Annotated in this window: 52 protein-coding genes, 2 tRNA genes and 2 pseudogenes (1 of these 56 running past the window's edge); 28 read left to right on the top strand and 28 right to left on the bottom strand. The window is 50.5% G+C overall.

Going from position 1 to position 57,671, the window contains the following annotated elements; genetic code table 11:
- A protein-coding gene (locus JK198_RS05825) for a cytosine permease (protein ID WP_212710275.1) crosses the window boundary here: on the top strand, positions 1–424 show its end. The gene continues 974 nt to the left of window position 1, outside the view; only the last 424 of its 1,398 coding nucleotides appear in the window; its start codon lies beyond the left edge, outside the window; it ends in the stop codon at positions 422–424.
- Positions 425–538: 114 nt separating this feature from the next.
- Here the strand turns inward: JK198_RS05825 and JK198_RS05820 are convergent, their stop codons facing one another.
- Positions 539–1,177, bottom strand: a complete 639-nt coding sequence (locus JK198_RS05820; RefSeq protein WP_212707487.1) for a LysE family transporter — start codon at positions 1,175–1,177, stop codon at positions 539–541.
- A gap of 734 nt (positions 1,178–1,911) precedes the next feature.
- Between JK198_RS05820 and JK198_RS05815 the strand changes: the two genes are divergently transcribed.
- Positions 1,912–4,287, top strand: a complete 2,376-nt coding sequence (locus tag JK198_RS05815; RefSeq protein ID WP_212707486.1) for a glucose/quinate/shikimate family membrane-bound PQQ-dependent dehydrogenase — start codon at positions 1,912–1,914, stop codon at positions 4,285–4,287.
- Positions 4,288–4,487: 200 nt separating this feature from the next.
- Here JK198_RS05815 and JK198_RS05810 read toward each other — a convergent pair whose 3' ends face one another.
- Together JK198_RS05810 and soxS are read right to left on the bottom strand one after the other, a co-directional pair.
- Positions 4,488–4,769, bottom strand: a complete 282-nt coding sequence (locus JK198_RS05810) for a YjcB family protein (protein ID WP_212707485.1) — start codon at positions 4,767–4,769, stop codon at positions 4,488–4,490.
- Between the two features lie 210 nt (positions 4,770–4,979).
- Positions 4,980–5,372 (bottom strand): superoxide response transcriptional regulator SoxS, encoded by a 393-nt coding sequence (gene soxS / locus JK198_RS05805; protein WP_212707484.1) that lies wholly within the window; start codon positions 5,370–5,372, stop codon positions 4,980–4,982.
- A gap of 102 nt (positions 5,373–5,474) precedes the next feature.
- Here soxS and soxR point away from each other — a divergent pair, with 102 nt between their 5' ends.
- Together soxR and JK198_RS05795 are read left to right on the top strand one after the other, a co-directional pair.
- A complete protein-coding gene (gene soxR / locus JK198_RS05800; RefSeq protein WP_212710274.1) occupies positions 5,475–5,999 on the top strand; it encodes a redox-sensitive transcriptional activator SoxR in 525 nt (174 codons plus the stop codon).
- Positions 6,000–6,132: 133 nt separating this feature from the next.
- Complete coding sequence (locus JK198_RS05795; protein WP_212710273.1) at positions 6,133–7,782, top strand: Na+/H+ antiporter; 1,650 nt, start codon at positions 6,133–6,135, stop codon at positions 7,780–7,782.
- 37 nt (positions 7,783–7,819) lie between these two features.
- Here JK198_RS05795 and JK198_RS05790 read toward each other — a convergent pair whose 3' ends face one another.
- Positions 7,820–8,722, bottom strand: coding sequence for a LysR family transcriptional regulator (locus JK198_RS05790; RefSeq protein ID WP_212707481.1), 903 nt, complete (start codon positions 8,720–8,722; stop codon positions 7,820–7,822).
- 102 nt (positions 8,723–8,824) lie between these two features.
- Here JK198_RS05790 and JK198_RS05785 point away from each other — a divergent pair, with 102 nt between their 5' ends.
- The 3 genes from JK198_RS05785 (at position 8,825) to JK198_RS05775 (ending at position 10,614) form a co-directional block, all read left to right on the top strand.
- Positions 8,825–9,253 carry a CidA/LrgA family protein gene (locus JK198_RS05785; RefSeq protein WP_212707480.1) on the top strand — a complete coding sequence of 143 codons (429 nt, stop codon included), beginning with the start codon at positions 8,825–8,827 and terminating at the stop codon, positions 9,251–9,253.
- Positions 9,246–9,944, top strand: a complete 699-nt coding sequence (locus JK198_RS05780) for an LrgB family protein (protein WP_212707479.1) — start codon at positions 9,246–9,248, stop codon at positions 9,942–9,944. The genes JK198_RS05785 and JK198_RS05780 overlap by 8 nt, the downstream gene beginning before the upstream one ends.
- Before the next feature lie 127 nt (positions 9,945–10,071).
- On the top strand, positions 10,072–10,614 hold the full coding sequence (locus tag JK198_RS05775; RefSeq protein WP_212707478.1) for a YfaZ family outer membrane protein: 543 nt from the start codon (positions 10,072–10,074) through the stop codon (positions 10,612–10,614).
- Positions 10,615–10,671: 57 nt separating this feature from the next.
- On the opposite strand, the gene acs is transcribed toward JK198_RS05775, so the two are convergent.
- Positions 10,672–12,627, bottom strand: a complete 1,956-nt coding sequence (acs, locus tag JK198_RS05770) for an acetate--CoA ligase (RefSeq protein WP_212710272.1) — start codon at positions 12,625–12,627, stop codon at positions 10,672–10,674.
- Between the two features lie 515 nt (positions 12,628–13,142).
- Here acs and gltP point away from each other — a divergent pair.
- From gltP to JK198_RS05755, 3 genes are all read left to right on the top strand, one after another.
- Positions 13,143–14,450, top strand: coding sequence for a glutamate/aspartate:proton symporter GltP (gltP, locus tag JK198_RS05765; RefSeq protein ID WP_212707476.1), 1,308 nt, complete (start codon positions 13,143–13,145; stop codon positions 14,448–14,450).
- Between the two features lie 135 nt (positions 14,451–14,585).
- Complete coding sequence (gene murQ / locus JK198_RS05760) at positions 14,586–15,503, top strand: N-acetylmuramic acid 6-phosphate etherase (protein WP_212710271.1); 918 nt, start codon at positions 14,586–14,588, stop codon at positions 15,501–15,503.
- 224 nt (positions 15,504–15,727) lie between these two features.
- Positions 15,728–16,771: a YncE family protein gene (locus tag JK198_RS05755; RefSeq protein WP_212710270.1), complete on the top strand. Its 1,044-nt coding sequence runs from the start codon at positions 15,728–15,730 to the stop codon at positions 16,769–16,771.
- An 88-nt stretch (positions 16,772–16,859) separates the two neighbouring features.
- Here JK198_RS05755 and JK198_RS05750 read toward each other — a convergent pair whose 3' ends face one another.
- Together JK198_RS05750 and sbmA are read right to left on the bottom strand one after the other, a co-directional pair.
- Entirely contained in the window at positions 16,860–17,777 is a 918-nt protein-coding gene (locus JK198_RS05750) for a ParB/Srx family N-terminal domain-containing protein (RefSeq protein WP_212707473.1), read from the bottom strand.
- Positions 17,778–17,992: 215 nt separating this feature from the next.
- Positions 17,993–19,228, bottom strand: coding sequence for a peptide antibiotic transporter SbmA (sbmA, locus tag JK198_RS05745; protein WP_212707472.1), 1,236 nt, complete (start codon positions 19,226–19,228; stop codon positions 17,993–17,995).
- Positions 19,229–19,529: 301 nt separating this feature from the next.
- Here sbmA and JK198_RS05740 point away from each other — a divergent pair, with 301 nt between their 5' ends.
- The 3 genes from JK198_RS05740 to JK198_RS05730 are packed head-to-tail and all read left to right on the top strand — an operon-like array spanning position 19,530 to position 23,389.
- Positions 19,530–20,267 carry a gluconate 2-dehydrogenase subunit 3 family protein gene (locus tag JK198_RS05740; RefSeq protein ID WP_212707471.1) on the top strand — a complete coding sequence of 246 codons (738 nt, stop codon included), beginning with the start codon at positions 19,530–19,532 and terminating at the stop codon, positions 20,265–20,267.
- Positions 20,268–20,269: 2 nt separating this feature from the next.
- The gene (locus JK198_RS05735) at positions 20,270–22,054 is read left to right on the top strand and encodes a GMC family oxidoreductase (RefSeq protein ID WP_212707470.1); all 1,785 of its coding nucleotides are present in this window, start codon (positions 20,270–20,272) and stop codon (positions 22,052–22,054) included.
- Between the two features lie 12 nt (positions 22,055–22,066).
- A complete protein-coding gene (locus JK198_RS05730) occupies positions 22,067–23,389 on the top strand; it encodes a cytochrome c (protein WP_212710269.1) in 1,323 nt (440 codons plus the stop codon).
- A gap of 57 nt (positions 23,390–23,446) precedes the next feature.
- On the opposite strand, the gene JK198_RS05725 is transcribed toward JK198_RS05730, so the two are convergent.
- A complete protein-coding gene (locus tag JK198_RS05725; protein ID WP_212710268.1) occupies positions 23,447–24,862 on the bottom strand; it encodes an MFS transporter in 1,416 nt (471 codons plus the stop codon).
- A gap of 237 nt (positions 24,863–25,099) precedes the next feature.
- The gene (locus tag JK198_RS05720; RefSeq protein ID WP_212710267.1) at positions 25,100–25,972 is read right to left on the bottom strand and encodes a nucleoside-specific channel-forming protein Tsx; all 873 of its coding nucleotides are present in this window, start codon (positions 25,970–25,972) and stop codon (positions 25,100–25,102) included.
- Positions 25,973–26,462: 490 nt separating this feature from the next.
- Here JK198_RS05720 and JK198_RS05715 point away from each other — a divergent pair, with 490 nt between their 5' ends.
- The 3 genes from JK198_RS05715 (at position 26,463) to JK198_RS05705 (ending at position 29,195) form a co-directional block, all read left to right on the top strand.
- Entirely contained in the window at positions 26,463–26,957 is a 495-nt protein-coding gene (locus tag JK198_RS05715) for an OsmC family protein (RefSeq protein ID WP_212707467.1), read from the top strand.
- 13 nt (positions 26,958–26,970) lie between these two features.
- Positions 26,971–27,867, top strand: a complete 897-nt coding sequence (locus JK198_RS05710; RefSeq protein WP_212707466.1) for a LysR family transcriptional regulator — start codon at positions 26,971–26,973, stop codon at positions 27,865–27,867.
- 116 nt (positions 27,868–27,983) lie between these two features.
- Entirely contained in the window at positions 27,984–29,195 is a 1,212-nt protein-coding gene (locus tag JK198_RS05705) for an MFS transporter (protein WP_212707465.1), read from the top strand.
- A 54-nt stretch (positions 29,196–29,249) separates the two neighbouring features.
- Here the strand turns inward: JK198_RS05705 and JK198_RS05700 are convergent, their stop codons facing one another.
- Positions 29,250–30,719 carry an oligopeptide:H+ symporter gene (locus tag JK198_RS05700; protein WP_212710266.1) on the bottom strand — a complete coding sequence of 490 codons (1,470 nt, stop codon included), beginning with the start codon at positions 30,717–30,719 and terminating at the stop codon, positions 29,250–29,252.
- A 421-nt stretch (positions 30,720–31,140) separates the two neighbouring features.
- Between JK198_RS05700 and JK198_RS05695 the strand changes: the two genes are divergently transcribed.
- Positions 31,141–31,821 carry a hypothetical protein gene (locus JK198_RS05695; protein ID WP_212707463.1) on the top strand — a complete coding sequence of 227 codons (681 nt, stop codon included), beginning with the start codon at positions 31,141–31,143 and terminating at the stop codon, positions 31,819–31,821.
- Between the two features lie 151 nt (positions 31,822–31,972).
- Here the strand turns inward: JK198_RS05695 and copC are convergent, their stop codons facing one another.
- The 6 genes from copC to frmR form a co-directional block, all read right to left on the bottom strand.
- Positions 31,973–32,347, bottom strand: coding sequence for a copper homeostasis periplasmic binding protein CopC (copC, locus tag JK198_RS05690; protein ID WP_212707462.1), 375 nt, complete (start codon positions 32,345–32,347; stop codon positions 31,973–31,975).
- Positions 32,348–32,502: 155 nt separating this feature from the next.
- The gene (locus JK198_RS05685; RefSeq protein ID WP_212707461.1) at positions 32,503–32,952 is read right to left on the bottom strand and encodes a DUF2946 family protein; all 450 of its coding nucleotides are present in this window, start codon (positions 32,950–32,952) and stop codon (positions 32,503–32,505) included.
- Between the two features lie 320 nt (positions 32,953–33,272).
- A complete protein-coding gene (locus JK198_RS16785) occupies positions 33,273–33,515 on the bottom strand; it encodes a hypothetical protein (RefSeq protein ID WP_249213271.1) in 243 nt (80 codons plus the stop codon).
- Positions 33,509–34,330: a solute carrier family 23 protein gene (locus JK198_RS05680; RefSeq protein WP_249213270.1), complete on the bottom strand. Its 822-nt coding sequence runs from the start codon at positions 34,328–34,330 to the stop codon at positions 33,509–33,511. Before JK198_RS05680 ends, JK198_RS16785 begins: the two co-directional genes overlap by 7 nt.
- A 308-nt stretch (positions 34,331–34,638) precedes the next feature.
- Positions 34,639–35,748 carry an S-(hydroxymethyl)glutathione dehydrogenase/class III alcohol dehydrogenase gene (locus JK198_RS05675; RefSeq protein ID WP_212710265.1) on the bottom strand — a complete coding sequence of 370 codons (1,110 nt, stop codon included), beginning with the start codon at positions 35,746–35,748 and terminating at the stop codon, positions 34,639–34,641.
- A gap of 32 nt (positions 35,749–35,780) precedes the next feature.
- Positions 35,781–36,056, bottom strand: a complete 276-nt coding sequence (frmR, locus tag JK198_RS05670) for a formaldehyde-responsive transcriptional repressor FrmR (protein ID WP_212707458.1) — start codon at positions 36,054–36,056, stop codon at positions 35,781–35,783.
- A 368-nt stretch (positions 36,057–36,424) separates the two neighbouring features.
- On the opposite strand from frmR, the gene JK198_RS05665 reads away from it, so the two are divergent.
- Both JK198_RS05665 and JK198_RS05660 read left to right on the top strand, forming a co-directional pair.
- Positions 36,425–36,910 carry a cold shock domain-containing protein gene (locus tag JK198_RS05665; RefSeq protein WP_212707563.1) on the top strand — a complete coding sequence of 162 codons (486 nt, stop codon included), beginning with the start codon at positions 36,425–36,427 and terminating at the stop codon, positions 36,908–36,910.
- 650 nt (positions 36,911–37,560) lie between these two features.
- Positions 37,561–38,295, top strand: a complete 735-nt coding sequence (locus JK198_RS05660; protein WP_212710264.1) for an aspartate/glutamate racemase family protein — start codon at positions 37,561–37,563, stop codon at positions 38,293–38,295.
- A 131-nt stretch (positions 38,296–38,426) separates the two neighbouring features.
- Here JK198_RS05660 and JK198_RS05655 read toward each other — a convergent pair.
- The 7 genes and pseudogenes from JK198_RS05655 to aspA form a co-directional block, all read right to left on the bottom strand.
- Positions 38,427–38,585 (bottom strand): annotated as a pseudogene (locus tag JK198_RS05655) (IS3 family transposase); the annotation flags it as partial.
- Positions 38,581–38,784: pseudogene (locus JK198_RS05650) on the bottom strand (IS3 family transposase); the annotation flags it as partial. The pseudogenes JK198_RS05655 and JK198_RS05650, both read right to left, overlap by 5 nt.
- Before the next feature lie 111 nt (positions 38,785–38,895).
- Positions 38,896–38,971, bottom strand: a tRNA-Phe gene (locus tag JK198_RS05645).
- Positions 38,972–39,532: 561 nt separating this feature from the next.
- Positions 39,533–40,099, bottom strand: coding sequence for a transcriptional regulator (locus tag JK198_RS05640; RefSeq protein WP_212707447.1), 567 nt, complete (start codon positions 40,097–40,099; stop codon positions 39,533–39,535).
- 51 nt (positions 40,100–40,150) lie between these two features.
- Complete coding sequence (locus JK198_RS05635) at positions 40,151–41,878, bottom strand: protein-disulfide reductase DsbD (protein ID WP_212710263.1); 1,728 nt, start codon at positions 41,876–41,878, stop codon at positions 40,151–40,153.
- Positions 41,854–42,177: a divalent cation tolerance protein CutA gene (cutA, locus tag JK198_RS05630; RefSeq protein ID WP_212707445.1), complete on the bottom strand. Its 324-nt coding sequence runs from the start codon at positions 42,175–42,177 to the stop codon at positions 41,854–41,856. The genes JK198_RS05635 and cutA overlap by 25 nt, the downstream gene beginning before the upstream one ends.
- Before the next feature lie 138 nt (positions 42,178–42,315).
- Positions 42,316–43,749 carry an aspartate ammonia-lyase gene (gene aspA / locus JK198_RS05625; protein ID WP_212707444.1) on the bottom strand — a complete coding sequence of 478 codons (1,434 nt, stop codon included), beginning with the start codon at positions 43,747–43,749 and terminating at the stop codon, positions 42,316–42,318.
- Positions 43,750–44,125: 376 nt separating this feature from the next.
- On the opposite strand from aspA, the gene JK198_RS05620 reads away from it, so the two are divergent.
- The 4 genes from JK198_RS05620 to JK198_RS05605 all read left to right on the top strand — a co-directional run bounded on the left by JK198_RS05620 (position 44,126) and on the right by JK198_RS05605 (position 47,574).
- Positions 44,126–44,596: an FxsA family protein gene (locus JK198_RS05620; protein ID WP_212707443.1), complete on the top strand. Its 471-nt coding sequence runs from the start codon at positions 44,126–44,128 to the stop codon at positions 44,594–44,596.
- A 324-nt stretch (positions 44,597–44,920) separates the two neighbouring features.
- On the top strand, positions 44,921–45,214 hold the full coding sequence (locus tag JK198_RS05615) for a co-chaperone GroES (RefSeq protein ID WP_025901066.1): 294 nt from the start codon (positions 44,921–44,923) through the stop codon (positions 45,212–45,214).
- A gap of 47 nt (positions 45,215–45,261) precedes the next feature.
- On the top strand, positions 45,262–46,908 hold the full coding sequence (groL, locus tag JK198_RS05610; RefSeq protein ID WP_212707442.1) for a chaperonin GroEL: 1,647 nt from the start codon (positions 45,262–45,264) through the stop codon (positions 46,906–46,908).
- Positions 46,909–47,220: 312 nt separating this feature from the next.
- Positions 47,221–47,574: a DUF4156 domain-containing protein gene (locus JK198_RS05605; RefSeq protein ID WP_212707441.1), complete on the top strand. Its 354-nt coding sequence runs from the start codon at positions 47,221–47,223 to the stop codon at positions 47,572–47,574.
- A gap of 91 nt (positions 47,575–47,665) precedes the next feature.
- Here the strand turns inward: JK198_RS05605 and JK198_RS05600 are convergent, their stop codons facing one another.
- On the bottom strand, positions 47,666–48,094 hold the full coding sequence (locus JK198_RS05600; RefSeq protein ID WP_212707440.1) for a DUF1090 domain-containing protein: 429 nt from the start codon (positions 48,092–48,094) through the stop codon (positions 47,666–47,668).
- Positions 48,095–48,247: 153 nt separating this feature from the next.
- Positions 48,248–49,276 (bottom strand): EF-P beta-lysylation protein EpmB, encoded by a 1,029-nt coding sequence (gene epmB, locus JK198_RS05595; protein ID WP_212710262.1) that lies wholly within the window; start codon positions 49,274–49,276, stop codon positions 48,248–48,250.
- A gap of 40 nt (positions 49,277–49,316) precedes the next feature.
- Here epmB and efp point away from each other — a divergent pair, with 40 nt between their 5' ends.
- The 3 genes from efp to epmA all read left to right on the top strand — a co-directional run bounded on the left by efp (position 49,317) and on the right by epmA (position 51,358).
- Positions 49,317–49,883 carry an elongation factor P gene (gene efp, locus JK198_RS05590; protein WP_212707438.1) on the top strand — a complete coding sequence of 189 codons (567 nt, stop codon included), beginning with the start codon at positions 49,317–49,319 and terminating at the stop codon, positions 49,881–49,883.
- Between the two features lie 54 nt (positions 49,884–49,937).
- Positions 49,938–50,069 (top strand): entericidin A/B family lipoprotein, encoded by a 132-nt coding sequence (locus tag JK198_RS05585; RefSeq protein WP_212707437.1) that lies wholly within the window; start codon positions 49,938–49,940, stop codon positions 50,067–50,069.
- A 311-nt stretch (positions 50,070–50,380) separates the two neighbouring features.
- A complete protein-coding gene (gene epmA, locus JK198_RS05580) occupies positions 50,381–51,358 on the top strand; it encodes an elongation factor P--(R)-beta-lysine ligase (protein ID WP_212707436.1) in 978 nt (325 codons plus the stop codon).
- A 46-nt stretch (positions 51,359–51,404) separates the two neighbouring features.
- On the opposite strand, the gene mscM is transcribed toward epmA, so the two are convergent.
- From mscM to rsgA, 3 genes are all read right to left on the bottom strand, one after another.
- A complete protein-coding gene (gene mscM / locus JK198_RS05575) occupies positions 51,405–54,740 on the bottom strand; it encodes a miniconductance mechanosensitive channel MscM (RefSeq protein WP_212710294.1) in 3,336 nt (1,111 codons plus the stop codon).
- A 16-nt stretch (positions 54,741–54,756) separates the two neighbouring features.
- Complete coding sequence (gene asd / locus JK198_RS05570; protein WP_212707435.1) at positions 54,757–55,653, bottom strand: archaetidylserine decarboxylase; 897 nt, start codon at positions 55,651–55,653, stop codon at positions 54,757–54,759.
- Positions 55,654–55,744: 91 nt separating this feature from the next.
- A complete protein-coding gene (gene rsgA, locus JK198_RS05565; RefSeq protein WP_212707434.1) occupies positions 55,745–56,797 on the bottom strand; it encodes a small ribosomal subunit biogenesis GTPase RsgA in 1,053 nt (350 codons plus the stop codon).
- Positions 56,798–56,899: 102 nt separating this feature from the next.
- Between rsgA and orn the strand changes: the two genes are divergently transcribed.
- Both orn and JK198_RS05555 read left to right on the top strand, forming a co-directional pair.
- Complete coding sequence (orn, locus tag JK198_RS05560) at positions 56,900–57,448, top strand: oligoribonuclease (RefSeq protein WP_212710261.1); 549 nt, start codon at positions 56,900–56,902, stop codon at positions 57,446–57,448.
- 146 nt (positions 57,449–57,594) lie between these two features.
- A tRNA-Gly gene (locus JK198_RS05555) sits at positions 57,595–57,670 on the top strand.
- Position 57,671 lies beyond the last annotated feature (1 nt).

Genomic DNA, 57,671 nt, shown 5'->3' with positions numbered 1-57,671 from the left:
AATTGTTTCAGTTGTTGTGTTATCGATGAGTATTATCGTTGCACTTGAAACATCAAAACATTTCGTTGCTTTCTTTATTAATCTTATTCTGGCATTAATCTCTGTCCTGACACCATGGATAGTGATTAATCTTCTTGATTTTTATGTTATTAATAAACAAAGGTATAATGTCAGTGCTATTTTTAGTCCGGACGGAGGATGTTATGGATTACTGAATCTAAAAACAATGTTTGTTTATTTTATTGGTATCCTTGTACAAATACCTTTTGTTGAAAATGCCTTCTTTCAGGGGCCTTATGCCAATATTATTCCCGGCATTGACTTATCATGGGTTATCAGCCTTGTTATTACATCAGTCATCTACCCGGTATTTGCCCGCAGGACCCGACATAGCTACAGTAAAGTTTTTCAGAAAATAACCTGAAGGTTGTAAGAGAGTTATGACTTTCTGACATCATCCAGCGCGGTAAGCTGTCTTTTACCTGCCACAGAAATCATACCTGTGGCAGGTTCCGCTGATCTGGCGGGATCTCTTTTTTTAACCGGTAATAAATTCCCTGTAGCCAGAGATGATAACCGTTATTGCGAAATAGCTGAAAATGACTGCGGATGCCAGATAGGAAAATGTCAGTAAGCGGTTGCCGAGTAATTTCCCGCCGACACTGCCTGCCAGGCAGAGTGTGCAGGTCCAGAGTACCCCGGCGGTAAAAAATCCGCCGAGGAACAGGCCGGATGCCGCAATGCTGTGCTGACCCAGCCGTGAAATCAGAGCCCCGCCAACGGTGACAAACCACAAAATCGCGGACGGTGAAGAGATGGCAAGCAGAATGCCGCGGCAAAATTCACGGGGTAATGATCCGGAGGCGATGGCTTCACTGACCTTCAGCGCTGTCGTTTGTTGTAATGCTGCCCGCAGCATCTTTATCGCAAACCAGACTAATATTGTTCCTCCGCCCACCCAGAGTACCCAGCGCACCGCTTCAAACTTCAGTAAGACAGCCAGACCTGTCATGGCCAGTAACGCATAGGCTAAATCACCAATACAGCTGCCTATACCCAGCCAGAAACCGTAAAAGTAACCGCGCTGCATTGCCAGAGTGAGCATCGCAATATTCGCGATACCAATGTCGAGGCACAGTGAAAGGCTCAGCAGAAAACCGTTAGAAAACTGAAGCATTGAATCAACCCCTGATTATTGTCGTTATGGGATAGCCGTTGTCCGGTACTGAAGGTTAATACGGAACCTGCGGGGTTCTGAGATTGCAGATTGCCATCTGTACCGGAGGGTATCCTTTGGCCAGTATCCGCAGCTCCCGGCAAAGGAGCAAGCGTAAAACTGCCTGCCCGGTGTTTTCCCGATAAGATCTGCCGCTGAGCACGGGTATAAGCATTATCTTCTGATAAAATAATAAGTTATCTTTACTATCAGTGGACTGGCGCAGAAAAAGCGGCCGGGGAGTCATCGCAGAGCGGCTGTCAGGACAGGGCGTCAGGGGGAGAGGCAGGGGCGATTTTACTCTGAGGGTGTCCGGCTGCCGGATGTTTAGCGGTACCGTCTTAAACAGGATATTAGTGTAACCGTTACCACTCTCCAGAGTAGCTGAGATACGGCAGATTATCTGCCATTTCTTTATTCTTATTTATTCTTTTAAATACATTATTTTTTCTATTCAGCTATATGGCCTGTCTCCGGAAAAATCTGAATCGTGCCGCTAATGTGTAGATTTTTTTCAGGAATTTGTACGGATAAATGAACAGTTTTGTTGGCGACCTGTCATCAGGACTATGAAAAAATGTTATTGTCAATGTGTCAGGATCACAAAAAACATTATTAAAACCAATTAAAAAGGTCTAACCTTATAGTCGACTCTTTTACTTATATATACAGTTGTTGACTTGAAGGTTAATTGAATGTCACGGGAATCCCGAGGTTTTCGCCTCATAACACTAGTAATATCGGTATTCTGCACCTTGTGGTTACTAATCGGCGGTGGCTGGTTACTGACGCTGGGCGGAACGTCCTACTATCTGATCAGCGGCATCGCTATGGCGGTGTTCACTGTTATGTTGTTAAAGAAAAGAAGCTGTGCTTTTTATCTTTACACTCTCATCCTGTTAGGCACTGCTGTCTGGGCCTATTGTGAATCCGGCCTTGATTTCTGGGCTCTGGCGCCACGTCTGGATATCTGGGTACTGTTTGGTATCTGGATGATTCTGCCATTCGTTTATCGCCAGCTGGCCGCACCAAACAAAAAAGCGACGGCGCTGATGGTGATTGCAATTGTAATCAACCTGGCAATGGTCGTTGGTGCGTTCTTCGGTAAAGATCCACAGGAAATTAACGGTACGCTGAATGTTGCAGCACCAGCTGCGCCATCTCAGGCGAATGCCGGTGCCGACTGGACCGCTTATGGTGGTACTCAGGCAGGTGACCGTTACTCTCCTCTTAGCCAGATTAATGAAGATAATGTTAAAAATCTGCAAGTGGCGTGGACCTACCAGTCAGGCGATGTAAAACGTGCTGATGACCCGGGCGAGATTACTAACGAAGCGACACCGCTGAAAGTAGGTAATCTGCTGTACACCTGTACTGCACACCAGATTCTGGTGGCGATTGATGCGGCGACGGGTAAAGAAAAATGGCGTTTTGATCCAAAAATCAAATACGACCCGACCTTCCAGCATATGACTTGCCGTGGTGTTTCTTATCACGACTTCAATGCTGCTGTGAACCCGCAGAATGCTCCGGCATCTCCTGCTGCCTGTTCACGCCGTATTTACCTGCCAGTCAATGATGGTCGTCTGTTTGCAGTCGACGCGGAAAATGGCCAGCTGTGTAAGGAATTTGCTAATAACGGTGAGCTGGATCTGCAACATCAGCAGCCGAATGCCTTCCCGGGTGGCTATGAGCCAACTTCCCCGCCAATCATCACTGATAAAGTGATTGTGATTGCCGGTGCAGTTACCGATAACTACTCTACCCGCGAGCCGTCAGGCGTTATCCGTGGCTACGATGTGAATAACGGTAAACTGCTGTGGGCATTCGATCCGGGTGCTAAAGATCCAAACGCCATTCCGGCAGATGGTCAGCACTACAGCGCCAACTCTCCTAACTCATGGGCGCCAGCCGCTTATGATGCCAAACTGGATATGGTCTACCTGCCGATGGGTGTAACTACCCCTGATATCTGGGGCGGTGACCGTACTCCGGAGCAGGAGCGTTACGCCAGTGGTATTCTGGCGCTGAATGCGACGACCGGTAAAGAAGTGTGGTTCTACCAGACTGTCCATCACGATCTGTGGGATATGGATATTCCGGCTCAGCCAACGCTGGCAGACATTACTGATAAAGACGGTAAGGTTCAGCCGATCATTTATGTACCGACTAAAGTAGGTAACATTTTTGTCCTGAACCGTGAAACCGGCAAACTGGTTGTACCGGCACCGGAACTTCCGGTACCACAGGGCGCGGCTAAAGGTGACCATGTGTCTCCGACCCAGCCATTCTCTGAACTTACTTTCCGTCCTCAGGCAAAACTGACCGGCAGTAAGATGTGGGGCGGTACGATGTTTGATCAGATGATCTGCCGTATCATGTTCCATCGTCTGAAGTATGACGGTACTTTCACTCCGCCATCAGAGCAGGGGACTCTGGTATTCCCTGGTAACCTGGGTATGTTCGAGTGGGGTGGTATTTCAGTTAACGGTGGCAGCGACTTCGCTATTGCTAACCCGATGCAACTGCCGTTTGTTTCAAAACTGATCCCTCGTGGTCCGAACAACCCGATGGAACCGCCTAAAAATGGTGGCGGTGGTTCAGGTGGCGAAGCAGGCCTGCAGCACATGTATGGTGTTCCTTATGGTGTTGAACTGAATCCGTTCCTGTCACCGTTTGGTCTGCCATGTATGGAACCTTCATGGGGCTTTGTGTCTGCGGTTAACCTGAAAACTAACCAGATTGTGTGGAAAAAACGTATTGGTACTATCCGCGACAGCGGCGGTCCGATTCCTTTACCACCAATCACCGTCGGTACTCCGATGCTGGGTGCACCAATCACAACGGCCGGTAACGTGTTCTTTATCGCTGCAACCCTGGATGACTACATCCGTGCTTACAGCGTACGTGACGGTAAACTGCTGTGGCAGGCTCGTCTGCCGGCAGGTGGTCAGGCAACACCTATGACCTATGAAGTTGACGGTAAGCAGTATCTGGTGATTGTTGCCGGCGGACATGGTTCGTTCGGAACTAAAATGGGCGACTACATCGTCGCTTATAAATTACCTTAACGGTGATTGTTCAGGGTATAGCGTGCTATACCCTGTATACATCCCTGATAAAAAATCCCCGCCGGCAGTATTGCCGGCGGGGATTTTTTTCGGTTTTCGCCAGACTCTGGCACCCCTGCCGATGTCTGTGACTGCCGGTCTGCGGTAAGGGCCTCCGGCAGGCAGCCAGCCATTTTCAGAATGCCCTTCCTGAACTAACCCTATTCATCAGGCCAGGAAGACGGGGTATTTTTGATCACCTGAGTCAGAATATCCTGAGCGTTGCTGACAAACCCGTGCCATTGTTCAGCGCTGAAAGGAATACCCATCAGACCGGTCACGAACCAGCAGGACATGATCACCCCGAAGCCGGCACAGAGAACACTGAACAGAGTAAGGTGATGCCGCCGGCATTTGATCGTGGCGCTACTGGCGAGAAACATCGCCAGTGCACTGAGTAATCCCCAGCGCATAATAAGAAAATTTGCAGTTAATGTAGCCATTTTTACCTGTGACCGGCGCTGAAATAAAGTGCGGTGATCTCTGCCGACGGGTCTCCTGACCGCGGGGGATCAGCAGGCCGGACAGCCTGAATTTGTGATGCGGGTCACATTATAGACGGTTAATCTGCGGGGGAGAACAAAAAATAAGCGCTGAAAAGAGGGGGGAAGCGGCAGAGTACAGGTAATGCCGCCAGCCTGGCAGCATTATCGTTACATCATACCGGAAGCGGTCGCATGATGGCCGGTGGCGGTGCGGCTGTCCGTATGGAATTCATTGCAGCGCATCGTCTGGCGATAAGCGGTCGGTGTCTGGTCGAACTGGCGACGGAACACCCGTGAAAAAGTTTGCTGTGACTCATAACCATACTGTAAGGCGATATCAAATACCGGACGCCGGGTTTTACACAGGGCAACAGCGGCCATCTCCAGACGACGCTCACGAATATAGTCGCCAAGGGTTTGCTGTGTCACTGCGCGGAACATACGTTGCAGGTGCCATTTCGAATATCCCGATTTAGCAGCGACCTCATCGATCGATAAATGTTTCCCGAGATTTTGGTTAATCCACTGGGTTAACGAATGAATGATTTCTTCTTGCATCATAGTTCTGTCCTTTACGGTAAGGCTGGTCACCGGGGGAGTGGTTCGGTATTTATGTCGGGATGGAGTATAATTCCTCAAGTTAACTTGAGGTAAAGGCCGAATATGAAAAAAGAGAGAAACTATCCGAAGCCGGTACTGACGCCAGGGGAAGTTGCGCGCCGCAGCGGGGTGGCGGTTTCAGCCCTGCATTTTTATGAAAGCAAAGGGCTGATTGCCAGTACCCGTAATAGCGGGAATCAGCGCCGGTATAGCCGTGATGTATTACGCAGGGTAGCGATTATTAAAGTGGCTCAGCGGATTGGTATCCCGCTGGCAACAGTCAGTGAAAATCTTGCGCAGATGCCGGTAAATAAACGTATGTCTGTCGGGGAATGGGAAACCCTGACCCGTCACTGGCGCGAAGAGCTGGATAAACGGATTGAGACTCTGACTCACCTGCGTGATGATCTGAACGGATGTATCGGCTGCGGCTGTCTGTCGATGCGTGACTGTCCGTTACGTAACCCGGGCGACCAGTTAGCGGCCAGCGGGCAGGGGGCAGTATTATTAGAGAGAAACACGCCGGCAGACAGTCGCGGGGATCCGCAGCCTGAATCAGGCGGAAAAAGTCTCGCGGAACAAGGATAAATCTGTAAACCCTGCGGGCAGAGGATATTTCGCACACCGGGATGCGTTTAATTGTCTTATTTTGTTTTACACTATCAGGTATATGATTTTGTAATTGATATTTATACGCCTGTGGAAGAGGCTAAAGGAAAGCATGGAAATCTTCTTTACCATACTGATTATGACGCTGGTTGTTTCGCTGTCCGGGGTCGCTGGCAGATTACTCCCTTTTCATATCCCCTTACCGTTAGTACAGATCATTGCCGGTGCGATCTTGGCATGGCCGTCTATCGGCCTGCATGTGGATTTTGACCCGGAACTGTTCCTGGTGCTGTTTATCCCGCCGTTACTGTTTGCTGATGGCTGGAAAACACCGACCAGTGAGTTTCTGCACCATGGCCGGGAAATTATCGGTCTGGCACTGGTGCTGGTGCTGATAACGGTGGTGGGTATCGGTTATCTGATTTACTGGACGGTGCCGGGTATTCCTTTAATCCCCGCCTTTGCCCTGGCAGCGGTACTCTCTCCAACCGATGCCGTCGCACTTTCCGGTATTGTCGGGGAAGGGCGTATTCCAAAGAAAATCATGTCGATAGTTCAGGGTGAAGCCTTAATGAACGATGCTTCCGGCCTGGTATCACTGAAGTTTGCCGTTGCGGTAGCGATGGGGACGATGGTGTTTACCTGGTCCGGTGCGACTATCGAATTTCTTAAAGTTGCTGTCGGCGGGCTGGTGGCCGGGGTACTGATCTGCTGGCTGTACGGTAAATCGTTACGCTTGCTGAGCCGCTGGAGCGGGGATGACCCGGCAACACAAACGGTGTTGCTGATGCTGTTGCCTTTTGCGTCTTATATTATTGCCGAACATTTCGGGTTCTCCGGTATCCTGGCGGCAGTGGCGGCAGGGATGACCATCACCCGGTCGGGGATTATCCGTCAGGCACCGTTAGCCATGCGTTTAAGAGCAAACAGTGTCTGGCAAATGCTGGAATTTGTGTTTAACGGCATGGTCTTCCTGATGCTGGGTCTGCAGTTACCCAGTATCCTTGAAACCTCAATACAGCAGGCGAACGCCGATACCAATGTCAGTATCTGGACTTTATTTGCTGATGTAGCCCTGGTCTATAGCGCCTTATTACTGGTCCGTTTCTGCTGGCTGTTTATTATGCAGCGGCTCAGCCTGCGTGTGCTGAAGAAAAACCCGATGGAGTTCAGTAATTACTCGACCCGTGAGATGCTGATTGCCACCTTTGCTGGGGTTCGCGGGGCGGTCACTCTGGCCGGTGTTCTTTCAATTCCGTTGTATCTGGCGAACGGTGATGCCTTTCCCGCCCGTTACGAATTAGTGTTTCTGGCGACAGGGGTGATTATGTTCTCCCTGATTGCCGGGGTGATTATTCTGCCGGTGCTGTTGCGTGGTATCCCGGGAATGGATAAGAGTGAAAATGCCCGTGAACTGCGTACTGCCCGTGCGGTGATGGCTAAAGTGGCCATCGATAGCCTGTATAAGATGGAAGAGCGCCTGTCGAAAGACCCGGAGGAGAATATTGACCCTGATGTACTGAAAGAAGTCAGCTCCCGTGTGACCGGCAATTTACGCCGCAGGATTGACGGTAAAGACGATGTGGAACGGGCTATGTTTACCGAGAATCTGGAACGGCGTTTTCGTCTGGCGGCACTGCGTGCCGAGCGGGCGGAGGTCTATCATATGCGTGCGACTCAGCAAATCAGTAATGAGTCGATGCAAAAGCTGTTACGCGATCTCGACTTACTGGAAGCCTTACTGATAGAAAAAGAAGAGTAACCGCCCCGGGGGGAGCCAGACAGGCTCCCGCCATGGACTATAAAGAAACCACCGGTGGATTATCCGGCCAGAACTCGCGGCAGCAGTCAATCCAGGCGCGGGTACTGCTGGAAATATAGTTACCGTCACGCCAGACCAGGCCGAGTGTCCAGGTCAGTTCTGACTCCAGGGGCAGCCACAGCAGTGACGCCGGATCCAGCCGCTGGCAGATAGGTTCGGGCAAAATCGCAACGCCCATATCGGCCTGAACCATTGCCGCCAGGAAATCCCATTGTCCGCTGCGGATAGCAATAGCCGGTGTCAGTCCCATCCGCTGGAATAATTTATTCAACTGGCGGTTAAGGGAGAACTCTTCATTGAAGACCAGCAGCGGAAACCTCGCCACTTCCTCCAGAGAAACCCGTTCCCGTTGCAGCCAGGCATCAGTGCGTGGCACCAGTACACATAGCCGGTGTTCCATCAGCGGTAATACCTGTAGCGGAAACTCACTTTCGGCAGGTAATGCGGTCATGGCGATATCAAGACGCCCCTGTAACACAGCCTGCTGGGCCGCCAGCCCGCCAAATTCGGAAATTTTAAGCTCAACCCCCGGATAGCGTTTATGGAAAGCAGAGATTGAGCCGACAATCTGCATACCGACCATTGGCGGTATACCCAGCCGCAGTTCCCCGGTCATTAACTGATTAATGTCGCTTATTTCGGCCTCCAGCTGGCGGAACTCCTGCAGGATAGCGTTTCCCCGTTGATATACGGCTTTACCACTGTCCGTCAGGTACAGCTTACGGCCTTCCCGGAGCAGCAGGGTACAGCCGAGTTCCTCTTCCAGCTGGCGCAGCATCTTACTGATTGTCGGCTGAGTGACGTACAGTTTCTCTGCCGCGCGGGTAAAACTCTGCTGGCGCACAACTTCAGTAAAATACCGAATAGCCTTTACATCCATAACTATTCCTAAATGGCATGGTTAAGATAATTTTAGTTCATTTTATTCACCTGGTGGCCGGGTTGTATACTGACAACATTCACTTTCCACGAGGAATTCACCATGCTTGCAGCCCTTCGTTCGCAGCGGCTGACAAAATTACCCCATTTGTTACAGCTGCCTGTACAGGTTCTGATTTATATCGGCTTATTTTTATTTTCTGAACAATTGGTGGTATGGCTGCATATTCCCCTGCCGGCGAATATTGTGGGCATGGTACTTATGCTGTTGTTAATTGTCAGTCGTGTGCTGCCACTGAAGTGGGTCAAAGCCGGCTCTAACTGGCTGCTGGCCGAGATGCTATTGTTTTTCGTCCCTGCAGTGGTGGCAGTGGTCAATTACGGTACTTTGTTACGTGAAGATGGTGTCCGTATTTGTCTGGTTATCGCTATCAGTACCGTGATGGTGTTAGCTGCCACCTCTTTTGTGGTGGAACATATTTACCGTTATGAAACACAGCGTGCAGCACGTAAGCAGGCCCGCCATGAATGATTTGCTGATCAGTCTGTTATGTTTTGTCGTGACGATTCTGGTGTATTACCTGAATAAACGTTTATATCGTCGCTGGCGTATTCTGATTCTGATGCCACTGGTGATGACACCGATGGTGCTGGTGGCCCTATTACTGGTGACACATATCAGCTGGAACGATTATATCGCCCAGAGCCACTGGTTGTTATGGCTGCTGGGCCCGGCAACCCTCGCCTTTGCCGTACCGGTCTATGAGAATGTCTACATTATAAAACGTCACTGGATGTCTCTGAGTGCCGGTGTGGTGACCGCGACCCTGGTGGCGGTGTGCAGTTCCGTCTGGCTGGCGCGTTTATTTACTCTGCCTGAAGAGATCCAGCGTAGCCTGGCCGTCCGCTCGATAACTACCCCGTTTGCACTGGCTGCGGCCCGGCAGGAAGGGGGACAGCCTGATTTGGTCGCCCTGTTTGTGGTGCTGACCGGGGTCTTCGGGATGGCGATTGGTGATTTTATGTTCCTCCGGCTGGCGATTAAACAGGGGTTGTCAAAAGGAGCCGGACTGGGAGCAGCTTCCCACGGTGCCGGTACCGCAAAAGCCTATCAGCTGGGGCCTCAGGAAGGTGTGGTTTCCAGTCTGGTGATGATGCTGGCCGGGGTGGTAACGGTTCTGGCTGCGCCGATTATTGGTCATATTATGTGGGCGGTGGCATAAGGGTGAACATTATATTTCAGAATATGATGAAATATACTTTCGTTTACCGATAAACAGGTTGCCGCTGCTTTTCTATGCTGGTCAAATGTCCGGGTAGCGCGTCTTTTATTTATCCGGGAGTATTACAATGAAAAAAATTATCCTTGCAGCAGGGCTGGCGGGTGTGATGGCCAGCGGTATGGCTCAGGCTATTGAAGGCAGTGTGGATGTCGGTAAGCACAGTACTAACCTGAGTGTCGGGCTGGGGTCTTCATCACCCGGCCTGTTTCTGAAAGGTAACTGGTTACGCAGCAATGATGACGGCAGTGTCGCCGGAGCAGCGCTGGGATATAATCTGTCGGTGGGGCCGTTAAATGTCTCTCCTGCGGCGAAAGCGTTATTTACGCATCCGGAAAACGGTAAAGACGGCTTTACTGTTGCTGTAGGTTCGGGTGTCAGTTATCAACTGAACAGCATGTGGGGCGTGTATGGTGAATACTATTACGCTCCTGAATCCTTCTCGGCACACCTCAACCACTATGAGGAAGCGGCCGGGGGTGTCAGCTTTACTCCGATTTCATTGCTGACTCTGCGCGCCGGGTATCAGTATGTTGAACTGAATAACAAAGACAGCAATAAAAATAACGTCCTGAATAATGGTCCATACCTCAGCGCTTCTGTCAGCTTCTGAGTGATCAACCCCGCAGCCTGGTCTGCGGGGTTATCTGGCAGTATAAACGCAGGCCGGTTACGGCATTTTTATTGTCTGCTGCTCTTCGAGTAATTTTTCAACCACGCCCGGGTCAGCCAGGGTTGAAGTATCCCCCAGTCCGGTGGTTTCTCCGGTCGCAATCTTACGCAGAATACGACGCATAATTTTCCCCGAGCGGGTTTTTGGCAGCATTTCTGCCCAGTGCAGGATATCCGGTGTCGCGATAGGTCCGATTTCCTTACGTACCCACTGGCGGACGTCGTGATATAGCTCTGCCGTCGGTTCTTCGCCTGCATTCAGGGTGACATAGGCATAAATTGCCTGTCCCTTGATACTGTGAGGAATTCCCACCACTGCCGCTTCTGCTATTTTCGGATGAGAAACCAGTGCTGATTCTATTTCTGCGGTCCCCAGGCGGTGTCCTGAAACGTTAAGAACGTCATCCACACGGCCGGTGATCCAGTAATCACCGTCTTCATCACGCCGCGCACCGTCACCACTGAAATAACAGTTTTTAAAGGCAGAGAAATAGGTTTGTTCAAACCGCGGGTGATCACCGTACAGGGTCCGTGCCTGACCCGGCCAGGAGTCAGTGATCACCAGATTCCCTTCACCGGCTCCCTGTTGCACCACCCCGTGATTATCGACTAACGCCGGCTGTACGCCAAAAAACGGACGAGCAGCAGAGCCCGCTTTCAGCTCAGTGGCACCCGGTAACGGGGTGATCATAAAGCCCCCGGTCTCGGTCTGCCACCAGGTATCGACAACCGGACAATGGCCGTTACCCATATGCCGGTAATACCATTCCCAGGCTTCAGGATTGATGGGTTCGCCGACTGACCCCAGAATTCGCAGGCTGGTACGCTCTGTACCGGCGATGGCTTTTTCGCCTTCTGCCATCAGAGCACGGATTGCCGTCGGGGCGGTGTAGAGAATCGAAACCTGATGTTTATCCACGACCTGTGACATTCTGGCCGGCGTTGGCCAGTCAGGAACGCCTTCGAAGATCAGTGTGGTGGCACCGCAGGCCAGCGGGCCATATAACAGGTAGCTGTGACCAGTGATCCAGCCCACATCAGCAGTACACCAGTAAATATCCTGCGGATGATAATCGAAAACGTATTTAAACGTCGTGGCGGCATACACCAGATATCCGCCGGTAGTGTGCAATACCCCTTTTGGCTTACCGGTAGAGCCCGAAGTATAGAGAATAAACAGCGGGTCTTCGGCATTAACCGCCACCGGAAGGTGCTCTGTACCGGCGGCAGCCATCAGTTCATGCCACCACAGATCACGCCCCTGCTGCCAGCCGGAAAAGCCGCCGGTGCGGCGAAAAACCACCACATTTTCGATAGTGGTGATCGCCGGATTTTTTAGTGCATCATCGACATTTTTTTTCAGGGGGATCGTTCGACCCGCACGTACTCCTTCATAGGCGGTGATCACCAGCCGCGCACCGCAATCAATGATCCGTCCGGCAACGGCATCCGGGGAAAAACCGCCAAAAATGACCGTATGTACCGCCCCGATACGTGCACAGGCCAGCATGGCAATGGCCGCCTCCGGCACCATTGGCATATAAATAGCGACAACATCGCCTTTTTTAACATTTAACTGGCGCAGCATATTCGCGGCGCGGCAGACTTGCTGATGTAACTCCCGGTAGCTCAGATGCCGGCTTTCATCGGGATTATCACCTTCCCAGAGAATGGCTGTTTTATCTGCGCTGGTTGCCAGGTGGCGATCGAGGCAGTTTGCCGCCAGGTTCAGTGTGCCGTCCTCATACCAGCGAATACGGATATTTCCCGGCGCAAAAGAAGAGTTCTTTACCTTAGTAAAAGGAGTGATCCAGTCCAGAATTTTCCCCTGTTCAGCCCAAAAAGTATCAGGGTTGTTCACAGAATGTTGGTACATTGTGGTGTATTGTTGCGGACTGATCAGGGCATGCTCAGCGATGCTCGCGGGGATCGGGTGTTTATAGATCTGGCTCATATCAGGCCTCCTGTAAAATGTTAATATTATGTATTTTTAATGTTATTTAAATGATTACAGAAAGGGATGTTTTGTTTTTGTGTTGCAGATCACGTGACAGAGAAAAGTCGTATTATCGGAGGGTTACCTCATTTCTTACCAAATGATAGTTAAAAGCAGTAGTTATAAAAATTTCTTTTGGTTTGTTATTTGCTTCCTGAATCTCACTCAGGATTAACTGAGCCGGCTGTTACGATAAAATATCGGGGAATGTCTCCTGTTATCACTATTTATAACAGTTACTTATAACATAAATTTGTTGCGGGCAGGCAAGGTGCAGGTTAACTGTGCTTTTTATTCGTTACGGAATAAGGTTGCCATAACCTGTCTAAAAATGTTAATTATCTATCTCTTATGCAGGGTTTGTCAGCAATTTTCTATAAGATTAGTACTGTATTAACCCGGTGTTTGTTCACTTCCCAAAATAATTCTCTGGCTGTGAGAAGAGAGCGGGAAGTCCGACTAAGGAAATAAAAATGAAAAAAGGCATAAAGATTAGTCTTGCCTGGCAAATACTTATTGCTCTGGTTCTGGGTGTGGTAGTGGGTGCTGTCCTGCATAACCAGCCAGATGACCGGGACTGGTTAATTATTAATGTACTTAAACCTGCCGGTGATATCTTTATTCATCTGATTAAGATGATCGTAGTACCGATCGTTATATCATCGCTGATCGTCGGTATTGCCGGTGTCGGTGATGCGAAAAAACTGGGGCGTATTGGCGTCAAAACGATTGTTTATTTTGAAGTCATTACCACTATCGCCATTGTCCTTGGAATTACGTTAGCTAACGTTTTCCATCCGGGCTCGGGTATTGATATGTCGACCCTGACCACGACGGATATCTCAAAATATGAAGCTACTACCCGGCAGGTGGAAAGTGGCCCTCATAGTCTGGTATCGACGATCTTATCCATTATTCCGCAGAATATATTTGCCTCACTGGTTAACGGCGATATGCTGGCCATCATCTTCTTCTCGGTGATGTTTGGTATGGGATTGTCAGCCTTACCGGCAGAACACCGTGATCCGCTGACTGGTCTGTTCCGCTCGGTATCAGAAACCATGTTTAAAGTGACGCATATGATTATGCGTTATGCGCCGGTGGGGGTTTTCGCCCTGATCGCCGTGACCATCGCCAACTTCGGCTTCGCTTCTCTGGTGCCACTGGCAAAACTGGTCGGTCTGGTATATGCCGCGATTTTACTGTTTGCGCTGGTAATTCTTGGGGCGGTGGCCAGGATCTGTGGTCTGCGTATTATGACGATTATTCGCATCCTGAAAGATGAACTGATTCTGGCCTATTCCACCTCCAGCTCTGAAACCGTGTTGCCACGGATTATGGAAAAAATGGAAGCCTATGGTGCCCCTAACTCGATCACCAGCTTTGTGGTACCGACCGGTTATTCCTTTAACCTTGATGGTTCCACCCTGTATCAGAGTATTGCTGCCATCTTTATCGCCCAGTTGTATGGCATCGACCTGTCTCTGACTGAAGAGATCGTCCTGGTGCTGACCCTGATGGTCACTTCAAAAGGGATTGCCGGGGTGCCCGGGGTCTCCTTTGTGGTACTGCTGGCAACGCTGGGCAGTGTCGGTATTCCTCTTGAAGGACTGGCGTTTATTGCCGGGGTCGACCGTATTATGGATATGGCGCGTACTGCACTGAATGTGGTAGGTAATGCGTTAGCCGTGCTGGTGATTGCCCGCTGGGAAAAACAGTTCGATTCAGAAAAAGCGCTGGCCTATGAGCAAAAAATGAAAGCGCATCTGCTCGAAGACTGATGTGTTGATCGACGGGGCCGTAGCGGCCCCGTTATTTTTTCCGCCACGCCTCTCCGCCTATTGGCCACCCGCTGCTTTCGCCTCTGCGCCGCATGTTCTATGATGCAGCCTGACTTGCCACAGGATGCGTAACCGATGACCCCCGACTTAAACAAACTGATTACGGAAGGCCGTAATCCTGCCAGTGAAACTATCGACCAGCTGACGACAGAACAGATGCTGGCGGTAATCAATCAGGAAGATAAAAAAGTTGCCCTTGCGGTAGAAGCTATCCTGCCGGATATTGCCCGCGCAGTGGATGCAATCACTGCGGCTTTTTCCTGTGGCGGCCGGTTAATTTATTGTGGTGCAGGTACCTCTGGCAGGCTGGGTATTCTGGATGCAAGTGAGTGCCCGCCAACCTTCGGAACTCCGCGCGGTCAGGTGGCTGGCCTGATTGCCGGCGGAGAGCCTGCTATCCTGCAGGCGGTGGAAAATGCGGAAGATAATCGTGCACAGGGTGTGCAGGATCTGCAGGCCATCGACTTTACTCAGCGGGATATCCTGGTGGGTATTGCCGCCAGCGGCAGAACGCCCTATGTGCTGGGGGCGATGGAATACGCGGAGCAATGTGGGGCGACGGTGGTGTCCCTGAGTTGTAATCCGGATGGCGAAATGGCCGCCAGGGCGACTATTGCGCTGACGCCGGTGGTCGGACCCGAAGTCATTACCGGCTCTTCGCGGATGAAAGCCGGAACGGCACAAAAAATGGTACTGAATATGCTGTCCAGCGGGGCAATGATCCGCAGTGGTAAGGTGTTCGGTAACCTGATGGTCGATGTGGAAGCGACTAACCATAAACTGGTACAGCGGCAGGTGAATATTGTGATGCAGGCAACGGGCTGTCAGGCTGCCGATGCGCAGCAGGCACTGGACGCCTGCCAGGGACAGTGTAAGACAGCGATTATTATGTTACTGGCAGGACTGGAGGCTTCACAAGCCAGTGCATTACTGGCAGAGCATCAGGGCTTTATCCGTCAGGCATTATTAGCCGTATTACCTGCGCAGCTCTGAGCGGCTGCCGGCTGCTGTCAGCCCGATAACAGCAGCCAGAGAAAGTAGTGGTCACTCACAAACCAGGCATTATTGGTCCGTGGTCATCATAAAATACTATTCATCCAGTATGTAAATGATTATTCTTATCAAATGGAAAATCATTTCCTTATCTTTGATCACGCAGGCCTGATCCGGCCATACCCCGGTTATGTGCCGCTTATTACTCTGGAGACGTTATCGACATGTTTAATTATCATCATGCTTTTTTCCGTCCATTGGTACTGGTTACCGCGTTATTTTCTGCTCACAGCTTTGCCGCAGAAGTATCCGTTATGAGTAAACCCGTAGATAAAGGGTTATATGAACTGGTCTACAGCCAGCCTGACAATACGCTGTTTGTGGCCAGCGCGCAGGGCCGCGACGATCAGGGCGGCATGGTATACCGGCTGGACCCACAGAGCTTACAGAGTGTCCGGACACTGAAAAATACCCATAAACCGTTTGGTGTCGCCCTGGATCAACAGAATAACCGTTTATTCCTCGGTAACAGCCGTGAAGGTGCAGTAACCCTGATCGATGCGAATAGCGGCGCAGAGCTTAAACATCTGGTGCTGGATGGCCGTAAACGCACTGAGACTCTGCGACCGTTACAGGTACGTGAAATCGTGTTTGATGCGGCGACTGACCGTTTGTATATCCCCGGCGTCGGTGCTGACAGCGTGGTCTGGGTGGTTGATGCAAAAAATCTGACATTGCTGGATACGATTAAAAACACAGGGAAAATTGCTACCGGCGTGGCACTGGACAGTAAAAACCACACCCTGTATATCACCAACAGCGATGGTGAGCTGTTGATGATTAACACTGGCAATAATCGTATCGAAAAACGGGTCAGGGTGGTGGAGAGCGGAGACAGTGCGTTACTGAATATTGCGCTGGATAAAACAGGGAACCGGCTGTTTATCACGGACTTTAAACAGGCAGGGGTGCTGGTTGCTGATACCGCGACCGGAAAAGTTATTCATACTATCGCGGTACCTGAATCACTGGCAGTACTGTTTAACCCTGCCCGCGATGAGCTCTATGTTACCCATCGTAAAGAGGGAACTGTCAGTATTATCGATACAAAAGATTATTCAGTGAAACAGACGGTAAAAGCGCCCGGATTACCGAACAGTCTGGCATTGTCCGCCGATGGCAATACCCTGTTTGTTTCGGTTAAACAACCGGCGACACGTGATAAGCCTGCGACTTCTGCTGATGAAGTCATGAGTATCCGTCTGTAAGCGAATCAGATAAAAGGCCCGCCGTTATTGCGGGCCTTTCTCTGTTGCGTCAGCCGTTGAACAACGGCATAACCCTCCGATATCTCAGTCAGGCTTTTTTGGCCGGGGCAGCAAATAACACTGAAAGTTTCCCGCCGGCAGCGCTCAGTTTTTGCAGTTTTTTCTGGTTAACCGTATCCAGTTTACCCAACTGAGCGAGGGTCGGTGACGATGGTTCTGCGGTGGTATGAGTACTGCCATCCGCCTGAGTCATCGCCTGCGCAGCTTTCGCCAGGTAACCTGCATAACCACTCTTACGGGTCAGTGCTCCGTCGTTAAACGGCTGGTTATGACGCAGCCAGTCACCTAAATAGAATTCAAGGAACGGCGGTGCGTTTTCCGGCTTCTTATAGGACACCGAACGCAGGAAATAGACCACTGAACGATAATCATCATTGGCCATAAATTTCATACCAACCTGAGCAGGCAGGTCTGCCGGGGCAACGGCATTACCTGCCGGATCTTTTAACCAGCTAAGATTATGCTGCTGCATCCAGCGCCAGAATGCTGCCATATCGGGCAGTGAACTCAGGTCATTAGTGATTCGGACGCTGAAATTAAATGGCTGATTGCCGGCAATTTCACGGAATACACTGACCGTATGATGACCATCGGTCAGGTATAGCTGGTGGTCAGGCCCGATGACCGCACTTTTAATGGCATTGGGATAAGTACCGTACGGCGACTGGCAACTGAAACTGCCGGGGTTAGTGATCACCGACTGACGGGTAAAGTGACTGACTTTTCCCGCGCCGTTGTTTTCGCAGAAACTATCAAATAACTGGCGAGGGCTGGCCCGGAAAAGGGCGACTTTATAGCGAATTTCATCATAGCCAACCGCTGGCTGGGTAGGATGAATGTCTGTGACCGCAAGCTGTTTAATGGTCGCGGTATCTGCTGCCATACTGTGCATTGAGGCGATGCCGGTCAGCAGTGCCAGCAGACAGGATAATCCGGTGCTTTTCATATTGACGTTCCATAGTAAAACAATTGGGTTCTGCGGAAGCTCATTGATGGCTGTGTCACGGCAGCCGATCAGAATCAACCTGCTTTGTCACAGTACAGCATGACTGCGCCGGACTATCTCCCGGAATAGCGACCTTTTTTACCTCTGTTATCTGAATGAACCACAAACTGCAGGATATCGCGTGTCACTTTGGACGACACGCGATGTAAGCCGGTTTACTCTGCTGCGTCATGCATCATTTCGTCGTGTGGCTTATCCTGCAGGATCTGCTCAAAGCTGCGCAGACGTTTATAAATTGACATCAGTTCAACCAGTGTTGACCAGGAGGTAATCAGATACTGGAAAGATGATCTCACCTGATCAAACACGTTAGAGACCTGGTTCATGATCCCCAGGGTAATGGTACCGGCAACGATAGACGGGAATAATACAAACAAACCAAACACATTATCGACCTGTAAATACAGGATACGGGTGATATTAAAGTACAGATAATGGAAGTACAGGCGGAAGTAGTTATATCTTACCCGGCTGAACAGGTCCTGTACCGTCGGCGGCAGGGCGCGTTCGGCGTTATCTTCACCATATACCAGCTCTTTACGGTAAGCGGCTTCTACTCGTTGATTACGAAATTCCAGTCCGGGTAATTTAATCCCGACCATGGCCAGCAGGCCGGTACCAAACAGGGACCACAGTAAAGCAATAATCACCAGAGCATAAGGAATATTGCCGAGGAAGGGCACGTCTTTCACATGGTGGGATAAACTGACTAATACCGGCAGAAAAGCAATCAGGGTCATAATCGCCTGAATAAAGCTCACCCCCCAGCTTTCGAGAGTGCCGGCAAACCGCATCGTATCTTCCTGCACACGCTGGGCCGCCCCTTCCACCTGGCGTAACTGCTGCCAGTTGGCCATATAGTAGTTATTCATCGCGGTACGCCAGCGGAATACCCAGTGACTGACAAAAAAGGAGTTCATGACCCCGATAACCACCGCGACCAGCGCTATGCCAAGGAAAGCGATCACTTCAGAATAGAAGACGGTGATCGGTACCGAGCCGGCTTTGGTCAGTGCTTTCTGGATTAAATCCCCAAACGGACCATACCAGGCGTTAATCGCGACCCCGACCTGTACACCAAACCAGGTGGAAAAAATGATCAATGCCGAGCCCCAGACCGACCAGAGTTGCCATGGATGGTTATCGATAATCCGCCAGCACAAAGCGAATAAGGCAGTGGCAATCCAGAAGTATAAATAAAACCACAACTGTGACAGATGGATAAAGCGGAATACGGTGGCAGGTAACGGGCTGCTGGCCGCTTTTGCCAGGGCAGGTATCCCCTCTAATGCGCCTTCGCCGGCAAGAAACCAGATCAGAATAGCCACCAGACTCCAGATAGCCGCGCTGCTGAAGAATAGCCCGGGGCGAGGGAAAAAACATTTAAACATAGCAACTCCATTAAATAGTCACATCCTGTTATAGCGTTAAAGCCTGTTAACTGTCTGTTGAAGGATGTTTCTGACAGTGACAAGCCCCGTGTAACGGGGTTATCACCTTCCGCAGTACAAGAAAATGTTAATAAAAATAGAGTTTGATGTTTTTTTCTGCTGAACCTTATTAATAACAGGTATACAATAAAGCACATTGTTACCGGTAACACCGTTTTGTTACTTTTGCTGGTGACAAAATAAACATCAATATAAAATTTAACATTTCATGCCGCATTATATGCGGTACTGAGGCAATGTCATGTCAGAACATAAGAACGGACAGTCGCGCAGGGATTTTTTACTAAAAACGATCACTTTAGCTCCTGCAATGGCTGTTGGTAGCACCGCCATAGGTTCACTTGCATTTAGTCCGGCAGCCATGGCTGCCGATCGCCCTGATAATGGTCCTCAGCAGGCCCGCGAATATCAGCCATCCTGGTTTACCGCAGAAGAGTATGCGTTTATTACTGCGGCGGTTGCCCGGTTAATTCCCGCCGATGACCGCGGCCCGGGTGCACTGGAAACCGGTGTCCCTGAGTATATTGACCGGCAGATGAATACGCCTTATGCGACCGGGTCAAACTGGTATATGCAGGGACCTTTTGCGCCGGATACCCCGAAAGAACTGGGATACCAGTTGCCGCTGGTGCCGCGACAAATTTATCGCCTCGGTCTGGCAGAAGCAGATGAGTACAGTAAAAAACAGTACCAGAAAGTATTCGCTGACCTGAATGCTGACCAGCAGATCGCGGCCCTGAAAGCGTTTGAAACCGGTCAGGCTCAGTTCACACAACTGCCAAGTAAGCTGTTTTTTTCCTATCTGTTACAAAATACCCGCGAAGGGTTCTTCAGTGATCCGATCCACGGTGGCAACCAGGGAATGGCTGGCTGGACGCTGATAGGCTTCCCCGGTGCCAGAGCTGATTTTATGGACTGGGTAGAACGTGGTGAACATTATCCGTTCCCACCGGTATCAATTCGCGGAGAAAGGGCATAATCATGGCCAATGAAATGAAAAAAGCAGATGCAGTGATTGTCGGTTTTGGCTGGGCCGGGGCGATTATGGCCAAAGAGCTGACCGAAGCCGGTCTGCATGTGGTGGCACTGGAACGCGGACCACAGCGTGATACGTATCCTGATGGCGCATATCCTCAGTCTATTGATGAACTGACCTATAATGTGCGTAAAAAGCTGTTCCAGGATCTGTCTAAAAGCACCGTGACCGTCCGCCACAATCCTTCGCAGACGGCTGTTCCGTATCGCCAGTTAAATGCGTTCCTTCCTGGAACCGGTACCGGAGGCGCGGGACTGCACTGGTCAGGCGTTCATTTTCGTGTTGATCCGGCTGAGTTGCGGCTGCGCAGCCACTATGAAGAACGTTACGGTAAAAACTTTATTCCACAGGGGATGACGATCCAGGATTTTGGTGTCAGTTATGATGAGCTGGAACCTTTCTTTGATCAGGCAGAAAAAGTGTTTGGCACTTCCGGTACCGCCTGGACAGTCAAAGGAAAACTGGTGGGTAAAGGGAAAGGCGGTAACCCGTTTGCCCCGGACCGTTCTGATGATTTCCCGTTAAAGGCCCAGAAACGGACCTATTCAGCACAGTTGTTTGCTGAGGCGGCGGAATCGGTCGGCTATCATCCTTATGATATGCCTTCGGCGAATACGTCCGGTCCTTACACTAACACCTATGGTGCACAGATGGGGCCTTGTAACTTCTGCGGCTATTGCAGTGGTTATGCCTGCTATATGTATTCAAAGGCCTCGCCGAACGTCAATATTCTGCCAGCCCTGCGTCAGGAGCCAAAATTCGAGCTGCGTAATGACTCTTATGTGCTACGGGTGAACCTGACGGACGATAAAAAACGGGCGACCGGTGTCACTTATGTGGATGCCAGCGGTCGCGAGCAGATCCAGCCAGCCGATCTGGTGATCCTGTCAGCCTTCCAGTTTCACAATGTCCATCTGATGCTGCTGTCCGGCATTGGTAAGCCTTATAACCCGATAACTAATGAAGGTGTTGTCGGCCGTAACTTTGCCTACCAGAATATCTCTACCCTGAAAGCGCTGTTTGACAAAAATATCACCACTAACCCGTTTATCGGTGCCGGCGGTGCAGGGGTCGGGGTCGATGATTTTAATGCCGATAACTTTGACCATGGTCCGCTCGGTTTTGTCGGTGGCTCACCTCTCTGGGTTAACCAGGCCGGTGTGAAACCGATCTCCGGGCTGCCGACACCACCAGGAACCCCGGCGTGGGGCAGTGAATGGAAAGCGGCGGTGGCTGATACTTATACACACCATGTATCGATGGATGCTCATGGTGCGCATCAGTCTTATCGCAATAACTATCTTGACCTTGATCCTAACTATAAAGATGCCCACGGTCAGCCGTTACTGCGGATGACTTTTGACTGGCAGGAAAACGACATCAAAATGTCGCAGTTTATGGTGTCGAAAATGCATAACATTGCCAAAGCAATGAACCCGAAAATGATTATCGGCGGCGCTAAGACGGCAGACACTCATTTTGATACCACCGTATATCAGACCACCCATATGAACGGCGGGGCGATTATGGGGGAAGATCCAAACACCAGCGCGATTAACCGCTATCTGCAGAGCTGGGATGTGCCAAATGTGTTTGTACCGGGAGCCTCAGCCTTCCCGCAGGGACTGGGTTATAACCCGACCGGGATGGTGGCTGCACTGACCTACTGGTCAGCAAAAACCATTCGTGAGGTTTACCTGAAAAACCCGGGTCCGTTGGTACAGGCATAAGAGGCACAGACAATGAAAAAAAGAATAGTAACGCTGTTGCTCAGTGCAATGGCTTTTTCTGCGGTGGCTGCCGATAACAGCGGGCAGGATTTAGTAAAGCGTGGTGAGTATCTGGCCCGTGCAGGAGACTGTGTGGCCTGTCATACCAGCGAAGGAGGAAAACCCTTTGCCGGTGGCCTGCCAATGGCAACGCCAATTGGCACGATTTATTCGACCAATATTACCCCGGACAAGACCAGCGGTATCGGTGACTACAGCTACGATGATTTCCAGAAAGCGGTGCGCCACGGGATTGCTAAAAACGGCGACACTCTTTATCCGGCAATGCCATATCCGTCGTATGCGGTGGTCAGTGATGACGATATGCATGCCCTGTATGCCTACTTTATGCATGGGGTGGCACCGGTAAGTCAGAGCAATCACGCGACCGGCATTCCGTGGCCGCTCTCTATGCGCTGGCCGCTGGCGGTGTGGCGGAAAATGTTTGCCCCTGAGGTGGCTCCGGCGCTAGCGGCCGCCGGAGAAGATCCGGTACAGGCCCGTGGCCGTTATCTGGTCGAAGGCCTCGGACACTGTGGTGCCTGCCACACACCGCGCAGTATCACTATGCAGGAAAAAGCCCTGAATAATCGTCAGGGCACCGATTATCTGTCCGGCAGCAATGCGCCGATTGATGGCTGGACGGCCACCAGTCTGCGGGGGGATGATCGTGATGGTCTGGGACGCTGGAGTACGTCAGATATCGCCCAGTTCCTGCGTTACGGCCGTAACGATCATACGGCTGTTTTCGGCGGAATGACGGATGTGGTACAGCACAGTCTGCAATATCTGAGCGCCGATGATATCAATGCCATTGCCAGTTACCTGAAATCTCTCAGTCCACGGGATGCCAGCCAGCCAGGGTTTACAGCGAATGATCAGACAGCTCAGGCACTGTGGAAAGGTGACGATCATCAGACCGGTGCTGCACAGTATGTGGACAGCTGTGCTGCCTGTCATAAAACCGATGGCACAGGTTACACCCGTTTCTTCCCGGCACTGAAAGGTAATCCGGTAGTATTAGCGCAGGATCCGGCATCGCTGATCCATATTGTGCTGACAGGGGATACCTTACCCGGGGTCAATGGCGCACCTTCTGCGGTCACCATGCCGGCTTTTGGCTGGAGACTTAACGACCAGCAGGTGGCTGATGTGGTGAACTTTATTCGTAACAGCTGGGGTAACACTGCCTCGTCGACAGTTTCAGCGGATCAGGTCGCAGATATGCGGAAATCGGCGACGATCAGTACCAAACAAGGTGCGGCGACGGTTGAAGGATTATCAAAACAGCCGTAACCGTATGATCACTGACAGACCTTCCCCGCAGAGATCGCGGGGAGGGTCTGTTATATATCAGATATTTTCCAGGTCGCGTCCGCGGGTGGCGGGGCCAAAAATACCCACCGATAACATTACCATCAGCATACTGAACACGATAAAGGCAATCACCCCCTGACTGCCGGCGTATTGCAGTATCACGCCGATCATAATACTGCTAAAGACTGTCGACAGGCGGCTGAATGAATAACAGAAACCGACGGCCCTGGCACGGATATGAGTCGGAAATATCTCGGTCTGATAAGCATGATAGCTGAAGGTCAGCCAGGCATTGGAATATGTCACCAGAAAACCACAGATAATCATCAGCAACGGACTGTCCGCCAGCGCAAACAGAGTACCGAAGATGACAGTCATTAACGATGCCATAACGATCTGCCATTTATTTTCAAACTTATCGGCATAACGGCTGCAAATCAGTGAACCGAGCGGATAAGCGAGGGTGATAAAAAAAGCATACAGCAGGCTGTGGGTCAGGCTGGTGCCTTTACCCGACAGTAGTGCCGGCAGCCAGTTACCAAAACCAAAGAAACCAATCGCCTGGAAAAAATTCATCACCACCAGCATCAGGGTTCGTTTACGCCATTGGCGGGCCCATATTTCGCGGAAGCTTCCCTGTACACGGGGCGAGTTCTGAACTGCCGCGGGTAATATTTCCCCCGGTGGCGGTGTGATACCGCAGCGCTTTTCCATTGCACTCAGTACCCGGTGGGCTTCCTGATAACGTCCCTGTTGTTCCAGCCAGCGGGCCGATTCGGGCAGGTTACGGCGAATACGCCAGATCACCAGTGAACATACCGCCCCGGCAATTACGACCCAGCGCCAGCCTTCCAGATGTAACCAGCTCTTCGGGATCAGCCACCAGGACATCAGGGCAACGACAGGTACTGACAGAAACTGAATAAAAAAAGAAAAGGCAAATGCCCTGCTGCGTAAATGTGCCGGCATCCACTCTGCCAGATAGGTGTCGATAGTGACCAGCTCGACCCCCAGCCCGATACCGACCAGCAGACGGCATAAAATAATCCCTTCGGCGGTATTCTGAAACGCCATCATTAACGAGAAAATACCGTACCAGCCGAGGGCGAAGATGAAGGTCATACGGCGGCCAAATTTATCTGCATATTTCGCCAGTAAGCTGGCACCGATAAATAAGCCAAGGAAAGTGACGGAAGCAAATGCGGCCTGATCAGATATTCCGAAAATACCGGCATTCCCCGGATGAAATATTTTCTCAGAGAGTAAACCTGAACTAATATATCCCGTTTCGAATAAATCATAGAGTTCGAAAAAACCACCCAGAGCGAGTAAAGAAATAAAAACCCACAGGCTTTTACCGGAAGGTAATGCATCAATTCGGGCGGCAATAGTGTATTTATTATTTTGCTGAACAGCAGAGCAGGTCTCTGCTGCAGTACAGACGGATGACATAATGAAATTAACCTCGGGATAGCTGTATTTGCGATGCTGCTGAACAGATTATTAGTATTGAATAGAGGGAGTGAACAGCAGTGAACAAATAGCAGAATAAGCGAAGAAAACAAAAAAAACGAGGTTAAATAATATTAATTCTGCGGGGCGATTGGAGCGTTTCTTTCCCCGGCCGGACAGGGGGTGCCGGCCGGGGGATATCGTCAGCAAAGGACGATACGAGTTAACGGATAATTATCAGAAATTATAACCAATGACCGCGTAATAACCCCAGCCAGTGTTTTTGGTAGTGAAGTTGCCTTTACCAAAATTAAGTTCTGAACCGTCGGCCCACTGTCCGCCATTATGGAAATAACGGGCAACCAGTGAATAATGCCAGTGGTCATAACTCAGGGCGAGAATATGGCTGGAAGCAATAGAATTACTGGTACGGACCGGACCGGATTTTTCACCAAGATCTGAACCCCAGTCAATATTTGTAAAACCGATATAACTCAGGTTACCGCCCCATAATGTCGTCAGAGGCAGGAAGTATTTAATTTTGAAACGATAGCCGTCCCAGCTATTCTGGTTTGCCGCGCCGTAGTTTTCCCACTGATATTTAGCATAAACGTTCAGTGATAATCCCAGTTTGGTGCCGGTATCTATATCTGTACCCAGACCCATATACCAGGTGTTCTGACGGTTAGCATTGTTCGGGCCCATGTCATAGATATAGTTGTTAGCAAAGTACCATTCTTTGAACGGGCCAAAGGCCAGGCTGGTACCGGTCAGCTTATCAATAGAAAAGCGTGGTTCGATTTCCATAAACAGCGGAGAACCTTTGCCTTTGTCCCAAATCCCTGAGTCGTTACCGTTACCGGTGCCGAAGAATTTAGGCACATCTACATAACCGTAGAAATCGAACCAGTCTTTGTGAGCAAAAGCTTCATACTCCAGATATAAATCGTTATTTAGCTGGGGTCCGAACCGGGTATGGTAACTGCCCACGACATTGACACTCTGGTGCCACCAGTCCGACAGGTACTGAGGTGATGTATCTGCCGCATAAGAAGGACTGATTGCTGAACCCGCCAGCAAAGTTGCTGCCATCATTAATTTATATTTCATTTTATATTAAACACCCGCAATTTGCCTAAAGAGTACCCCTGTTATCACAGTCAGCAGAGGTACAGAAAAAGAAATCAAACCGGAAAAACAGGTTCGATATCATCGAAACCTCACCAGGCTGGATCATGCCGGATATCATACCCGAGTAATTCGATGTAATTCACAATTGACAAAATATGTTGCAGTTTTAATCATCATTAATGTGATACAGATCACATTAATTTACGATATAAACTGAACTTTTTACTGCTTAAGAAAGGTAAACTCTGTGGCAGTTAGTAAAAAGTAACCGGTTGCGGGCCAGAAAAATGTCATAGACAGCACCCTGCAGCCAGCAGGAAAATCCTTGCGGGTTACCTCACCGCGCACGTTTCAGACTGCGGTTATTATGATCAAAACATAAATAAATATTATGATTCATCTTATGCAATCTTATAATCATCCGGGGGCGAACCTCGCTCCGGATGACATCACCCCCTGAGGATATCTGATGGCTATAAAACAGCACCACTACCAGGTTACCCTGCTCTGGACAGGAAACCGCGGGGAAGGGACCGCCTCCTATAAGGCGTATGATCGTTCTGCAGAACTGCATGCTGCTGGCAGAGATACGATAGCCCTGAGTGCTGACCCTGCATTCAGAGGTGACAAATCATGCTGGAATCCGGAACAACTCCTGTTAGCCTCAGTATCTGCCTGCCACAAATTATGGTATCTGCATTTGTGCGCGGATGCGGGAGTGGTAGTTGACGGATATCAGGACAACCCGGAAGGTACGATGGTGGAAGGGGACCGCGGGCATTTCACGCAGATCACTCTGCGGCCGGAAATTACCTTGCGTAATCTGCAGCAACAGTCACTGGCTGCTGACTTACACCATAAGGCACACGAGGCCTGTTTTATAGCTAATTCACTGAATTTCCCAGTGAACTGCGAACCGGTGTTTCTGGCCGGATGCGGGGCTGATTCCGCACCGGCTGACTGACAAAGGAACCCCGATGCAACAGGGTGAAAATATCACCGCGATGTACATTTTTTGCAGGGTGGCTGAACAGCAGAGCTTCAGTCATGCGGCAAAAATTCTGGGCATTTCGACGGCCAGTGTCAGCAGAGAAATTGCTGCACTGGAAAAACGGCTGGCGATAAAGCTGTTGCAGCGTACTACCCGTAAAGTGACGGTCACTGAGTGTGGCCGGTTATATTACCGTTACTGCCAGCGCATCAGCGAACAGCTTGAACAGGCTGATGATTTTATCCGGCAAATGCACCGTCAGCCCACGGGACAGGTCAGGCTGATGACACCGGTCACTTATGGATGTCAGTGTATTGTGCCGCTGCTCCAGACCTTTATGCAGCAGCATATTCATGTCAGGATCGATCTGGACCTGAGTGATCGCGAACCTGACATGGCGCAGGATGATATTGATGTGGCGATTGTTGTCCGTCAGCGTCCGCCGGACTATTCGCGGGTCAGACCTTTATCTGCCATTCACTGGGGCCTGTATGCGGCCCCGCAGTATCTGACCGGACATGCACCGGTTATCCGGCCACGGGACATTAACCGTCATCAGTTACTGACGTTCCATGGCCAGGCACATCAGGCCGCGCTCTGTTTTCGCAAAGATAAAAAACGGGTTGAAATTAATGCGGTCAGCCGGTTGCGTGCCAATAACAGTATGGCTTTGCTCACGGCGGCCTGCGCCGGGGCAGGAATTGCCTGCCTGCCGTCGTATATGGTGCATCAGGCGCTGGCGGACGGTAGTTTGCAGCCGGTATTACCCGGCTGGCAGTTACCCAGCTACCACAGTTACTTATTACTTAAACAGCCGGCAGAAAGCTTATCAGCGGTCAGTCTGCTCTGCGATATGCTGGCAGAGAAACTGAGTCATCAATGATTATTACGCTGTGGTAATAATCGACGGGCTGCCGGTAAATATCCGGCCGGAGATATTTCTGACAGACATTGAAGGTTATTGTAGGTAATTCCTTAACAATACACAGGTTACTTTCGATGACAGGCTCTTCTGGCAGTACGGCGGAACCAGATATTTATTGGCGGCGTAATCTCTGGGTATGCACCTTCGGGTCATTCACTACCCTGGTTGCCATGACCTTACTCCTACCATTCCTGCCGCTGTACCTCCGTTCTCTGGGAGTGGACAGCAATGACAGCATCGCGCACTGGTCGGCTGTCGCCTATGGAGCAACTTTTCTGACAGCAGCGTTAACGGCTCCGTTATGGGGACGGCTGGCTGATAAATACGGCCGTAAGCTGATGCTGATCCGTGCCAGTGCAGGGATGGCGATTGCCATGTCGCTGATGGGAATGGCTACAGCGCCCTGGCAGCTGGTAGCCCTGAGGTTACTGGCCGGATTACTCGGGGGTTATGCTTCCGGGTCGATGATTGTGGTGGCTTCTCAAACCCCGAAACAGAAAACCGGCTGGGCGGTGGGGATCCTCTCCTCCGGCATTATGGCGGGTAATATTGCAGGGCCGCTGGTGGGCGGGATCCTGCCCGGGCTGATCGGCATCCGGCAGACGTTCCTGCTGACCGGAGCAATTATTTTTCTCACGTTTCTGGCGACATTATTATTACTTAAAGAACATCCACGGCCGGTTAAACAGGTCAGGTCAGGGACGCGGGAAACCACAGCGGCGATTGCTTTTCCGGTAAAAATGATGTGGGTCACGGGAATGTTACTGGTCTTTGCCAGTATGTCTGTGGAACCAATTATTACGTTATATATTGCGACGTTAACGGCGACACTGACACAGGCCACTTTGCTGGCCGGAATCGTGATGGCGGCCACCGCCGCCGGCAGTATTCTGGCGGCTCCGCGTATCGGGGCACTGGCTGACAGAATAGGGCACTGGCGGGTCTTATCGACAGGGTTACTGATATGCGGAATATTACTGATTCCGCAGGCATTTGTGAACCAGGTCTGGCAACTGGTGGTATTACGGTTTGGTATGGGGCTGGCGCTGGGAGGCATGCTGCCCTGTATTACGGCCATTATCCGCCATCACAGCGAGGCCAGTAATACAGGGCGTTTGCTGGGATATTCCACTTCAGCACAATATGTCGGTCAGGTCAGCGGACCGTTATTTGGCGGTCTGGTCGCCGGACAATGGGGGACTGCGGCCGTGTTTCCTGCAACGGCAGTCGTTATGCTGGCGGCGGGGTTACTGAATCTGATCTGGCTTCAGAAAAGCACGGACTGAACAGGGGAAAGTATACCCGCCCGGCACAATTACAGGTGCCAGGCGGGTAGCAGATTACTGTTTTGCGCTGACCAGAGGAGTGATCAGACGACGAAGTAACGGAATAAGCAGTGCGATGATGGCGGCGGCAATCACCGAGCCCCAGCCCAGCATATTAAAGATATGGCTGTATCCGGGATTGGTTGCGACCGGGGTCGAGCCGCTGTTCTGTGGCATCATACCGGAGAAGTATCCGGCCAGTACCGAAGCAACGCCGGTCACCATCATCCAGCTTCCCATCATCAGGCCCTGATGTTGTTTAGGTGCCAGTTTTCCGATCATGGCGTAACCAATCGGCGAAATCAGTAACTCACCGATACTCTGCAGAATGTAGCTGATTACAATCCATTTAAAGGCCATTAACCCATCGTTACCCGCCAGGTCGATACCCACAGGTAAGACCAGCATCCCCAGTCCGATAAATACTAAGGAAGAAGCAAACTGTAAGGGGATATCAATACGGAAGCCTTTGGCGCGTAACCGGTTAAAGAAGGCCGCCATTAGCGGGCCACCGATAACAATAACAATGGTATTAATATCCTGAATCCACTGGGGAGCAACCTGCCAGCCGTAGACATTCAGATTGATATTATTTTCTGAAAACAGCATCAGGCCCATAGGTGCCAGCTGGTACAGAGACCAGAATACCAGTGAACCCAGCATTAGGATCAGGTAAGCCCCCATCCGTGAACGCTCAGCAGCCACCGGATGTTTCGCAGCCATCAGACACAGCAGGATAAATACCAGAATCCCGACCGCAATAACAAAATAGCTGCTGATACCGGCATGGCCCAGCATTATACGGATCACCGGCAATAAGATGATCAGGATAGCTATACCGGTGAGTAACCGCTTACGGAATACCGCCGGGCTGACAGTAGTTAATGGCGTATCTTTATCTTTTAACTGTTTCCAATAGATCAGCGTCAGCAGGATGGCAAGAATATTACCTAAAGTGGCAAACAGGAACAGTGTCCGGTAGTCAGCATCTAACTGGTAATATCCTGCGACAGTAAATCCGAGGAAAAAGCCGAGGTTCATCCCTGCATAGTTCCACAGGAAGGCACTTTCACGGCGATGGTCATTTGGTGCGAAACGTTGTGTCAGCATCATATTCAGGCAGGTCACGTTCAGGCCACTGCCGGTCAGGAACATCGCCAGTCCCCAGTATAGTCCGCTGACTCCGGCGGTCGCTATCAGGTAACAGCCGATAATCTGCAGCACCATCCCCAGCACAAACAGGTTACGGTTACTCAGGTAACGTCCGCCAAGATAGCCGCCAAACAGGTGCAGGCCATAGTTAAATGCGCCGAAAACGCCCATAATGGCGTTAGCTGAATCTTCACTGAATCCGAGCTTTTTGGTGGCGTACAGGACCAGAGTGGAGTACAGCACGGCAAAGCCGAGGGTCGAAAACATTTGAATGAAAAAAAGCACACCGGAACCGGCGCTTTTTTCTGAGAGAGTTTTAACTGAAGCGTTCAACGCTTTCCCCTTGTTATAGATGATGTTGTGATATGTTGTTACGGGCTTTCACGGGGAAAATCCGGCAGACCCTTTGTAAGGTTTGTAAAAAAATGCCAGTTTTCCGTAAAACTCTCAACTGTTTACTTTGATTTTTTATGCATTTTATATGGTTCATGACGCATTTTATTAAAAATAATATGATCTTATAAGTTAACGACAGCATAAAAAACCGGTGCTTATCGCCGGATGTTCCGGCCGGTAACGGGGAGACAGGGGCCGTTACCGGACCCGCTGATCGCGGATGATCATGTCACGGCATAACCCGCTGTTGCCCTGAGTATGCTTACCGCAGCGAATGTAAAGGCGGTTATGTTATCCTTATCGCCTTATTATGCAGGGAAAATTAGCAGCTATGGTGTGTTCTGATGCGGATTACCGGATGATTAAAAATGATCGTTTTGAGCTGATGGCTATTCTCAGAACTTTATTCAGGGAAAAAGAACACCTGCAGCTTAGCAGCGGGCAGGGGATCGGTTTTGAAGTCGTGCGCCTTGAAACGGGGCGTATTTTTCTGCAAGCTTTGCAGGAAACGGTGTCCCTTCCCGGTCAGCTCGATTTGATTGCCGAAGGCAGTGAAGCAAAAATAATATTTACTATTCACCCTGAAACTTCACCGGACATGGCTGCAGACGGATTAATTACCGGGACTATCCCTGATAATTTTTACTACTACCAGCGCAGAGTTAATTTGCGGGTACCACTGCCATTATGGAAACATTTCACCCTGACTTTACCCGCCTCTGGCCTGATCGTACCACAGCCTTTTTTTATTTATGATTTTTCTGCCGGCGGAGTGGGGGTTTATATTCCGAAGATATTACCTGAAACGGTCACTGTCGGTGCAGTATTTAAAAAAGCCCGGTTATCGCTCGGCGAATATGGTGACTTTAATACCAGCATCGAAATTATTGCGATTAATCCGCTGGAAGAAGAATTAGCCGGCCATCCGGGGTATCAGCAACGTATGTCGGTCAGATTCACGCATCTGTCATTAATTAATCAGCGAAATCTGCAAAAAATAGCTTATGCATTTGAGGTGAATTTTAAGCGTAAACGATAATTTATTTCTCTTATAGAAAAACGGTTATTTTCCTGTCACTGACGGGTTGTTTTTGCTGCCGGAAATCTTGTCTCCGCATCTCTGTTGCCGCCCGTTACGGTTCAGAATAGCGGAGACCTGACCGGGGAGTATGTCCCGGTCAGGTGATGCATTATTTCACGCGGAAACGGTAACTGCCGGTTGTTTTATGACCGTCAACCGATAACGCATGCCAGTTGACCTGGTATGCGCCGTGACTTAACGGGTGAGTGACCGGTACAACCAGAACATTTTTCGCTGATGCTTTTACGGTTCCCTTCCCGGTAGTGACCTTGCTGCCGTTTTCGTCGGACAGGCTGGCACCGGTGAATGCGGGTTCCAGATCTTCTGAAAAATGCAGGGTTAGCTGCTGCGGAGGTACTGATATTTCGCTCTGGCTGGCCGGTGAAGCCAGAGTCAGGTGCGCGTGTGCCAGTGCCTGCTGGCTGAGCAGTAAGCTGCCCGGTAATACCATCGCGAATATCACAGATTTAGAAATAAAAGACATGATTATTCCTGTAACGCCGGGGCCGCTAAAGACGATATACCGGCCCTGATTAAGGTTATTTATACCGGTGATGATTAAAAAGGCGTTCCCGCATATCTGAGCAGCGGGTCCTGATAACACCGGCTGATACTGATAATCTGCATCGCCAAAAAATCTCAGCAGATCTGCCAATATTCACTGGCCGGGGGAGCCCGTGGTTGCTGATCTCCGGCGAACTGCGCGGCTGGCAGAATCAAACGCTGTATACATGGCTTTTCCCTGCATAATCTCAGACTGAGATTGCACAGAATAATCATCATTATCAGTAGTATTGGCATGTGCAGCAGCACACAGTAACCGCAGACATCCTCACCCGGCATTGTCATGGGCGGCGCGGCCGGTACAGGGTGAATTGCCGCAGTCTTTTCGGCCGCTGACAGAGCAGTTACTGTCATCTCTGCGGACATACTGTTTGCAGTAGCAACAGACTGCCGGGCCGTCTGAGTATCAGACAAGGGCGAATGCAGGTTACGGGAGATATCCGGAGCAATAAACAGCATCAGCATTGCCAGAATAGCAACAACAGCAGGAAGCTTAGTGTGTGACAGCCGTATCAGAAATGACAAATAGCAATTCCATAAGACACCGGTAAGTTATGCCCGCAGTGTAATATTTTTTCAGCTTGTTTGTTAATGATAATGATGGTTTTTATTATCTTTATTTTGCATTTACTTTGCGTATTTATGAGCGGAGGTCAGGCCGCGGGCTGACCGTAAAGAACGTGCGGGGTGGATGCCGGGGACCTTTTCCCGGCTTTTCTGCGACCATGACGCTTAGAGATATCCCGCAAGGGAAACACCTGAAGCCAGCCTCTGAGAACGGCTATTGCCTGACAATTATCGAGGGTAAGTCTTTACTTACTGACGTTTCTGATGATGCCCTGACATCAGGGCCTGTCAGCGATGTTTTCTCCATGAGACCGGGTATTATCGCTGTTAAGTAAGTGAGTGTTTACATCCATTCTGTTTGCCGGTTTGGGCAGAATGATGTTCAGTATAATCGCCAGTAAACCGCCTCTGGTCACGGCATTCTGCATCAGTGTCCGGGCAAATGCCGGTAGCTGCTTAATAATATCCGGCTGCGCTTCAATGCCCAGGCCGACCCCGAAAGCAATGGCAATAATCAGCATACCGCGGCTGTCAATCGGTTCATGACCCGGATACCGGCAGCGATAACATGACCAAACATCACCAGTGTAGCGCCGCCCAGTACCGGTCCGGGCAGCTGTTCCAGCAGGTGACTGAACTCCGGGAACAGACCCGGCACGATAAATATTCCGCCAATCCGGAAGCCGGCATAACGGCTTGCGACCCGGGTCATCTGTATGACGCCGTTATTCTGTGCAAAGGTGGTGCAGGGGAAGGTACTGAATATGGCTGCCAGCAGGCAGCTAATGCCATCTCCCAGAATGCCGCCTTTCATCCGTTGTTCAAACTCAGGACCAGTCAGTGGCTGTTGTGACAACACACAGTTAGCGGTCAGGTCTCCTGCCGCTTCAATAATCGAAATAAACGACACCAGGGCGACAGGAATAAATAAGCTCAGGGTAAAGTCCAGCCCGAACCGGAAAGGCACCGGTAATGTCAGTAAGGGACCTCCGGGGGCAAAATGCGGATGGAAAGAACCGGTCAGCCAGGCGGCCACACTGCCAGCCGCAATACCAGTAATAATACCCGACAGCCTGATCCACGGTGAACGGCTGCAATTCATGATGACAATCACCGCCAGGGTCAGAGCACCTAAACCAAGATTCGAGGGTGCCCCGAAATCGGCAGCACCCAACCCGCCTCCCCAGTCGCTGATACTGACCCTGATCAGACTGATACCAATCAGAACAATCACGCTGCCGGTGACCAGAGGGCTGAGCAGACAGGACAAGCGGTGGATAAAACGGCTGACGAGCAACGGGATAATTGCCGCGACCAGATTACAACCAAAGATCATGGTCAGTATCTGATCAGGGGTGCCTCCCTGTCATCATCGCCGTTCAGTGGTACTGTCAGGTCAGGGACAGAAAATTGTCTGTGGCGCGGATGAAACAACAGATTCATCATTGATCTGTTTGCTGCTAATTGGTTCATTCACAGGGGCGATGCACCATAAAAGAACTGTTCGGGTAGTATCAGGACCTGCGGGGGGCTTAAGCGCGGAGGCTGGCTACAGGGCAGAGACAGAGAGGTTGTGTCTGGTGCGTCGCGGGGGGATTCCGTCCGGCAGGAAAATGCCCTTCCTGGCGGAAGGGCTGAGCATCATCAGAAATTGATAACGGTACGGATAGATTTACCTTCATGCATCAGATCAAATGCCTGGTTAATTTTATCCAGCGTCATGGTATGGGTAACGAAAGGTGCCAGCTCAATGTCACCTTTCATTGAGTCTTCTACCATCCCCGGTAACTGGGAACGGCCTTTGACACCACCGAATGCGGAACCTTTCCATACACGTCCGGTGACCAGCTGGAACGGACGGGTGGAAATTTCCTGACCGGCACCGGCTACCCCGATAATGACAGACTGTCCCCAGCCACGGTGAGCACTCTCGAGGGCAGCCCGCATGACATTGACATTGCCGATACATTCAAAGGTATGATCGACGCCCCATTTGGTCATCTCAATAATGACCTGCTGCACAGGCTTATCATAGTCATTCGGGTTGATAAAGTCGGTGGCACCGAACTGTTTTGCCAGTTCGAATTTGTCCGGATTAGTATCAATAGCAATAATACGCCCGGCTTTTGCCTGACGAGCACCCTGCACTGCAGCCAGGCCGATACCGCCCAGACCAAAGATAGCCACAGAATCCCCGGCCTGTACTTTAGCCGTGTTATGTACCGCGCCTATGCCAGTGGTCACCCCACAGCCCAGCAGACAGACATGTTCGTGGTTCGCTTCCGGGTTAATCTTAGCCAGTGAGACTTCAGCCACTACGGTATATTCGCTGAAGGTTGAACACCCCATATAGTGATACAGAGGCTGACCATTATAGGAAAAACGTGATGTTCCGTCCGGCATCACTCCTTTGCCCTGGGTTTCGCGTACCGCGACACACAGGTTAGTTTTACCGGATTTACAGAAGTCACACTCTCCGCATTCTGTTGTATACAGGGGGATAACGTGATCACCCACATTGACACTGGTTACACCTTCACCCAGTTCGACGACCACACCGGCCCCTTCATGGCCCAGGACCACAGGGAACAGGCCTTCAGGATCATCGCCTGACAGGGTAAAAGCATCGGTATGACAAACGCCGCTATGGGTAATTTTGATTAACACCTCACCCTTTTTAGGCGGAGCGACATCAATCTCGACGATTTCCAGCGGTTTTCCCGGCCCGAAAGCGACCGCAGCACGTGATTTCATAGTGAGTTTCCTTTGTTCAGCGGAGGATCTGGTTACTTAAGATAAGCGCGAACCAGCCCGATCGTATCGTTAACTGAGGTATTGAGCTGCCGGCTATCGGTTTCACTCCCCTCAAACGTTTCTCTGATATGGCTTTCCAGAACTTCGGCCATCAGACCATTGACTGCACCACGTACCGCAGCGATTTGCTGCAATATTGCACGGCATTCATGCCCGTCATCCAGCGCTTTTTCGAGGGCATCAATCTGCCCGCGGATGCGTCTGACACGGGTCAGGGTTTTCTTTTTTGCTTCAGGGGTACTTGGCATCGTACATTTCTCACTCAGGTGATGGCGACTAATATACTATATGGGAGTATAGTATTGGAAGGGGTGTTAATATTTTTTCGTACCGGCGGGTGGCCTCAGGCAACAAAAAAACCTGTGGAATGGCCGGTGCCGGAACGCTAAACCATATGATTTAAATAACGATTTTAATTGCGGTGAATTACCCGCAACATTATCGCGCTGCCGCTCGGGACTGGTATCTGGCAGGGCGGAACCCGGCACGGGCCATAATCCGTGACTGCACAGAATTTTATTGCCGGCAGATAACCTAAAAACATAGTCTGTTCAGGCATTGTAATTTACACTGCGCGCTGCAAAAATTGGGCAGATAAACGAGTGAACAGGCGGTAATAGCGATGAACGGAACGATCACAACCTGGTTTAAAGATAAAGGCTTTGGATTTATCAAAGATGAAAACGGCGATAACCGTTATTTTCATGTGATTAAAGTCGCCAACCCGGAGCTGATTAAGAAAGATGCGGCAGTGACTTTTGAGCCGACCACCAATAATAAAGGCCTGTCTGCTTTTTCGGTAAAAGTGATCCCTGACAGCAAATATATCTATATTGCCGGAGAGCGTCTGAAGCTGACCGCAATTAAATCGTTTGTGGTATACAGTGAGGAAGTGCCTGTCGATGCGGGTATCGATAAAGAAAATACAGTACTGTCGGTGGGGGCACTGATGAACAGCATCCGGCCAAAATCGTCAGCCACCTCCGGCGGAATGCGTTCACTGAAAAAACTGGCGATCACCACTTTCCAGGGAACAACTCTGATCTTTTCTGAAGATGAAATTGATATCGACTATACGGTTAAGTTACTTAAGGTTCGATAAGTATCGTACTGTCCGGCGTCAGCGCCCTGCAGTATAAGTCTGTGGCGCTATCCTGATGTAAAAAGGGGGGAATGGCAGAGAATCAGATCCCCTATTTACCTTCACATCTTAAAAAATGCCTCTCGCTTTTATCGTTTCAACTTCCATACAGTCTCTCCTTGTTAATGCTAATGCATGCGTACCTTAGCATTAAGTTATTCAGACAGAGTGGCATTTAAGCAAGTGAAATGCAGCGGCGCACTCCCCATAACGTCTTATTGCATGTACGATAACCAAAGTCTCTGTGTTCGCTTATCGGGACCGGTAAGTTAAATTGCAACAGGACTACCATGATTGAAAAAAGTAGCGAGGAAAAGCTACTCAGTGCGCTGGCATGTCAGAGATCAGAACTGAAATCGATCGTATCGATCGTCAGGTAATCTCATTACCTGGTGAACGATATGAATTTGTTAAAGCAGCATCCCGATTTGACGCCATGGCTGAAATAATGCAGAGCCCGGGCTGAAGAACAGGGGTTAAGCTCAGACCTTATAGAAAAAATTTATAAGCAGATTGTTAACTGGTTTATCTCAGAAGAAATAAAGCACCGGGAAGAAACTCAACCTGATTTAACGTAAATCCTTCTTTTCCTTTATCACAGAGAGTGCGTAATGTCTTACAGTCTTGGGGTGTTAGCCGGCATGGGGCCTCGTTCCACAGCGCCTTTTATTGATATGCTGGTCGATGAGTGCCAAAAGCAATACGGGGCCAGATTCGATATCGACTATCCAAAAATGCATATTATTTCCTTGCCGACTCCTTTTTTCCCTAACCGTGTGATTGATGATGCCGCAATGTCCGCGGCATTGCGCGATGGCACTAGCAATCTGGTAAACGCCGGGGTCAATTTGATCGTGGTTCCCTGTAATATGGCACACTGCTACTTTAATGAAATGCAGGAGGCCAGCGGCGGTATTCCTGTCCTGCACATTGCCGACTGCGCACTTGAATGCCTGCCGTCCGAAACGGAGAACATCGCCGTGATTGCTACTGAGGCTACGCTTGATGCGGGTTTTTATCAGCAGCGTTTACATCTGATGGGAAAGCACTGTGTAGCTTCTGACCCATTACGTGCTATCACTACACATTTGATAGCGCTGATTAAGCAAAACGGATTTACCTGTCCTGAAGTGATAACGCAGTGGCGAAACCTGACTTCTCTGGCGCAGGAAGCTGGCGCCCAGGGGCTGATTATTGCCTGTACTGACATCAGCCCATTACTTAAAAGCCATCCTCAGCAGCATCTGTCAATTGTTGATACTGCATCAAGTCTGGCTGAAGCGACCATTCGCAGTTTTGCTAAGGCGAGGTCAGCTCAGTCGCTGCATGCACCATCATGTCTTTAACAGGAACAAGAAAATATGTTATCTGTTCAATTTTTTGCGCCATTTTTTAGATAAAAAGAACAGAGCATTGAAGGTTTATCGATTTCCCGGAAGCAGATCTTTGATTTTACCCACGTAATGTCGACATAGCCCTAAGCGGGTTTCTGGTGTTCAGAGGGTTCGGGGCTGAGACCGCCACAGGCACTGTGACGACGCCAGCGATTGTAATCACACCCGATATAATTAAATGCCGTTTCCCGCATTATTTCCTGACTGACCAGGCATTCACCCCGGATACCTTCGGCTTTCAGCCAGTTGACGCTTAAGGCGGGCAATTTCAACAGATGTTTCCTGCTCACGCCGGGAAGATGAATGGGCACTCTTTAGTGTGCTGCGTCTGGCATAGCGCTGAGATTCATACAGGCTGAGCTCACGTGCTGTGGCCACAATGCCGATAGGTTCAGCGAGTTTCAGGGCTTCATCGCGTAATCCGGATGTGTACTGTTTACGGGTGAGATCAGATCAAGTCTCAGGGAAGAGGCGAGTGTGCCGGACCCGCTTTTATGGATCAGCGGTGCGCAGAAAGCAAAAAACCCGCCAGAGGCGGGTTTTTCAGAATAGTGGTGCCCGAACTCGGAATCGAACCAAGGACACGGGGATTTTCAATCCCCTGCTCTACCGACTGAGCTATTCGGGCAACGGGGCGCATTAAACCGTAATGGCCCTGATGCGTCAACTCTTTTTACTGCAGGAAATGCTAAAATCGCACTGACTGATTGCTTTATATACGAAAACGGCTATTTTACTGACTTTTACTTTACTATCGCCACGGATAGATGCGCTGACGGGCAGATATTCTGCCGGGGAATCCCGATTAATGTCTTTGCACAGGCTTTTTACCTGACAGTGATCACGTCTGTACCTATATGATTAATTATCAGCAAATAACTGACCGGAAAGCTTGAGTAGTCAGGCATTCGACGGCTGTGTGATCATGCAGATCGTTATATGGTCAGCCATTCAGGCAATACTCTGATGTGCTCTGCACCGGGAACCTCTCATCAGGCCGCCCCGGATTTTACCAGACAGGCAGCAGCTTGTTTTATCATGGAACCTGCGGGTTTGTTACTGCATCGCTGGCAAGCGGGGGAGGATATGGTGACCCATTATTTACCGGCAGGCAATTATGACAGGCCCGGGCCTTGATTGATTAAGGGTACCAGAGCGGCCTGAAGATAACAGCCCTGGCAAGCGGTGGTCAGCTGAGAGCACCGTTCTGGCGGCACAATGCCACTTGCAGAATATCTTCTGCCAGCCGGCGGGCGGTGGCAATATCCTGAAGATTACGTTTAACCAGTAGTTTACTCAGACAACCCTCCAGCACCAGTTCCAGCTGGTCGGTGACCATCGTCGGATTATCCAGTTCCAGGGCGGTTAGCTGCCGGTGGGTATATTGCCAGGAGGCCTGTTTTTGTTGCTCTGCCACCTGATGTATCGGGTGGTGTGGCGCCGGGTAAATACTGCAGGCAGCAATAAACAGACAGCCCGGGAAACGGCCACGGCGGACATGTTCCTCAAGCAAAGTGTAACGCATCAGTAATTTCTGGCTGCTGGTCAGTGCTTCGTCCTGTGTTATCCGTTCGCGCCATTCGCTGATCTGCCGGCCGTGAAAGTCGAGGGCATCGCGTAATAACAGCTCTTCAGAGGTCTGTTCAGGGAGTTCTGCTCCCCGGGCCTGTAATTGCTGTTTCAGGTTGCCGGCGGCCGCCAGGCCCTGTTGTTCCAGTAAAAGTAATACCTGCTCAAGTATCTGTTCCTGCGACACATTAACCTCCGTAAATGCAGCACCGGCCACTGCCGGCGCATCTAGATGATGTTATTCAGCGCGAAGCTTCTGTAAATGTGCCAGAAATTCTCCGGCATTCATATATCCGGTGACCCGTGAGTCCGGGATTTCATTACCGCGGGCATTAAAAAACAGCAGGGTCGGGAGCCCCAGCACGTTCAGTTGAGTCAGCAGCGCATTATCCTGTGCGGTATTGGCAGTAACGTTTGCCTGTACCAGCTGATATTGTGCAAACTCCTGCCGGACTTGCGGGTCTGTAAAGGTGTATTTCTCGAATTCTTTACAGGCAACACACCAGTCGGCATAAAGATCAACCATTGTGATTTTGCCCTGTGCCTGACTCAGCTGTTGTTGCAGACCGGCAATGTTGCTGATGTTGTGGAATACAGGAGACTGATCTCCGCTGTTATTAGTCGGCGCGGCAGAAAATGCCCAGTCCTGTAGCGGACGCGCCGCGACTAATGCCAGCAGTAGCCATAAAATTTGTAATATCCGTACCCAGCCTTTCGGACTTCTCAGACTCAGGGCAAAAGCCCAGCCAAAAAAGGCTACACCCAGCAGACTCCATAGCCGTAGCCCCCAGACGTCCCCGACAATACGTTCAATCAGAAAGACCGGTAACGCCAGAATAACAAAGCCAAAACCTTCTTTGACTGACTGCATCCACGGGCCGCTCTTAGGCAACAGTTTATTGCCAAACAGGGTGACGATAATTAACGGCAGCCCCATACCCAGGGCATATAAATACAGGGTCCCGCCACCGGCCAGCATATTACCGCTCTGTGCGATATACAGCAGAATTGCGCTAAGAGGTGCGGTGGTGCAGGGGGAGCAAATTAAACCGGCTACGGCCCCCATCAGAAATACGCCGCCGGCAGAGCCGCTTTTTTGCCGGTTACTGAATAGCGCCAGCCGTGTCTGCAGTGATGCCGGCAGTTGCAAAGAGAACAGGCCAAACATTGATAATGCCAGCAGGATAAAAACGGCAGAGAGTGTCAGCAGTACCAGCGGACTCTGTAATGCGGCCTGAAAACGTAATCCGGCGGCGGCCACAATAATGCCCATCAGCGTATAAGTGACCGCCATACCCTGCACATAAATGAAGGCCAGCAGCAGTATACGTGATGCAGAGATATCGCGACGGCCACCGAGGATAATTGCCGAAATTAACGGATACATCGGCAAAACACAGGGAGTGAAGGCAATACCAATACCGATCAATAGAGCCCAGAACGGAGAAAACGGCAGGCGTGACGAAGGTATACCGGCCCCGGAAGCCGTGGCCGGGACACTGGCGGCAGGCTCAGGGGAGGGGCTGTCCGCCGTGATTTGTGACAGGGGAATTTCCCGGGTTTCCGGCGGATAACAGAACCCTGCTGCTGCACAACCCTGGTAGCTGACTTTCAGGCTGGCTGCCGGCCCGGTACTCTTCAGTATCACCGGAACTTGCAGGTCTTCGGGGAAGATCTGGCTTTTACCAAAAAACTCATCTTCATGAGGCTGGCCCTGTGGCAGATCTATGCTGGCAATAGTCGCGTTGGCCGCAACGATACTGATTTGCTGGCGGTACAGGTAATAGCCGGACTTTACCTGCCACTTCAGCAGGACGCGGTTGTTATTCTGGCTAAAGTCAAAGCCAAAGGCCTGATTCACCGTAACAAAGCGAGGTGATGAGCCATTATCGAATAAGGCAGCCTGCGTCTGCAGGCTGAATAATGTAACTGCCAGAAAAATCAGGCGAGTGAGGCGTGCAACCATGACAAGTATTCACTATCTCCGTGTTGAACAGGGATCACCAGTAATTCAGGGACATCATAAGGATGGGCCTGTTTCAGCAGTGACAGTAAGTCCTGTTGATGTTCCGTATCACTTTTGAAGATCAACTGTACTTCTTCGGAACATTCCAACTGGTCCTGCCAGGTGTACATCGAGGTCACGCCCGGCAGGAGATTAACGCAAGCGGCAAGCTTACGGCGGATGGCCAGTCGGGCCAGGGCGGTCGCCGTAGCCTTGTCGGGGGCAGAACATAACACAATAATGGCAGAACAAGGATTCATTGCTCACTCCTGAGTCAGGGGGGCATGATAGCATTTTTTTTCAGCAGCAACAGAAGACAGAGGGTAACAGAAATATTCAGAAAAGAGCTGAACGGTGACAGGATAGGGCCTGATGCACTGGCATCAGGCCGCGGGGGATTACTGGTTATCTTCCGTATAACGTCTGGCTTTATATACCGGGTGCATCAGGTTTTCGACTGAAAAAATATCATCCAGCTGAGCATTGGTCAGCAGACCTCGTTCCAGCACAACTTCACGGACACTTTTTCCGGTTTCAGCACAAATTTTACCGACAATATCGCCGTTATGGTGACCGATATAAGGGTTCAGATACGTCACGATCCCGATGGAGCTGAATACATAAGACTCACAAATCTGCTGGTTAGCGCTAATGCCGGTAACGCATTTTTCCAGTAAATTGAAGCAGGCATTGCTGAGAATGGAAATGGATTCAAAAACAGCCTGACCAATTACCGGCTCCATCACATTCAGCTGCAGCTGACCGGCTTCGGCAGCCATTGTGACGGTGGTGTCGTTGCCTATGACTTTAAAACACACCTGGTTAACGACTTCAGGGATCACCGGGTTGACCTTGGCTGGCATGATCGATGATCCGGCCTGTAACTGCGGTAAATTAATTTCATTCAGACCAGCACGAGGGCCGGAGGAGAGCAGACGCAGATCATTACAGATTTTAGACAGTTTAACGGCCAGCCGTTTCAGTGACGAATGCACCATAACGTAGGCACCACAGTCTGAGGTCGCCTCAATCAGGTCTTCGGCAGCAACCACCGGTAACCGGCTGACTTCGGCCAGATATTTCACTGCCAGTGGCTGATAACCGTCCGGGGTGTTCAGCCGTGTGCCAATAGCGGTTGCGCCGAGGTTAACTTCCAGCAACAGTTCGGCAGTACGCATAATGCTGCGGGTCTCTTCTTTCAGCAGCACGCTGAATGCGTGAAACTCCTGACCGAGGGTCATAGGGACCGCATCCTGAAGCTGGGTACGCCCCATTTTCAGGACAGTCTGGAATTCTTCGGCTTTACGCTGAAAACCCTCAGACAGTGCATTGATAGCATCGACCAGCTTCAGCAGTGAATTATACACAGCAATACGGAAGCCTGTCGGGTAAGCATCATTGGTCGACTGACACATATTGACGTGGTCATTCGGGTTAAGATATTGATATTCGCCTTTATTATGTCCCATCAGTTCCAGACCAATATTGGCCAGCACTTCATTGGTGTTCATATTGACAGAGGTACCGGCACCGCCCTGATAGACATCGACCGGGAACTGGTCCATACAGGTACCGTTATTCAGTACTTCATCACAGGCTTTAATCAGTGTTTCTGCAATATGACGCGGGATGGTCTGCAGATCCCTGTTAGCCATGGCTGCTGCTTTTTTCACCATCACCATGCCGCGAACAAACTCTGGTATGTCACTGATTTTACTGCTACTGATATAGAAATTTTCTATTGCGCGTAGCGTGTGAATTCCATAATAAGCATCCGCCGGAACCTCGCGCATACCGAGCAGGTCTTCTTCGATACGAATGTTGTTAACCATGATAACCTTCTTATTGTGCTTTCTTACTAAAGCTGTGTGCCGCAGAGAGTGTGAGTATTTATTGTGTACCACTGATACCGGAATTTTATCTGTATATCAGTTCATCCGCACGATGATATTCTGTTTACAGAAAAAATAAGCAACACAGATCACTTTATAGTCACTTGTTTATAACATAACCGCTAAAAACAGCCGCCGGCTGTAAATGACTGCAGGCCGGTAAAGCGTACAGACTCACGGAGAGTTAGTTATAACGAATTTACCGGCAATGGTTGAAATCACTTTTTGTTATACCCATCTATCAAACTATCATCCTGAGGATGTTATTGATTTTTCAGCCCTGCTGTAGCACGGGCGTTACTTACAGGAGACCGCCGTGCGCTGGTTACCGTTTATTTTCTTTTTCCTGCTTGCCTGGGTAGAAATTTCACTGTTTATCCAGGTAGCCCATGTTATTGGTGTATTACTGACGCTGATACTGGTGATCTTTACCTCTGCTATCGGCATTTCGCTGGTGAAAAATCAGGGCGTGAAGAATTTTATGTTGTTACAGGAGAAGCTGGCCCGTCACGAAAATCCGGCCGCCGAAATGACCAAAAGTGTGTCATTAATCATTGCCGGATTTTTACTGGTCCTGCCGGGCTTCTTTACTGATTTCCTGGGATTGTTGCTGTTGTTGCCGCCGGTACAAAAACATCTGACCCTCAAAGTGATGCCTTACCTGAAAGTCTGGCGCGGCGGAGGAGCGGCGGCGAATGACGGCGGTTTTACCGTTGAAGGCGAGTTTGAACGTAAAAACCAGCATGTGATCGAACATAAAGATGATCACTCTTCAGATAACCGTTAGGCTCTGGCTTTGGTCCCGCAGGTGGGGGGGCTGGATTTGAACGGTTTTTTCGGGGGCGGCGGAATGCCGCCCTTTTTGTTACGGTTACAGATAAATTCAGCATTTTATGGTGTCCCGAAGGCCAGTTATGCCCATAATGCGGCAGACTGTTCTGCAATCTCATGGGAAACAGTGATTGTTATCCAAATTAAAAAAATTATTTTTTTTACCCTTGAAAGGTTCTTCCCCTGACCCTATCTCTGGTTGCATGAAGCCGATGCCTGAACGGCCGGTATTCAACCTAAATAAACCAGTGACTGGGCATTTCAAAGGAGAGCTATCAAAATGACTATTCGTCCATTGCACGATCGCGTTATCGTCAAGCGTAAAGAAGTAGAAGCTAAATCTGCTGGCGGCATCGTTCTGACCGGTTCTGCTGCGGGGAAATCTACCCGTGGTGAAGTGCTGGCCGTAGGCAATGGCCGCATTCTTGAAAGCGGCGAAGTTAAACCACTGGACGTGAAAGTGGGTGATGTCGTTATTTTCAACGAAGGTTACGGCGCTAAAACTGAGAAAATTGATAACCAGGAAGTGCTGATCATTTCAGAAAACGACATCCTGGCCGTGGTAACCGAGTAATCCGGCAATCTATTCCACCAACGAACTAAATTTAAGGAATATCTCAAATGGCAGCTAAAGACGTAAAATTTGGTAATGACGCGCGGGTGAAAATGCTGCGTGGTGTTAACGTACTGGCAGATGCAGTAAAAGTTACCCTGGGCCCGAAAGGCCGTAACGTTGTGCTGGATAAATCTTTTGGTGCACCGACCATCACTAAAGATGGTGTTTCTGTTGCGCGTGAAATCGAGCTGGAAGACAAGTTCGAAAACATGGGTGCACAGATGGTTAAAGAAGTTGCTTCTAAAGCTAACGACGCGGCCGGTGATGGTACTACCACTGCGACCGTTCTGGCTCAGTCTATCGTTAACGAAGGTCTGAAAGCAGTTGCTGCGGGTATGAACCCGATGGACCTGAAACGTGGTATCGATAAAGCTGTCGTTGCTGCAGTTGAAAAACTGAAAGCCCTGTCTGTTCCTTGTTCTGATTCTAAAGCCGTTGCTCAGGTAGGTACTATCTCTGCAAACTCTGACGAGTCTGTCGGTACTCTGATTGCTCAGGCGATGGAAAAAGTCGGTAAAGAAGGTGTTATCACCGTTGAAGAAGGTACCGGTCTGCAGGACGAGCTGGACGTAGTTGAAGGTATGCAGTTCGACCGTGGTTACCTGTCTCCTTACTTCATTAACAAACCGGAAACCGGTGCCGTTGAACTGGAACAGCCTTTCATCCTGTTAGCGGATAAGAAAATCTCTAACATCCGTGAGCTGCTGCCAGTACTGGAAGCGGTTGCTAAAGCAAGCAAACCCCTGCTGATCATTGCAGAAGATGTTGAAGGTGAAGCGCTGGCAACTCTGGTTGTTAACACCATGCGTGGTATCGTGAAAGTTGCTGCGGTTAAAGCACCAGGCTTCGGTGACCGTCGTAAAGCAATGCTGCAGGATATCGCTATCCTGACCGGTGGCACTGTTATCTCTGAAGAGATCGGTATGGAGCTGGAAAAAGCTGCCCTGGAAGATCTGGGTCAGGCTAAACGTGTTGTTATCAGCAAAGACACCACCACTATCATTGATGGTATCGGTGACGAATCTGCAATCAAGGGTCGTGTGACTCAGATCCGTCAGCAGATCGAAGAAGCAACGTCTGATTATGACAAAGAAAAACTGCAGGAGCGCGTAGCGAAACTGGCCGGTGGTGTTGCCGTGCTGAAAGTCGGCGCAGCGACTGAAGTTGAAATGAAAGAGAAAAAAGCCCGCGTTGAAGATGCTCTGCACGCAACCCGTGCAGCAGTTGAAGAAGGCGTGGTTGCCGGTGGTGGTGTTGCTCTGGTACGTGTCGCTGCACAGATTGCAGAGCTGACTGGTCAGAACGAAGACCAGAACGTGGGTATCCGCGTGGCACTGCGTGCGATGGAAGCTCCGCTGCGTCAGATCGTCGACAACGCCGGTGAAGAACCTTCTGTTGTGGCTGACAAAGTGAAGAACGGTGAAGGTAACTTCGGTTACAACGCAGCAACCGAAGAGTACGGTAACATGATCGACTTCGGTATCCTGGATCCGACCAAAGTTACCCGTTCAGCGCTGCAGTATGCTGCATCTGTTGCTGGTCTGATGATCACTACCGAGTGCATGGTGACTGACCTGGCGAAAGAAGACAAAGCTGACTTAGGTGCTGCCGGCGGTATGGGTGGCATGGGCGGCATGGGCGGCATGATGTAATACCGGCTGTACTTACCTGCGGGTAAGTACAACCGCAGTCGGTCAGGGCATTGCTGCTGTCTGATTGTTTCATTGTTCATCCGCAGACCCGGTATCCTTTGGATCCGGGTCTTTTTTTTTCGTCATAAACTTGTGTTATAACAGTCAGGCTCCGTATCAGACGGAGATTGTGTGCCAGTGCATTATGTGGCTGGTTTTTTAATTTGTCAGACGCTATGGTGTAAAACACTATTGCGGATTATATTTCCCTCTCTCTGGTTAAATGCTGCCATGGTTGTCGGTTCTGGCATAACGAAAATAATGAGGAAGAATATGCGTTTAAAAATCTCTGCAGGGCTGTTTCTGGCTGCTGCAATGTTGACGGGATGTAGTTCTGCCGGTAATCAGTTGACGTCCAGTGGTCAGAGTGTCCGTTTTGTCGATGAGCAGCCTTCTGCACAGTGTAAATTCCTCGGTAATGCCATCGGGGAACAAAGTAACTGGTTATCAGGTCAGGGGGCTGAGGGGGGCAGTTCCATGCGCGGTGCGGCAAATGACTTGCGTAATAAAGCGGCCGAAATGGGCGGTAATGTGATCTATGGTGCCAGCACCCCGGGACTGTCGATTGTCTCCAGTTTTGTGCCGGTGGCGACAAAAATGTCGGGACAGATTTATAAATGCCCGTAACACTGTCTGAATAGTCGCGGTAGTGGCGGGGACTTTCCCCGCGCACCGACAGGGACAGACGGAAGCAGGGCCTCTGTCTGTCGCAGTAGTATTATTTCAGTGAGTTCAGTTCACTATTCAGCTGATCAAGATGGCGGGTCAGTTTCTCGAGGTCCTGTTTTTTCTCAGTCACTTTTTCCTGATATTTATTAATTTTGCTTTTGTTGTCACGGGCAATGGCCTGGTTCAAATCCTGTTCAGCTTCCCGCAAATCATTCTGTTTTTCGCTCAGTTTCTTTTCGGCCTTTCTCACCGCCTGCTGTGCATCGTTACGCACTGATGCGGCAGTACAATGGGTATTCACTTCATCGAGTGCTTTCTGCAGCCCCGCCAGTTTAAAGGTGTTGTTATGCTGGCGCGCATAGCTGATTTCTTTCTCGATAGAAGCGCGCTTATCAGCACAACTTTCTGCGGCACTGGCAGCATTAATCGTCAGCAGAGAAACTAAGGTCAGGCTCAGGGCAGTTACTGTTCTTTTCATAAATTATCCTTAGATATCGTTTTTCGCGTTGTGCCGGACAGGCGCAACAAAACAACGTTGTCCGGGCAATTGGCAGCCCCGGACAAGCCGTGGCGGGGATAATAGAGGTTTTATGACGCAGTTTAGCTGCGTTTGATCAGTAAATATTCTCTTTCAGTTTTGTCTTAGTTGTAAATCCAGGGGGGTTTTGCTTGGCTCCCCGCCGATTTCCCGGGCCAGTTTTGGCACCATATAGCCTGATACTTGCGTCAGCAACTGGCGCATGATTTGTCGTGCTTGATCATCAGAGACATAAAAATGTGCAGCGCCCTGAACTTTATCTAATACGTGCAGATAATAGGGCAAAATGCCGGAGTCAAACAGGGCGTTACTCAGCGCCGCCAGCGTCCCGGCATCATCGTTCACCCCGCGTAATAACACGCTTTGATTCAGCAGGGTCACACCTGCTTTTTTCAGCAGACCCATGGCATCTTTCAGTGGCTGGTCTATCTCATTGGCATGGTTAATATGGGTCACCATAATGACCTGCAGCCTTGTGCCGGTCAGACGCTGACACAGGCGATCAGTAATCCGTGCCGGAATAACGACCGGCAGCCTGCTGTGGATCCTTAGCCGGCGAATATGCGGTATTGACTCCAGTTCGCTGATCAGCCAGTCCAGTTCATGATCTTTGGCCATCAACGGGTCACCGCCGGAAAAAATAATTTCATCCAGTTCCGGATGCTGGCGAATATAGTCCAGCGCAGCGCGCCAGTTTCGCTTATTTCCCTGATTATCCTGATAAGGGAAATGGCGGCGGAAACAATAACGGCAGTTCACCGCGCAGCCGCCCTTGACCAGTAATAACGCCCGGTTACGGTACTTATGCAGTACGCCGGGGACCGCGCTTTGCTGCTCTTCCAGCGGATCGGTACTGTAGCCGGGGGTGACAATAAACTCTTCCTGCAGAGTCAGTACCTGGCGTAATAACGGATCATCCGGATTGCCTTTTTCCATCCGCCGGATAAAAGCACGCGGTACCCGTAAGGCAAATAACCGGCGTGCATCGGCTCCGGCACTCAGTGCCGGCAGGTGTTCCAGATTTAAAAGTTTCAGTAATTCATCAGGTTCGGTGACAACTTCCGCAAGTTGATGCAACCAATCTTCTCTGGAGGGGGTATTTAGGGTTACAATGTTTGCCATTTTTTTGGCTTAGTCCAGTATCCATATGTCGAGGGCCTTCATGGCAACATATTCTAGCAACGATTTTCGTAACGGTCTTAAAATTATGTTTGATGGCGAACCTTATGCCATCGAAGCGAGTGAGTTTGTTAAACCTGGTAAAGGTCAGGCTTTTGCCCGTGTAAAAATGCGTCGTCTGCTGACCGGTAAACTGATCGAAAAAACGTTCAAGTCTACTGACTCTGCTGAAGGTGCGGATGTTGTTGATGTGACTCTGACTTATCTGTACAACGACGGTGAGTTCTGGCACTTCATGAATAACAATACCTTCGAACAGCTGGCTGCGGATGAGAAAGCTGTAGGCGAAAACGGTAAATGGCTGCAGGATCAGGCAGAATGTATCGTTACTCTGTGGAACGGTAACCCGATCGCTATCACTCCGCCGAACTTTATCGAAGCAGAAATTACCCAGACCGATCCCGGCCTGAAAGGTGATACTGCCGGTACCGGTGGTAAACCTGCAACCCTGACAACCGGTGCGGTAGTCAAAGTACCATTATTCGTTCAGATTGGTGAAGTCATTAGAGTTGACACCCGTTCCGGCGAATACGTATCACGCGTTAAGTAAGTCTGTCAGGCGCATCGCATCGCAGCGGTGCGCCTGCATGACGGATTGAAGAAAATGAAAAAACGCAGCCTGCAGATCCTGTTACTCTGTTTACTGACATCAGTCCTGAGCGGATGTAATACCTTTCATGGTTTTGGTGAGGATGTTTCGCACCTCGGTAATGCTATCTCCAGAGTCGCTGAATAAAACGCGGACAAAGCGCACCTGATGGCTGCTGTGTTGTCTGCTGTTTTACTGCCGGATTGACAGGCTATCAGTTCATCTTCGACGGATGCCGGTTGTTATGCCGCTCCGCTGACAGAATATCCCTGTATTCTCTTTATGCTCTCACGGAGCAATTTTACTGGCTGGCGGAGGCCTGCGGCTGGCTGGTCGCTGGGTGAGCGGCTGTCACCTTTTTTGTCCTGTATTCAGACCGGTCATAGGACAAGATTGTTTGTCGTTTAAGTTGCATGCATGTAGACTGCCTCCCTTTTGTCAGATCAGGAGTACTACAGATGAACGAAACCGCAACCTGGCAACCCAGCGCCCCGGTAGCTAATCTACTTAAACGTGCGGCTATTCTGGCGGATATCCGGCGTTTTTTTGCAGATCGCGGTGTCCTTGAAGTAGATACTCCAGCCATGAGCCAGGCAACGGTGACCGATATTCATCTGGTGCCTTTCCGTACCCGGTTTGTCGGCCCGGGGGCCTCTGAGGGCCGTGACCTGTGGCTTATGACCAGCCCTGAATATCATATGAAGCGGTTACTGGCCGCCGGCAGTGGCCCTATATATCAGATGAACCGCAGTTTCCGTAACGAAGAAGCCGGCCGGCATCATAATCCTGAATTCACCATGCTGGAATGGTACCGTCCGCACTATGATATGTACCGGCTGATGAATGAAGTGGATGATCTTCTGCAGCAGATTCTGGAATGTGACAGTGGCGAAACACTGTCTTATCAGCAGGCATTTATTCGTTGCCTGAACATTGATCCGTTGTCTGCGGATAAAGATGCGTTAGTGGCGGTGGCTGCTAGCCTGGGAGCCGGTGATTTAGCCGCATCTGAAGATGATATTGACACCCTATTGCAGCTGTTATTTATGCTGGGTGTTGAACCCCATATTGGTCAGGATAAACCGGCATTTGTGTACCACTTCCCGGCATCACAGGCCTCACTGGCCGAAATCAGTACCGAAGACCACCGTGTTGCTGAGCGTTTTGAGGTCTATTACAAAGGCATCGAACTGGCAAATGGCTTTCGTGAACTGACTAACGGCGATGAGCAGCGGCAGCGTTTTGAGCAGGACAACCGGCGTCGTGTCGCGCGGGGACTGCCTGAACAACCGATAGATCAGTTTTTGCTGGCAGCCCTTGAGTATGGCATGCCCGATTGTTCCGGAGTTGCGCTGGGGGTCGACCGCCTGATTATGCTGGCACTGAAAGCCACATCGCTGAGTGAGGTGATCGCTTTCCCTGTTGATCGCTGCTGACAGCCACTGGCCCTGAATTCTTCCGGGCCAGTAACTCTCCCCGAATTTATAGTCCGCCTGATTTATAAGTTTTGGTCGCAGGTGTTCCCTGGCTGCCCGGTAATGCACTGCCGACCTTTTCCATCCGCACCTGGAATGGCGGGAAGGGCATCTCAATGTCGTTTTGCGCGAAACCATGCAAAATTAACTGATGAAGCTCATGACGTAATGGCATGCGGTGCCCCATTTCGGCCGCATAAATACGCAATTCAAATAACTGTATCCCTTGCTGAAGATCGACCAGAAAGGCCTCCGGCGGTGGGGTACTGAGTACGTAACTGCAGCGTTCAGCTGCCTGTTTCAGCACCCGGGTGACCAGTTCACTGTTAACGTGAGCAGGGGCCGGAATGGTCAGAACCACACGGGTAACAGCATCGGACAATGACCAGTTCACAAACTGTTCGGTAATAAATGCCCGGTTTGGCACAATAATCTCTTTACGATCCCAGTCTGTGATGGTGGTTGCCCGGGTATTGATGCGGGAAATGGTGCCGGTCAGTTCACGGATAGTTACGGTATCGCCGATGCGGATCGGTTTTTCGAACAAAATAATCAGGCCGGAAATAAAGTTTGCAAAAATCTCCTGTAGTCCGAAGCCCAGCCCGACACCTAAGGCGGCGACCAGCCATTGCAGTTTTGCCCAGTCTATTCCCAGCATAGAAAATGCTGTCATTACCCCGATGATCATTAACAGATATTTGGTCAGGGTGGTAATAGCATATCCGGTCCCCGGGGTCAGGCTGAGATGTTGTAATATTGCCAGTTCCAGCAGGGCCGGCATATTCCGCACCAGCTGCAGGGTGATAATCAGTACCAGAATGGCAATCAGTACCGCCCCGAGAGTCACAGACTGAATAGTTTCACCGGCGGCAGTCCCTGAACCGGCATCCCATAACGGAATATTTTCCAGAAAAGAGAATGCCGAATGCAGTTCTGACCACAGCAGAATCAGGGATACCAGAGCGACCAGGGTAAGCAGAGAACGTACCAGCCGCAGTGATTGCGCACTGATGGTATCAAGATCCACCACCGGCTCTTCAATGTCAGGCGCTTCTGTGGCAGAACCGTGGTGTTCCTTTTCTTCTTCTCCGCTGCGGGCACGGCTGGCCAGCATATCGGCACGTTTTTGCCGTGCACGGTCGAATTCAATTCTGCGTCGCTGAATCAGCATCCAGCGACGGATAATATGATAAATCACCAGCAGTACAAACCAGATGCCCAGTGAACTTTCCAGCCGGGCAAGCAGGGCCTGCGCTGTTGCCAGATAACCGACACAGGATGCCAGTGCTGCGATAGGCGGGATAGCCATCATGACATCCCACAGCAGGGTGTTAGTCATATTGTCGCTGTTGCCCTGCCTGTCAAAATAAAGCGGCAGGCCGGCCCGTTTCAGGGCATTAGTGACGACAGTCAGGGCGATACAGATAAGAATAAAGCTCAGGCGGCCGAGTGAAGCAGAAAACTGTCTGTCATCCAGATTATCGAAAGTAATCAGCACCATGATCAAAGGGACAATGACCCCGACGGTCAGCGAATAGTAGCGCATTGCTCTGGCCACACTGGCCTGCGGCCAGCGGAAATGAGCAATAAACAGCCCGTGAGGCCGGGCAAACGATGCACTGATCATAAATGCCCATAATATCGGCAGGGTTGCGGTTACCCCGTCGCCAATGGCGACCGCGATAGGATAGGGCCAGGCATGTTGCAGGCCGTAACCGAGCGCAGCCCATAGCACCGGCAGGGGCAGGGCGACCAGAATCGACCAGAACACCGTACGTACAGTCAGACTGAAACTGTCCAGTGTTACTTTACCGACTTTAGAGGCCGCGCGCGCCAGAAAGGCCCGGTAATGGCGGCGGGAACTGAGACTTATCGCCACCAGGAATAATGCGCCCACCACCGGAATAATCGACTCCCTGGCAGTGAACATCATCATAAAGGCCTTACCCAGCTGGCCAAAGGTATCCAGTGACAGCAACCGGGATAAGTCCTGGGCAACCTGCACCGGATAATGCAGAGTGACCGGGCCGACATCAGCGGTCCAGAACAGATAACGATGGGTGGCATCTTTGACATCGTTCAGAGCATCCTGTAGCTGTGTGTTAGCTACTTTCAGCTTGGTAATTTCAAGGATCAGCGAATCACATCCCGAAATCAGTGAATTGAGTAATTCCCGCTGGGTTTTTAACTGGGCGTCAAGAATCTTTACCTGCTCACTGGTCAGTGCTGTACCGTTTTCCTGGGTCAGTGAATGCAGACTTGCCTGACGATTAAGCAGATCTTCATAGTGGAGACGCTGAACCCGTAACTCTCCCATTTCACTGTCAATCTGTTGCGACTTAGGCACTTCCGGTAAACGGGCCACCTGTGCCCGCAATGCTTCTCCCAGTAAATTGGACTCTCCCAGCCATTGTGACTGTTCACGTAACGTGCTGAGGGCCTGACGAACCTGTAATGTCTGGTTAGCCGCCAGCCGCTGCTGGGAGGTCACCAGATCCATACGCTGGGCCTGCTGATTGAGGTCCGCTGAAAGATCACGGTTAATATTGAACTGTTCGCTGATCCCCGGCGGAAGTTCGCCGCTGTTCTCTGCTAACTGCTCGGTACGCTCCAGCGCCTGCTGGGCTTCCTGCTGACGCTGATTATTTAGCTGATTACGCAATGCCTGCAGATAGGCATCCAGTTGTGACATCGTTTTCTGGTGGAGCTCGGCCCGCAGGCGGGCAAGTTCCTGACGGTTACTGGCAGACAACTGTGCCAGCTCCAGCTCATTTACCCGCGCTTTACTGGCTGCATTTCCGGCCTCTCTGGCCCAGACTCTGGCCTGTCCCAGCCGGGTCGCCGCAGTTTGCTGACCCTGGATACGGCGATCACTGTCAGCCAGAGCTCGGCGGGCTTCTGTTTGCTGCTGAGGCAGCTGGGTTAACGAGTCGCTGATTTCCCGTGCCCGATCCTGTTCCTGCTGAGCCTGACGGCCTTCTTCCAGTAACTGGCTACTGGCCCGCAGGATTTCCTGTTCCAGGTCACTGCTATTAAGCGACGGGTTAACGGTTTTAGGGTTATCTGTGACTGAGGCAATTTGCTGCCTCAGTTGTTTAGACAGTTTAGGGAAATTATCAATAACAGACTGATACTGACGAGCCTGTTCAAGAGACGCCGTGCGCTGATCGATAGACTCAAGTGCAGCCTGTAATAACTGTACCTGCTCGGTCTGGGCGGCACTGATTTTAGCGCTTCTGGCCTCTTCCAGTGCCTGTTTTAGCTGTGTTGCATCAGGAACAGAGGCCGCATACAGTGAAAAACTGAGCGTTAATCCCAGCAGTAAAACCACAATCGCGCGCACGTTATCGTTCTCCGATTTATCCTGTGACAGTGCTGTCGGTGCTGATATCCGTATACGGGGTAGCCAGTGGCTGGCCGAGACGGGTTTTCGTTTCGGCTTCCAGAGACTCACTGAAGATAACTTTATTGCGGGCAAACAAGTTAATTACCGTAGAGCCCAGTTTAAAGCGGCCCATCTCGTCGCCTTTCAGTAGCACTACGGCGCCTTCAGCATCCGCTGCCGGATAATGCCAGCGTTTGATCACACCTTCGCGTGGCGGAGTAATCGTTCCTGCCCAGACAGTTTCGATACTGCCGACAATGGTGGCACCGACCAGAATCTGAGCCATAGGGCCAAAGTCTGTATCGAAATAACAGATAACCCGCTCGTTACGGGCAAACAGATTCGGGATATTGCGTGCAGTTAACGGGTTAACCGAGTACAGATCGCCGGGGACATAGACCATCTCTCGTAAAATACCATTACATGGCATATGAACACGGTGATAGTCGCGCGGAGCAAGGTAGGTCGTAATAAACTGGCCGTTCAGGAAGTCGGCAGCCCGCGTGTCGTTACCCGCCAGTAAGGCTTGCAGAGAGTAATAATGGCCTTTGGCCTGAAAAATCTGGTCTTCTTCAATCCGTCCGGCCTGACTCACAGCACCATCGGCGGGCTGAATCAGGTGGTTCGGGTTATTATCGACAGGCCGCGCACCTTCTTTAAGGGGGCGGACAAAGAAATCATTAAATGTCGGGTAGGCAGAGGTGTTCTTCTGTGCAGCCTCTGACATATCAACTTTGTAATACCAGACAAAAATATCAATCAGAGTACGGGTCAGCCAGCCACCACGACGGCTTGCTGCCCACCCGGCCAGTTCGGTTAACTGTTTTTTGGGTAAAATTGCGTTAATGCCAAGTTTGATTCGTTCCAGCATTTTGCCTCCTGGCGTAATCACGACGTTTAAAATAAAAAAGGCGAACGCGAGCGATGCCTTAATGAGATGGCGAAACCCGCCGCTATGTCAGTCAGTCCTCACTGACAGAAAAATTTTTTCTGACTTTCACTGAAGCCATACTTTCCAGAATCCGGTGATAGCTGTCGAAGCGGATTTCATTAATTTTGCCGTCTTCTACTGCCTGGCGGATAGCACAGCCCGGATCTGTATCATGTTTACAGTCACGGAATTTACAGTGACCAATATAGTCAGCGAATTCGACGAATCCGCGGGTGACTTGTTCTGCATCGAGGTGCCAGAGACCAAACTCCCGGACTCCCGGCGAGTCAATAACGTCGCCGCCTTTCGGAAAATGATACAATCGTGCTGCGGTGGTGGTATGTTGCCCCAGACCTGAATTATCAGAGACTTCGTTGGTCAGGATTTCATTTTCACCAGCCACTGTCAGTCCCAGCAAGGTATTCAGTAAGCTGGATTTCCCGACGCCGGACTGTCCGGCAAAAATACTGATTCTGTCAGTGAGCGCTTGCTCTAAAGGCTGTAACCCCTGCTGGTTATGGCTGGATACCATCAGTACCTGATAACCGATATTGCGGTAGATATCCATTTGCTGGTCAACAAAATGACGTGCTTCTTCGTCCAGTAAATCGGTCTTGTTGAGCACCAGTAATGGCGCGATATTCAGGGTTTCGCAGGCAATCAGGTAACGGTCAATAATATTCAGCGATAATTCTGGCAGGATAGCCGACACAATGACTATCTGGTCAATATTCGCGGCAACAGGTTTCAGGCCGTCATAATAATCGGGACGGTTAAGTACCGAAGTCCTTTCATGTACTGCTTCGACAATACCTTTCCCCGTACCGCTTTTCGGCGCACGCCAGACCACACGGTCGCCGGTGACCAGTGAACGGAGAGTACGGCGAAGATTACAGCGCAGGGTATTTCCCTGGTGGTCTTCCACGTCGGCATGCATCCCCAGGCGACTGATGACGATACCTTCCTGCGGTTCACCAAAAAGGCTGTCATCCGGCTCCGCTTTCTCAACACGTGGCTTCAGGCGTCGCTGATGGTTAGCATTGACACGGCGTTGCTGACCTTTTGACAGTTTATTTTTGCTCACACTTCCTCTCATGTTGTGCCGGACTTCGCCCGACGGTACAAAACGGCTATGATACCATTAATAGTCATCAATAGACGATTTTAGCAACGGTGAGAGATAAGCATGGCAACAGCAAGGGAAAATAACCTGATTTGGATCGATCTCGAAATGACCGGACTGGATCCGGAACGGGATCGGGTAATTGAAATTGCTACCCTGGTCACCGATGCTGACCTGAATATTCTGGCGGAAGGGCCGGTTATTGCGGTCCGTCAGTCAGATGAGCAGCTTGCCCTGATGGATGACTGGAATGTCCGTACCCATACGGGGAGCGGGCTGGTTGAACGTGTCAGAAACAGCAATCACGATGACCGTGCTGCTGAGCTGGCAACACTGGAGTTTTTGAAGCAGTGGGTACCGGCGAACGCTTCACCTATTTGCGGTAACAGTATCGGCCAGGACCGCCGTTTTTTATATAAATATATGCCGGAACTTGAAGCATGGTTCCATTATCGCGCTATTGATGTCAGCACATTAAAAGAGCTGGCGCGGCGCTGGAAACCTGAAATTCTGCCGGGTTTTAAAAAGACAGGGACCCACCAGGCACTGGACGATATCCGTGAATCGGTGGCTGAGCTGCGTTATTACCGCGAAAATTTTCTTAAACTCTGAAAACAGGCGGATTACTCAGCAATTTGCCGATTAAACCAGCAGTCAGCACGGATAGACGAAAAATATCATCTGCGGGGCTTGCGCAGGGAAATTATTCTCGTATAATTCGCACCCCGTAACGATGAAGAATTTTATACGTTACCGGCGCGGGAATAGCTCAGTTGGTAGAGCACGACCTTGCCAAGGTCGGGGTCGCGAGTTCGAGTCTCGTTTCCCGCTCCAG

The organism is Tatumella sp. JGM91 (assembly GCF_018257575.1).
GTDB classification, from domain to species: domain Bacteria; phylum Pseudomonadota; class Gammaproteobacteria; order Enterobacterales; family Enterobacteriaceae; genus Tatumella; species Tatumella punctata.
This window is presented reverse-complemented; position numbering and strand designations above follow the sequence as displayed.

Coding starts and splice junctions, on each gene's coding strand:
- JK198_RS05615 (WP_025901066.1), top strand. CDS start 44,921: ATGACTATTCGTCCATTGCACGATCGCGTTATCGTCAAGCGTAAAGAA.
- epmB (WP_212710262.1), bottom strand. CDS start 49,276: ATGGCAAACATTGTAACCCTAAATACCCCCTCCAGAGAAGATTGGTTG.
- gltP (WP_212707476.1), top strand. CDS start 13,143: ATGAAAAAAGGCATAAAGATTAGTCTTGCCTGGCAAATACTTATTGCT.
- soxS (WP_212707484.1), bottom strand. CDS start 5,372: ATGATGCAAGAAGAAATCATTCATTCGTTAACCCAGTGGATTAACCAA.
- epmA (WP_212707436.1), top strand. CDS start 50,381: ATGAACGAAACCGCAACCTGGCAACCCAGCGCCCCGGTAGCTAATCTA.
- murQ (WP_212710271.1), top strand. CDS start 14,586: ATGACCCCCGACTTAAACAAACTGATTACGGAAGGCCGTAATCCTGCC.
- acs (WP_212710272.1), bottom strand. CDS start 12,627: ATGAGCCAGATCTATAAACACCCGATCCCCGCGAGCATCGCTGAGCAT.
- asd (WP_212707435.1), bottom strand. CDS start 55,653: ATGCTGGAACGAATCAAACTTGGCATTAACGCAATTTTACCCAAAAAA.
- JK198_RS05680 (WP_249213270.1), bottom strand. CDS start 34,330: ATGATCTTTGGTTGTAATCTGGTCGCGGCAATTATCCCGTTGCTCGTC.
- JK198_RS05820 (WP_212707487.1), bottom strand. CDS start 1,177: ATGCTTCAGTTTTCTAACGGTTTTCTGCTGAGCCTTTCACTGTGCCTC.
- JK198_RS05660 (WP_212710264.1), top strand. CDS start 37,561: ATGTCTTACAGTCTTGGGGTGTTAGCCGGCATGGGGCCTCGTTCCACA.
- JK198_RS05635 (WP_212710263.1), bottom strand. CDS start 41,878: ATGGTTGCACGCCTCACTCGCCTGATTTTTCTGGCAGTTACATTATTC.
- JK198_RS05750 (WP_212707473.1), bottom strand. CDS start 17,777: ATGAAAAGCACCGGATTATCCTGTCTGCTGGCACTGCTGACCGGCATC.
- sbmA (WP_212707472.1), bottom strand. CDS start 19,228: ATGTTTAAATGTTTTTTCCCTCGCCCCGGGCTATTCTTCAGCAGCGCG.
- JK198_RS05675 (WP_212710265.1), bottom strand. CDS start 35,748: ATGAAATCACGTGCTGCGGTCGCTTTCGGGCCGGGAAAACCGCTGGAA.
- JK198_RS05705 (WP_212707465.1), top strand. CDS start 27,984: ATGACAGGCTCTTCTGGCAGTACGGCGGAACCAGATATTTATTGGCGG.
- groL (WP_212707442.1), top strand. CDS start 45,262: ATGGCAGCTAAAGACGTAAAATTTGGTAATGACGCGCGGGTGAAAATG.
- JK198_RS05600 (WP_212707440.1), bottom strand. CDS start 48,094: ATGAAAAGAACAGTAACTGCCCTGAGCCTGACCTTAGTTTCTCTGCTG.
- aspA (WP_212707444.1), bottom strand. CDS start 43,749: ATGGTTAACAACATTCGTATCGAAGAAGACCTGCTCGGTATGCGCGAG.
- orn (WP_212710261.1), top strand. CDS start 56,900: ATGGCAACAGCAAGGGAAAATAACCTGATTTGGATCGATCTCGAAATG.
- cutA (WP_212707445.1), bottom strand. CDS start 42,177: ATGAATCCTTGTTCTGCCATTATTGTGTTATGTTCTGCCCCCGACAAG.
- efp (WP_212707438.1), top strand. CDS start 49,317: ATGGCAACATATTCTAGCAACGATTTTCGTAACGGTCTTAAAATTATG.
- JK198_RS05725 (WP_212710268.1), bottom strand. CDS start 24,862: ATGTCATCCGTCTGTACTGCAGCAGAGACCTGCTCTGCTGTTCAGCAA.
- JK198_RS05810 (WP_212707485.1), bottom strand. CDS start 4,769: ATGGCTACATTAACTGCAAATTTTCTTATTATGCGCTGGGGATTACTC.
- JK198_RS05695 (WP_212707463.1), top strand. CDS start 31,141: ATGATTAAAAATGATCGTTTTGAGCTGATGGCTATTCTCAGAACTTTA.
- JK198_RS16785 (WP_249213271.1), bottom strand. CDS start 33,515: ATGCTGATTATTGCCATTGCTTTCGGGGTCGGCCTGGGCATTGAAGCG.
- JK198_RS05785 (WP_212707480.1), top strand. CDS start 8,825: ATGCTTGCAGCCCTTCGTTCGCAGCGGCTGACAAAATTACCCCATTTG.
- JK198_RS05605 (WP_212707441.1), top strand. CDS start 47,221: ATGCGTTTAAAAATCTCTGCAGGGCTGTTTCTGGCTGCTGCAATGTTG.
- JK198_RS05790 (WP_212707481.1), bottom strand. CDS start 8,722: ATGGATGTAAAGGCTATTCGGTATTTTACTGAAGTTGTGCGCCAGCAG.
- JK198_RS05730 (WP_212710269.1), top strand. CDS start 22,067: ATGAAAAAAAGAATAGTAACGCTGTTGCTCAGTGCAATGGCTTTTTCT.
- JK198_RS05780 (WP_212707479.1), top strand. CDS start 9,246: ATGAATGATTTGCTGATCAGTCTGTTATGTTTTGTCGTGACGATTCTG.
- JK198_RS05815 (WP_212707486.1), top strand. CDS start 1,912: ATGTCACGGGAATCCCGAGGTTTTCGCCTCATAACACTAGTAATATCG.
- copC (WP_212707462.1), bottom strand. CDS start 32,347: ATGTCTTTTATTTCTAAATCTGTGATATTCGCGATGGTATTACCGGGC.
- JK198_RS05720 (WP_212710267.1), bottom strand. CDS start 25,972: ATGAAATATAAATTAATGATGGCAGCAACTTTGCTGGCGGGTTCAGCA.
- soxR (WP_212710274.1), top strand. CDS start 5,475: ATGAAAAAAGAGAGAAACTATCCGAAGCCGGTACTGACGCCAGGGGAA.
- JK198_RS05775 (WP_212707478.1), top strand. CDS start 10,072: ATGAAAAAAATTATCCTTGCAGCAGGGCTGGCGGGTGTGATGGCCAGC.
- JK198_RS05715 (WP_212707467.1), top strand. CDS start 26,463: ATGGCTATAAAACAGCACCACTACCAGGTTACCCTGCTCTGGACAGGA.
- JK198_RS05795 (WP_212710273.1), top strand. CDS start 6,133: ATGGAAATCTTCTTTACCATACTGATTATGACGCTGGTTGTTTCGCTG.
- JK198_RS05740 (WP_212707471.1), top strand. CDS start 19,530: ATGTCAGAACATAAGAACGGACAGTCGCGCAGGGATTTTTTACTAAAA.
- JK198_RS05755 (WP_212710270.1), top strand. CDS start 15,728: ATGTTTAATTATCATCATGCTTTTTTCCGTCCATTGGTACTGGTTACC.
- JK198_RS05735 (WP_212707470.1), top strand. CDS start 20,270: ATGGCCAATGAAATGAAAAAAGCAGATGCAGTGATTGTCGGTTTTGGC.
- JK198_RS05710 (WP_212707466.1), top strand. CDS start 26,971: ATGCAACAGGGTGAAAATATCACCGCGATGTACATTTTTTGCAGGGTG.
- JK198_RS05585 (WP_212707437.1), top strand. CDS start 49,938: ATGAAAAAACGCAGCCTGCAGATCCTGTTACTCTGTTTACTGACATCA.
- frmR (WP_212707458.1), bottom strand. CDS start 36,056: ATGCCAAGTACCCCTGAAGCAAAAAAGAAAACCCTGACCCGTGTCAGA.